Genomic DNA, 57671 nt, shown 5'->3' with positions numbered 1-57671 from the left:
GCCTTCGCCGGGGCGACGGGGATCTGAGTCGGTGCACCCGCTGGAATATGATGCCGGTGCATCGCTCGCCCAGCCGCCGCCGAGGCAGGTTGCATGCGCGGAGTGCGGATCATCCTGTGGGAGGCGCCCCCTGGCGGCGATCCTGTGCAGGGCCTGCCGGCCGCCCGCGAGTCCGTAGGGGCGAGGGGACGTCGAGTTCATTCTCGAGCAAGCTCGCTCCTACGATCCGGGGTGTTCCTGGCCGGACTGGGCCGGCGATGGGAGGTGGCGGCGTCTACCTGTGGTCGTGGCGGCGGGGCGTGTCGGCGCACAGGTGGCCGATCAAATGCCGCACCCGCACCCGCACCCGCACCCGCATCCGTCGTACCGGCGCAGGCCGGTATCCAGCAGGGCGAAGACAGAGCATCGGCATTGCAGGCGGTGTCGGGCCCATGCCGCGGCGCAGGCCCCTATGCGCGCCTCTGGCCGAGAATCAGCTGTCGTCACCCTCGTCCTCATCCGAGCCGTCGACGCGCATGCCGAGTTCCTTGATCTTGCGCGTCAGGGTGTTGCGGCCCCAGCCCAGCAGGAGGGCGGCGTCGCGGCGGCGGCCGGCGGTGTGCTTGAGGGCGGTCTCGATCATGATGCGCTCGAACATCGGCACGGCTTCGTCGAGCAGGCTGGTCTGGCCGCGGGCCAGTGCCTGGTCGGCCCAGTGGCGCAGCGCCTGTTCCCAGTTGTTCGCCGGCTGGGCGTCGGCGGTCTGGCTGAGCAGCTCGGGCGGCAGGTCGTCGACGTGCACCTCGCGCCCGGAGGCCATCACGGTGATCCAGCGGCAGGTGTTCTCCAGCTGTCGCACGTTGCCCGGCCAGGGCAGGTGGCGCAGGTATTCCTCGGTCTCGGGCTTGAGGACCTTCGGTTCGACCGACAGCTCCTGGGCGGCGCTGGCGAGGAAGTGCCGGGCCAGTGCCGGGATGTCCTCGCGGCGGTCGGCCAGCCGCGGGATGTGGATGCGGATGACGTTCAGGCGGTGGAACAGGTCCTCGCGAAACTTGCCGGCCTGCACCAGGCCCTCGAGGTCCTGGTGGGTGGCGGCGATGATGCGTACGTCCACCTTGACCGGGGTGTGCCCGCCGACCCGGTAGAACTCGCCGTCGGCCAGCACGCGGAGCAGGCGGGTCTGGGTGTCGGCCGGCATGTCGCCGATCTCGTCAAGAAACAGGGTGCCGCCGTCGGCCTGCTCGAAGCGACCACGGCGCTGGTTGGCCGCACCGGTGAAGGCGCCCTTTTCATGGCCGAACAGTTCGGACTCCATCAGGTCCTTGGGGATCGCTGCCATGTTCAGCGCGATGAAGGGCGAGGCGGCGCGCGGGCTGTGGCGGTGCAGCGCATGCGCCACCAGCTCCTTGCCGGTACCGGATTCGCCGTTGATCAGCACGGTGATGTTGGAATGCGAGAGGCGGCCGATGGCGCGGAACACCTCCTGCATCGCCGGCGCCTCGCCGATGATTTCCGGCGTGCGGGACTGCCCGGCAGGCGCCTGGGTGGCCTGCTGCTCCTTGGCGTGCAAACTGGCGCGCTTGACCAGCGACACGGCGTCGTCGACGTCGAACGGCTTGGGCAGGTATTCGAAGGCCCCGCCCTGGTAGGAGGCCACGGCGCTGTCGAGGTCCGAGTGCGCGGTCATGATGATCACCGGCAGCCGCGGGTAGCGGTCGCGGATCTGCGCCAGCAGGTCGAGGCCGCTGGCGCCAGGCATGCGGATGTCGGAGATGATCACGTCCGGCTGCTGCCGCGACAGGCGGCCGAGCACGCCGTCGGCGCTGTCGAAGCTCTGCGTGGCCATGCCTTCCTGCTGCAGGGCTTTCTCCAGTACCCAGCGGATGGAACGGTCGTCGTCGACGATCCAGACGGTTTCGCTTCGGCTCATGCGGTCGTGGCTCCTGATTCCAGCGGCAGGAAGATCGAGAAGGCGGTGTGGCCGGGATGGCTCTCGCACTCGATCAGGCCCTGGTGCTGACTGATGATGTTCTGGGTGATGGCCAGGCCCAGCCCGGTTCCGTCCGGACGGCCGCTGACCATGGGATAGAAGAGGGTGTTCTGCAGCTCGGCGGGAATGCCCGGGCCGTTGTCGATGATCTCGATGCGGGCCACCAGGCGGTGGCGGATGTGGCCGATGGTGAACTGGCGCAGGGTGCGGGTGCGCAGGGTGATGCGCCCGAGGCCCAGCTCGGCGTGGCTGGCCAGCGCCTGCATGGCGTTGCGCACGATATTGAGCACGGCCTGGATCATCTGCTCGCGATCCATGAACAGCTCGGGAATGCTCGGGTCGTAATCGCGCACCAAAGTTAGGCCACCCTGGCTTTCCGCCTCGATCAGGCTGGCGACGTGCTCGATCACTTCGTGGATGTTGGTTTCGGCCAGCGACGGCAGCTTGTTCGAGCCGAGCATGCGGTCGACCAGGTTACGCAGGCGGTCGGCCTCCTCGATGATCACCTCGGTATAGTCCTTCAGGTGTTCGTCCGGCAGCTCGCGGGCGAGCAGCTGGGCGGCCCCGCGTATGCCGCCCAGGGGGTTCTTGATCTCGTGCGCCAGGCCGCGCACCAGCATCTTGGTGGTCTCCTGCTTGGACAGCTGGGCCTCTTCCTTGGTAATGCGCAGCAGGCGGTCGCGCGGCAGCACTTCCAGCAGCAGCATGGTCTCGCTGCGGCCGAGAATCGGCGTCACGGCGTAGTCGACGGTGAGGGTCTGGCCGCTGACGGAGGTCAGCACCGCCTCGCGCTTGGTGAACGGGTGCGCCTCCTCGACGGCCTGGCGCAGGGCGGCCAGGGCCTCGGCGGACTCGGTGAACAGCTCGCTGATGAACTGTCCGTGGCTGCGTTGACCGGACACTGCCAGCAGCATCTCGGCGGCCGGGTTCATGTACTCCAGACGCAGCTTGGCGTTGAGCAGCAGGGTCGCGGTGGTCAGGTTTTCGAGCAGCAGATGCTGGAAGGCTTCGTTGATCATGGCTGTCTGCGTCCGGACGGTACCCCGGTAAATGCAAGAAGCAAACCAGAGCCCGATTTTGGGCGCCGAACGGCGGCGTGCAGCGCCTGCCGAGGCTGCCGATGTACCAAAGTGGGGATGGCTGGTGCGGCTGCGGCTATAGTGCACCAACAGAGTGCGTATGCCGATCAGAAAAAGGGCACGAAGGGAATGTCCTTCTTTTCCTTCGGCTTGTCCTTGAGCGGGCATTCCAGGCGCACGCCGTAATCGTCCGGCTGGCAGGGGTTGGCGCGGCGGCGCTGCACCAGCGACATGCGCTTGACGTGCACCGGCTGGCTGGCGCTGGTGCCCAGCACGCTGCCGTTGGAGGCGACGATCTCCACGGCCAGCTGATGCGTGCCGCGATCGATGTTGCCGAGGAAGAGGGGCCGCTCCGGGTCGTCGACCGGTTGGCCATCGAGCAACACCCGGAAGCGGTCGCCGGGGTGCAGAGGGGGCTCGCTGGCTGCGCTCACGGTCAGGTTGCCGGCGTTGTCGCGGACGGTGGCATCGGCCTCCGGCTGCTCGATCCAGACGCGCTCGTAGCGTTGCGGTGCGAGCTTGACGGTCCTGGGTTCGCTCGCGGCCGCGGCCGTCCGGGGCGGCGCCGGCAGCGACATCCGGTTGGATGGCCGCACCTCCACGCTGCGCGCCTCGCCGCTGTGCGGTCGGTCGGTGAACACCCGGTTGCCCTGTTCGTCGACATAGGTATACACCTCGGCTGCGGCCGGCTGCGCGAGGATCAGCAACGACAGGGCAAGGCGGCAGCGGGCTTTCATCGGCGTGTCTACGGCCTCGGCGCGGGGCGCAGGGCCGGGCTGGAGGTGTGCACGCGCTGCACGGTGAAGGTTTCCACCGGGCTGCTCTGCACTACCTGCTGGCCGCTGAGGATCTGCACCTGCAGGCGATGCTCGCCGCGCGCCACATCGTTCAGCTGCACCGAGGTTGCAGTGCTGGTCATGATCGGCGTGCCGTCGAGAATGAAGCGCACCCGGTGGGTCGGTTGCAGGCGTGGCTCGATCACCGCCTGGACGGTGAAGCTGCCGCCGTTGGCGCGCAGCGCCTCCTCGTCCGGAATGCCGCCGATCGCCAGCACCTGATAGGGCTGGCCGGCCTGGCTGGCATCGACCATGGGCGGCGCGGTTTCGATGTCCACCGGCGCGAGGTTGACGCTGTTGGCCGGGGGCAACTCGACTTCCTTGACGTCGATGCCCTCGGGCGGCTGGTTGGTGAACACGGGATTGCCGTTCTCGTCGTTGTACTGATAGATCTGGGCGAGGGCCGGCAGGGACAGCACGCACAGCAGGTAGGCTAGACGGCGCATCTTGGGTCTCCCAAAGGTTGGGCAAGGGTTGCATCCGGCATCGTCGCTGACAAGCACGGCGTTTCCGCGGTGCAAAGCAGTCGCGCTTTGGCAGGAAAGGGTCCTGGCGGCGGGCGCTCGGGTAAGGCGGTCACCGATACTGGCCTGCGGCCATTCAGAATATTAGGGTGCCGTTGCGCCCGTTAGTGCCGTTGCGTTTTTCCCCGGCTTGTCAATTGGGACGATGCCCTCGAGTCCGCACTCGCCCGTCGTACCGGCGGTACCCAGGTGAGCCTGCCATGGGCGAGTGGGTGCCCGGCGCTTCGAGCCCCAGCGAGGCCCGGTGCAAGCTGACTGGGCCCCGGCCTGCGCCGGGGCGACAGAGCGAGCAGGCGCTGGTTGTGCAGGTGCAGTGCTGATCCGGGTCGCCCCGAGGGCGGGCCTCCCACAGTCTGGTGCAGGCGCCACGCCGGCGTGCGGGGGGCCATCTGTGGGAGGCGCCCCCTGGCGGCGATCCGCGTCTGCCTGACTGCGGAGCAAGCTGACTGGGCCCCGGCCTGCGCCGGGGCGACAGAGCGAGCAGGCGCTGGTTGTGCAGGTGCAGTGCTGACCCGGGTCGCCCCGAGGGCGGGCCTCCCACAGTCTGGCAAGTGCCCTGCCGGCGTGCAGGGCATTCTGTGGGAGGCGCCCCCTGGCGGCGATCCGCGTCTGCCTGACTGCGGAGCAAGCTGACTGGGCCCCGGCCTGCGCCGGGGCGAAAGAGCGAGCAGGCGCTGGTTGTGCATGCCGTGCTGATCCGGGTCGCCCCGAGGGCGGGCCTCCCACAGTCTGGCAAGCGCCCTGCCGGCGTGCAGGGCATTCTGTGGGAGGCGCCCCCTGGCGGCGATCCGCGTCTGCCTGACTGCGGAGCAAGCCGACTGGGCCCCGGCCTACGCCGGGGCGACGGCATGTGTCCGGGGGCGTAGGCAGGTGTGGCTGCGGTCGGTATATAGCCTTGCATCCCACCCCGTCGTACCGGCGCAGGCCGGTACCCAGCGGCGGGCAGGGCGGTTGCAATGGGCAACTGAGCCCCGGCTTGTGCCGGGTGCATGCAGGCGTTGACGCTCAGCCGCTCCTTGTAGAGTGAGCTTGCGCGCGAATCGGCCGGTTCCATCGCTTCATGTGCCACCAGGCCGCTTCTACGCCGCCCCACGGCCCGGATCGACACGCATAAAAAAGGCCTCCCGAGGGAGGCCTTTTTCTGGCTACGCCAGCTGGATCAGACGCTGTAGTACAGGTCGTATTCCAGCGGGTGCACGAAGGTGCGGACCTTGATTTCCTCGGCCGCCTTCAGCTCGATGTAGGCGTCGATGAACTCGTCGGTGAACACGCCGCCCTTGGTCAGGAACGCGCGGTCGGCGTCCAGGGACTCCAGGGCTTCCTTCAGGCTGCCGCAGACCTGCGGGATGTTCGCCGCTTCTTCCGGCGGCAGGTCGTACAGGTTCTTGTCGGCGGCATCGCCGGGGTGGATCTTGTTCTGGATGCCGTCCAGGCCGGCCATCAGCAGGGCTGCGAAGGCCAGGTAGGGGTTGGCAGCCGGGTCCGGGAAGCGCGCCTCGATGCGGCGGGCCTTCGGGCTGTTGACGTACGGGATGCGGATCGAGGCGGAACGGTTGCGAGCCGAGTAGGCCAGCATGACCGGTGCTTCGAAGCCCGGGACCAGACGCTTGTAGGAGTTGGTCGACGGGTTGGTGAAGCCGTTCAGCGCCTTGCCGTGCTTGATGATGCCGCCGATGAAGAACAGGGCGGTCTCGGACAGGCCGGCATAGCCTTCACCGGCGAAGGTGTTCTTGCCGTCCTTGGAGATCGACATGTGCACGTGCATGCCCGAGCCGTTGTCGCCGTACAGGGGCTTCGGCATGAAGGTCACGGTCTTGCCGTAGGCGTCGGCGACGTTGTGCACGCAGTACTTGAGGGTCTGGACTTCGTCGGCCTTGTTCACCAGGGTGTTGAACTTGACGCCGATTTCGTTCTGGCCGGCAGTCGCCACTTCGTGGTGGTGGACTTCCACGACCAGGCCCATCTCTTCCAGGGCGTTGCACATGGCGGTACGGATTTCGTGGTCGTGGTCGACCGGCGGTACCGGGAAGTAGCCGCCCTTGACGCCCGGACGGTGGCCCTTGTTGCCGCCTTCGATGTCGGAATCGGTGTTCCAGGAAGCCTGCTCGGAGAAGATCTTGAACATCGAGCCGGAGATGTCGGACTTGAACTTCACTTCGTCGAAGATGAAGAACTCGGGCTCCGGGCCGAAGAAGGCGGTGTCGCCGATGCCGGTGGACTTGAGGTATTCCTCGGCGCGCTTGGCGATGCCGCGCGGGTCGCGGTCGTAGCCCTGCATGGTGCTGGGCTCGATGATGTCGCAGACCAGGATCAGGGTCGGCTCTTCGGTGAACGGATCCAGCACGGCGGTGCTGTCGTCCGGCATCAGGATCATGTCGGAGGCTTCGATGCCTTTCCAGCCGGCGATGGAGGAGCCGTCGAACATCTTGCCGTGCTCGAAGAAATCTTCGTCGGCGTCGCGGGCCGGCATGGTGACGTGCTGCTGCTTGCCCTTGGTATCGGTGAAGCGCAGATCAATCCACTTCACATCGTTATCTTTGATCAGTTGAAGCGACTTCGACATGTTTGTCTCCAAGTAGTGGAAAGCGAAGGCAGTGCTTTCGAATCAGGGTGAAGCCGGGTGGCGATACTCCACCAAGGCGACCTGCCTCACAAGTGAGCAATTAGCATGCCACTGCCCAAGGATGGGCTGCGGCAGCGCAGCGGCGAGGCTTAGCCCGCTCGGCGCTGGCGCCACGACTCCAGTAGTGCGTTATTTCGGTGCGTGTTCAATTTGATGTGATCCGTTTCGGTGCGATTGGCCGGCTCGTATTAAATCCGACTAAAGGTCGGACGCTTTCCGGTATACTCCGCGCCCCTCTTTTTCTTGCCTCGCCGGCATCCGCCCCCGTTTCCCATGAAACTGATCGTCAAGGTTTTCTCCGAAATCACCATCAAGAGCCCGCCGGTTCGCAAGCGGTTCATTCGCCAGTTGGGGAAGAACATCCGCAGCGTCCTGCGCGACCTCGATCCCGAATTATCGGTGGAAGGTGTGTGGGACAACCTCGAGGTGGTCAGCCAGGAGAGCGATCCGAAGACCCTGCGCGAGATCACCGAACGGCTGGCCTGCACGCCGGGCATCGCGCACTTTCTCGAGGTGCACGAATACCCGCTCGGCGACTTCGACGACATCCTCGCGCGCTGCAAGGCGCATTACGGCGAGCGGCTGCCGGGCAAGGTCTTCGCGGTGCGCTGCAAGCGTGCCGGCAAGCATCCCTTCACCTCGATGGACGTCGAGCGCCATGTCGGCAGCCAGCTGCGCCAGCAGTGCGGCGCGGCCGGCATCTCGCTGAAGCACCCGGAGGTGGAGGTGCGGATGGAGATCCGCGACCAGCGCCTGTTCGTCATCGACCGGCAGCACGACGGCATCGGCGGCTATCCGCTGGGCGCGCTGGAGCAGACGCTGGTGCTGATGTCCGGCGGCTTCGACTCCACGGTTGCCGCCTACCAGATGATGCGCCGCGGGCTGCTGACCCATTTCTGCTTCTTCAACCTCGGCGGGCGTGCCCACGAACTGGGCGTGATGGAAGTGGCGCACCACCTTTGGAGCCGCTTCGGCCGCTCGCACCGGGTGCTGTTCGTCAGCGTGCCCTTCGAGGAAGTGGTCGGCGAGATCCTCGCCAAGGTCGACAACAGCCAGATGGGCGTGGTCTTGAAGCGCATGATGCTGCGCGCCGCGACCCAGGTCGCCGAACGCCTGGAACTGGACGCGCTGGTCACCGGCGAGGCGATCAGCCAGGTCTCCAGCCAGACCCTGCCGAACCTCTCGGTGATCGACTCGGCCACCGACATGCTGGTGCTGCGCCCGCTGATCGCCAGCCACAAGCAGGACATCATCGACACCGCCGAGAAGATCGGCACCGCCGAGTTCGCCCGGCACATGCCGGAATACTGCGGCGTGATCTCGGTGAATCCGACCACCCGGGCCAAGCGCTACCGCGTCGAGCACGAGGAAAGGCAGTTCGACATGGCGATCCTCGAACGTGCCCTGGCCGGCGCGCGGCAGATGACCGTCGACCGGGTGATCGACGAGCTGGGCCAGGATTTGCAGGTCGAAGAAGTCAGCGGCGCCACGCCCGGCCACGTGATCCTCGACATCCGCCATCCGGACGCCGCCGAGGACGACCCGCTGGACGTGGCCGGGGTGGAAGTGCAGGCGCTGCCGTTCTACGCGGTCAACAGCCGCTTCAAGGATCTCGATGCCAACCGCCAGTATCTGCTGTACTGCGACAAAGGTGTCATGAGCCGCCTGCATGCTCATCATTTGCTGAGTGAAGGGCATCAGAACGTGCGGGTCTATCGGCCCGCAAGCCAGAAGCTGGAAGCTGGAAGCTCGAAGTGAAGAGCCCCCGACCGACCAGCCGTATCGTCATCAGGCGCAAGCACCCTCCCGACCGCGGCGGGCATTGCTCTTTCCTCCAGCTTTCAGCTTCAAGCTTCCAGCTTCTTTCAGGTACAGAATCGTGATCGAACAACTCCGCAACATCGCCATCATCGCCCACGTCGACCATGGCAAGACCACCCTCGTCGACAAGCTGCTCAAGCTCTCCGGCACCCTTGACCGCAAGGAAGCCGAAAACGAGCGCGTGATGGACTCCAACGACCAGGAAAAGGAACGCGGCATCACCATCCTGGCGAAGAACACCGCCATCAAGTGGAACGGCTACAACATCAACATCGTCGACACCCCCGGCCACGCCGATTTCGGCGGTGAGGTCGAGCGCGTGATGAGCATGGTCGACTCCGTGCTGCTGGTGGTCGACGCCCAGGACGGCCCCATGCCGCAGACCCGCTTCGTGACCCAGAAGGCCTTCAAGGCCGGCCTGCGTCCGATCGTCGTGGTCAACAAGATCGACCGCCCGGGCGCGCGTCCTGACTGGGTCATCGACCAGATCTTCGACCTGTTCGACAACCTCGGCGCCACCGACGAGCAACTGGACTTCCCGATCGTCTACGCGAGCGCCCTGAACGGCATCGCCGGTCTCGACCACGAGAACATGGACGACAACATGGACGCCCTGTTCCAGGCCATCATCGACCACGTGCCGGCACCGGTGGTGGACCTCGACGGCCCGTTCCAGATGCAGATCTCCCAGCTGGACTACAACAGCTTCCTCGGCGTGATCGGCATCGGCCGCATCGCCCGCGGCCGGGTCAAGACCAACACCCCGGTGATCGCCGTCGACGCCAAGGGCAACAAGCGCAACGGCCGTGTCCTCAAGATCATGGGCCACCACGGCCTGCAGCGTGTGGAAGTGCCGGAAGCCGAGGCGGGCGACATCGTCTGCGTCAGCGGCATGGACGAGCTGTTCATCTCCGACACCCTGTGCGACCCGCAGGCCGTCGAGGCGCTGCCGCCGCTGACCGTCGACCAGCCGACCGTGAGCATGACCTTCCAGGTCAACGATTCGCCGTTCGCCGGCAAGGAAGGCAAGTTCGTCACCAGCCGCAACATCAAGGATCGTCTCGAGAAGGAACTGCTGCACAACGTCGCACTGCGCGTCGAGCAAGGAGAGAGTCCGGAGAAATTCAAAGTCTCCGGCCGCGGTGAACTGCACCTGTCGGTACTGATCGAGACCATGCGCCGCGAAGGCTTCGAGCTGGCCGTCGGCCGTCCCGAAGTGGTGATCATCGAGAACGAGGCCGGTGAGAAGCAGGAGCCCTACGAAAACGTCACCATCGACATCGAAGAGCAGCATCAGGGCTCGGTCATGGAGCAGATGGGCCTGCGCAAGGGCGATCTGTCCAACATGATCCCCGACGGCAAGGGTCGCGTGCGCCTGGAGTACACCATCCCGGCGCGCGGCCTGATCGGCTTCCGCAACAACTTCCTGACGCTGACCTCGGGCACCGGCATCCTCACCAGCACCTTCAGCCACTACGGCCCGATCAAGGCCGGCGAAGTGACCAACCGGCAGAACGGAGTGCTCGTCTCCATGGCCACCGGCACCGCGCTGACCTACTCGCTGGAAACCCTGCAGAGCCGCGGCAAGCTGTTCCTCGGCCCGGGCGACGAGATTTACGAAGGCCAGCTGGCCGGCATCAACAGCCGCGACAACGACCTGGTGATCAACCCCACCAAGGGCAAGAAGCTCGACAACATGCGCGCGTCGGGCAAGGACGAAGTCATCGCCCTGGTTCCGCCGATCCGCTTCACCCTGGAGCAGGCGCTGGAATTCATCGCCGACGACGAGCTGGTGGAGGTGACGCCTAAGTCCATCCGCCTGCGCAAGAAGCTGCTCAACGAGAACGACCGCAAGCGCTACGAGCGCAGCAAGGTCTAAGAGCGGCTACCGGCCTCAGGCTGCAAGCAAAAGCCCCGTCCAGTGAAAGCTGGGCGGGGCTTTTTCGTTCAGTCGGCGCAGGCGTTGCGCTCGGCCTTTTCGCGCTTGAGTGCACTGTAGTCGCAGTAGTGCTCATAGGCGGCCTTGACGACTGCGGCCAGGCCGATGGTGGCGAGGATGTTCTTCAGCATTGGTGTTCCTTTCGAGGTGAAATTGCATGTGCCTGTTATTGGTAAGCTTGCTATACGGGCGCGACAGTTGGTGTCGTCACCCTGCTATGGTTTGGCAACTATGCAAGGAGAGGCCCTATGCAATTTCCATATCTGACGTAGCGTCTCGCGAAACTCAAGGCTCATTTGCGCTTGCACAGCTATCAACAGGAATCCTTGAGGCCTTCTTAAAAAACTACTCGCTACACTGGTGGCGACATACGGCAAAGCTAAGTGGAGCAGGGAATGCTCCGCGAGAATAGCTTTCACACTAAAGGAACTATTGGTCATCTAGCGAGCTGTGTTTTTTTTCTTGGGCTTCAGCTTGTAATGCAAGGCAGACTTCAATGTTTGCCGCTACAAAATCGCCCCAACTGTACCTTTTAGAATAATTTAGCTTGTACTGCCGATCCACGCGACAGATGTCTGGTCGTTGGTCATAGATGCCGCAGCCTTTCTCCAGTTCATCGTAGTGCCGGCAAGTCCCATCACCGCGATTTAGAAACTGTGTTTCGGGCGCCAAGTTTACTCGCTGGCAACATAGACCACATTTGTCGCAGGGGAAGGGCTCGAGAGTCAAAATGAAAGCCTCGTGGTAAGGCCCATGCACGAGACATGGGCCTTCTTTTAGGCTACTACGCTATCGAGAGCATCTTTTTTACCGCTAGCGACTGCAGCAACATCATGCAAGCGTTTCTCGGTAGATAGCACCAGGTTTCCGTCTTGGTCCAAAATCGGCGTATCGATCATCGCCTTCAGCAACTGTGCAAATTTAACGGAGCGGAACACGACGACCTTGCTTTCCTCTGGGTAGCCGCGGAAGTCGTCGCCTTGGGCCTCCAGAAGCTTTTTCAGTTCGGAAATTGCGCGGCGTAACTGCGAGCTAACCGTCGAGAAGGTGGAGTTAGCCAATCCAGTCACTTCCTTGATGGCTTTGAGCTTTCCGACCATCAATTCCGCCTGATCCCGGATGGTCTGGGCTTGCTCCAAATTGCTGCGAGCGGTGTTCAATGCTTCCTCGCCCTTGTTGCCAAGCACGTGGCCGAAGATCGCAAGGGCGGGACCTGCGACGATGCCGCCCAGAACCATCATACCTCCGGCCATGCCGTAGCCGCCGGTCGCCAAGGAGCCTCCACCCAGCCAGGCGAGTGTTGCGTTGGTGGCCGCAACACCTCCCAGCGAGGAGATGGCAGTCCCGGTACTTGCCGTGGCCAGCAGCATGGTGCCGTTATAAGCACCAAAGGCCAGCGCTGCACCGCTACCGAGGCCGGCGCCAAGGCCAAGGCCTGCATCCTTGAGTGCCTGGTAATCCTGCTGTAGGCCGGGCATGGTCTTGCTCGAAAAATCGCCCGCATTGAGCTTGTCGAGTTCCGGGCTCTCGCTGAGTTCGACATTCTTGATGCGTTGGAAGGTCTCAATGAAGTCCGCGATGACCCCATTGAAGGCGCGCAGCTTGCGCTGGCCGTAATCTTCCAAAGTGCCGTTAGTGGCTTGTCGTTGTGCCTCTATCGCTTGGTTGGCAGTTTCCACCATCGAGGCAGCATTATTATTTATATCTTTCGCGTTGCTGTGGTCGATGGCTCCGCTTACACCCTTTGCTGCGCCATACAGGCCAGCTGCGGCAGCGGCCGCACCAATAATCAGTGGGATGGGCATGTTATTTCACCTTATTCGAGAATAATAGAAATTGTCTTGCTGATTTCTTGGTTGAGCACTTCGGCCCGCTCCAAGAGGTCGTCGTAAATGAAATCGTCCAGCTGATGGTGTCGCTGAAATTCTTTAAGTAATACCGATTCGGTACTTGTTATTTGCCCGTCGCGTAGCGCGACCAACAGCAGTTCGAAAAGGATCGCTCTGGGTGTCGAGATTAGGTCGTATTTTTTTTCTTCAAGCAACCCCGCCAATACAGTAATGGCCGCTTGGACGCGAATTTCTGGTTTCTCCATTTTGATGAAGGGGTAGGTTTTCAATGTGTCGACTAGCCGGTTCATTATGTGTATATACGATCTACTCCCTCCCTCAACCGAAGCGGTCAAGCGTCGCCGCTGTCTCATCATTTCCGGAAGACTTGAAGCTGAAGCAAGATTTCCTCCCCCCCGACGCATTCCTGCGGATTTTTCCAATTCCTCCATCAGTACCCGGTCTTGCTCATTTTCTTGGACGGTGAGCGCGTCAAGGTCAGTATCGGAGGTGAGTTCATCGGAAGTTTTTCCTTCCCACAACAACGGCTTGTCGGCCATGGTCAGCAAATCGGCCAAGTCTAGAAAGTGTCGTTTGTCTGCGTCGGACAGTAGTTTGAGTAGCATGAGCACGTATTCCTTCTTTTATGGCTGCTATAAGTGCTGTTAAATAACTAAGGGGCTTTCGGAGTCCATAAAGGCATCGAACTCTGTCAAGGAGAAAAACTGTAAGTTTTTACCCAGCAGCGTTGCATAGTGGTTGATGCTGTCCGCTAGCGTACCTGCGTTTTGGCTGTTGGCATTATTCAGCGCCGCCAGCAGGTTTTCGGTTTCTTGGTGAAGTTGGGGAATCTCGCAGGCGACGAAAGCATTCAGTTGCGCCTGTTCCGCGGCGATCCGATCCCGTGCGGCTGATTCTATGGCCCGCACGCGCGTCAGTTGCTGACGCGAAAGCTTGGCACCGCGTGCCGCATCCAGGGCACTCTGGTAGAACATCGACGAGAGCGTGTAGCCGATCATCCCACCGATCGCAGCCCCTACGAATGGCACAGGGATGGCTAGCTGGCCGGCAGCAGCCATCATGCCGCTCGAAAGCATGCCTGAGCCTTTTTCGCCCACTTCGACAAGCAACTGAGCCTCGTCGATTTCGCCTGTTACAAAGCGCTTGATGGAACTGCCCAAGGAAAGGCACACATTAACTGCAAGTGTAGGAGCGCTGGTGTTAGCCAGTTGACGAACGAACTGGTTTCCCGATTGCTGCATGCCTCCTTTGAGGGCTGAACCTACAAAGGCAGTACCGTATCCCAGAGCACCCGCCATTGCAGTTGAAGTAGCCACGTCCTGGAAGACTTCCGAGACGTCTTTCTCTCCTTGGGCGGCCGCCAGGCAATTCTGCAGAATCGAGATACTGCCGCCGATAATGGCGCCGAACTTCGCTCCTTCAAGACCTGCCCTATGGGCGGTACGACCGATGTCCAGAAGGGTTGCAGCGCCGGGGTTCTCGCGATAGAAGATCGCATCCTCGGTGGTCAGGCCGCTGTCGCTGACATTCTCTGCTAATTGATCATAATTATCGGCCTCGCGACGTAGTTTGGCTGCCGCATCTGAGTTTCCTTTGGCCTCCGCCTTATTAGCGTTGGTACGATATTGCTGCGCCTTTTCCCGGCAGTAATCAGACGCTGAGTCCGGCTGGGAGCTGCTACCCCCTTCGAATTGTTCTGTCGGTAGTTCGAGCTTGGTGCCACGATAGCGAGAAAATTTCCCGTCTTCCCGGGCAATATCATCGAGCAGCTGGTTTCGGTTGCCGACGAATTTCATCTGCGATTGCGAGCCGTCGATGACCTTCCCATCCAGCAATTGAACCCGATCAACCACGTTGTGGTTCTTGCCATATTCGGGAAGATCGTCGGTGCGGGATGTACGCACCGAGGATTTATTGATGATCGCTTCCGCATTGTCTCGACTGGTGGCGGCTACTTCCGCGCTAAAGCCAGCCTGTTGCTTTATGTTCTGCGTGGCATAGCGAGGGTCGTCATTTACCTTGTGCTTGGCGATATCCACTAGGCCCTTGGCAAAGCGCTGGCCTGTTGCATTGTCCACGCCGCGGTAGCCTTTCAGGTACTCCGCATTGGCACTACCAAACCGCTGCACGGTCTCGTGGGCGGATAGCGCAGTGGCTGCCCGGACAGTATCTTCCCGCACGACTTCATTTCGTTCTTTGTCTTGTTTGTTTGAGTTGGGGGTAACGTCTTGGGCACTCATAAAGTCTCCTGACAGGCATCTACTAGGGGCGTGTTGGGCTGCTGGTAGAGTTTGGCCATGCCCTCACGCCTGGCTCGGATGGCCTCGATCCAATGAGTGGGTTCGTGGACCCGGATGTTGTCACCGAGCCCAAATACCCACCAAAGGGTTTGCAGGTCATCTGGAGTCCTAGCGGTCAGGCGGCACCAATCCGTTCCAGGTAATGGTTGTAGGATCTGCTCACGGCACAGCGGTGTTTCTCTAAGCAGCCACGCGATTTGCGGAGATACATCGGCGACCAGTTCCACCTCCTCTACAGGGCCTGGGCTATTGAAGCCGCCGTTCCGGACGTAATAATCGATCTCGAAGTCGGATTGCTCGCGGGCTGCCATATCGAGGCATTCGGCGTTCTGGATGCGTTGCAGAGCAAATTGGCGCGTGTCCTCGTAGCCATCGACGCTGCCGATTAGGTAGCTGATGGAGTGGCGTGAAACCAGGCCGGCGGGATGAATGAGCAGTTGCTTCAACTCGGCCTTGCTGCGGCTCAGGTAGTCGACACGCAATTGTTTGCGTTTCAGCAGGGCGGTGGAAACCTCTTGCCAGACGGCGGCAGTCACCGGGGCCGGTTGTAGCGCCTTGCCGTTGGGGATGGCGCGGACACGTTGGGCCCAATGGGCGAAGTCGTTCTGGTCCAGGTCGCTCAGGTAGTTACGCGCCCTGTTGAACTGAGGGCCCAACAAGTCGAGCACGCTTTTCGGCAACAGAGGCTTCAGGTGGCTTTCAGCCAGGAAGAGCGCCAGCGCGGTGGCGGGCTCCATGTCCCTCAGGTCGAGTGGCGCACCCTTGCTGAGGCTCCATTCATAACGCCCACCGACCTTCTTGCTTATCAGCGAAAAGGGCTGGGAAAGCCGGTTCAGATCACGCTGCACGGTGCGGAGATCTACTGCGAACCCACGATCGTGCAGTTTTTCCTGCAATGTGGGAGAGGAGATGTATCTCGGATATTCGGGTATCAGGCGCAACAGGGTGAACAGCCTGAGCAGCGTATCCTTTGCTTCGGACATCGGTTACTACCTTGTAAGCGTACTTCGTGTTCGCAAGTATCGCGGCACCACGCGATGGTGAGACTACCTTGCCTGATGGCTATTTGCTACCTGGCAACGTCCTTAAGCCGGCCCGTGGCTCTGGCCGGACTGCCATGCGCCACGCCTCTCAATGAAACACTCGCTTCAGTTGCCCAAGGAGGCCCTGTGATGGGCTGGACCGAAACTGTCCGTTGATTTCCTGGCTGCCACATCTGGGGCAACGGTTGAAAATGTCGCGGCCCACTATCAACGCATCCGATCGAGGGCGTGTGATTGTGCGCCAACCACAGTTGCGGCAGGTGTGTGTCATTGCGGGTGGCGGGATGGGCATAGGCGTGCCTCGCTGCGATTTGGTATGGCGAGCGTGGCATGACAGGGCGACAAATTCTGTCGTGTGAATATCTCCCTTTGCGAAGAAAGCATGCAGAGGTGCTCAGAAATCTGGCAGTCGATCTCTAGCCATGCGGCGCATTTGCTGTCGGCACTGAGAGAGTGACGGATATTCCAAGTAGGAGCGGTTTGGACATCGACTGGGGCCTGCACGGCGACAGGTGCCGACGCTGACCCAATACTCTCACCGTTCGGGAGAGGGCCGGGATGAGGGCTGGCGAGCAGCTTTCCCTCATCCGGCCCTGCGGGCCACCTTCTCCCGGCGGGAGAAGGGAAAGGCGTGGAGCGCCTCGCCATATAGCAATTCGAGTCCGCGCATAGACTATTACTGCAAAGACGAATAAAACCGGCCTAGGTGTGATCTCTCAGTAGGTTGTTCATCCGGGACATTCCCGGAATTCTGGAAGTGCGACCAACCAAGCCCTCTAGGAGCCCCGGATGAACCTGCATAAACATGCCCGTCTTACACCTCGCGGTCGAGCCCTTCTTGTCCGGCGTGTCGAACAAGGCTTGCGTGTCGAAGAGGCAGCGCAGGCTGCGGGCGTAAGCGTGCGAACGGCCTACAAATGGCTCAAGCGTTTTCGGGAGGAAGGTGAGGCTGGCCTGCAAGATCGCTCATCGCGACCACACTTCTGCCCACATGCCACCCCAGACTCTCTGCTTGATCGCCTTGTCGCGCAGCGTCGGGCGCGCAAGACCTATCGACAGATAGCCGACGACTTGGGCGTGGCCGTCAGCACGGTGGCGCGCTGCCTCAGAAAGCTCGGTTTGCATCGTCTAGCAGAACTGGAGCCGGCACCACCGGTGCTGCGCTACGAATACCCGACGCCCGGCGATCTGCTGCATCTGGACATCAAGAAGCTGGGGCGCTTTTGCCAACCGGCCACCGCGTGACGGGCAACCGCCAGCAGAGCTCGGACGGTGCCGGCTGGGAGTTCGTCCATGTGGCCATCGATGATGCCAGCCGAATAGCGTTCAGCTCCCTGCATCCTGATGAGCGTGGCACCAGCGCCTGCGGCGCGCTTCTTCAAGCGCTGCGCTACTACCGAGGCCTCGGGATACGGGTTGCTCGCATCATGACCGACAACGGCACCTGCTACCGCTCCAAGCGCTTCCGCCGCTTGGTGCGCAGACTTGGCTTGCGCCATCTCTGGACCAAACCCTACACGCCTCGCACCAATGGCAAGGCCGAACGCTTCATCCAAACCAGCTTGCGCGAGTGGGCATACGCACGCAGCTACGAAAACTCCGAGCAACGCGCCGCCCATCTGCTGCCGTGGCTACACCGATACAACTGGCACAGGCCTCATGCCAGCCTCGGTTACCAGCCTCTCATTAGTCGCGCTCCACTTCCACTGAACAACGTACTGGGTTTACACACCTAGGCCGGTTTTATTCGTCTAATAACGCTGTGGCGCCGAAAAAAACTTACCAGCTGTAACTCACCTTCGCCGTAATTTCGCGGCCAGGGTTGTAGTAGTCCGCAGTACCGGATCCAACCACGTGCTGCTCGTCCAGCAGGTTGCTGACATTGACAGCAAGATCCGTTCCCTTGGCGAGCTGATAGTTGAATGCGGCATCGAAGAGTGTAGTCGCGTCGCTTTTGGCGCTGTTGACGGCGTCGAAGTAGTAGGCGCCGATGTAGCGGGCACCAAGGCCAACGCTCATGTTCGTGCCTGGCAGGGCGTAGTAGCCCCAGAGTGAAGCGGAATGCTCAGGAGCGGCGGTGAACTCCTTCCCCTTGAGCGATGCCCCGGTACGCAAGGTGCCACGAAGGACTTCCGACTCCATGTAGGAGTAGCCACCGATCACACTCAGGTTCTCGGTCAGTTCAGCCTTGGCTTCCAGATCGAGACCGCGCACCCTCGACTCGCCTATGGTTTCCCGCTCGATGCTGCCATTGGGCTGCACGACGGCAATGGTGATGTCTTCCTGGGTCAGGTCGTAGATGGCTGCCGAAAACAGCGCATTCATACCCATGGGCGCATACTTCACGCCCAGCTCGTACTGTTTGCCGCGCTCCGGAGTGACACCGATCGTGGGCGGTGCGACGGATTCCACCATGCTGACATAGGTGGAGATTTCGTCATTGACGATATAGGTCAGTGCACCGCGGAATGAGGTTTCGGAGAAATTATCCGAGGCCTTGACTCCGGAAATATCGGTGCTGGAGAGATCCATGGAGTCGTTGCGTACACCGGCCGTGACGATGAACCGCTCGTAGAAGGACAGGTTCTGCTGCAGGAACACTGCCTTGGTGGTGTAGTCCTGTTTATTGTGGCTGTAAGGCGCCACCCCGGTCGGCGCACCGCTGTACACCGGGTTGGCGACATCAATCGGTGCCGTCAGTGCTGATACCGACTTGTCCTCGGTCGATGCGTCGCGATATTCCACACCTGCGATCGTGCTGCTGTCGATGTTCTCGAAGCGGGCGTCGTATTGCAGCATCAGGTTGCCGTTGAGCTCCTCGGCTTCGTTGTCCGTACCAAAGATCCAACGGTTGACCATGGTACCCGTACGCCCGGAGGAGTCGCTCAGGTAAACGTAGCCGAAATCATCGGTCAGTTCGCTGTAGCGCAGATTGCTGCGAAGAACGAAGCCGTTGTCGAAATCATGGGTGAAGTTGCCGCTGATGCTGGTGCGCTCGACGTCATGGAAGTTGTAGTCCGGCTCGCCATAGAACTTGCTACGGTCGTATTCCCTGTCCAGCGGATAGCCACCGCTGTTGGGCGAGCTTTCGGTATTGAGGTAATCCAGAATCACGGTGGCCGAGGTGAAGGCCGTCGGTGCCCAGGTCAGGCCGCCCATGATGAACTTGTTATCGTCCTGCGAATGGTCGTACTCGCGGTCGCTGTCCTGAATCTTGCCGGTGAAGCGATACGCCAGCGTCTGCTCTTCGTTCAGCGAATCGCCCACGTCGATGCCGGACTCGACATGGTCGAAGGAGCCGTAGGTGACATAGCCCTGGCCGAACCGCTCGAAGCGCGGTTTCTTGGTCACGAAGTTCACTGAACCGCCAGGATCTGCCGGGCCGAAGAGCGTGGAGTTGGCCCCGCGCAGAACCTCGACGCGCTCATAGGCGAAAGGCTCCTCGCGAACGCCTCGCATCGAGCCCAGGGTCAGCCCGTCACGATAAGTCGTGGCCTGGAAACCTCGGATCTTGAAATAATCGTTGCGGTCATCGGTGCCGTAGTAATCGGTGAGGACGCCAGGCGTGTATTGCAGTACCTCTTCCGTCGTGCTGGCGCTGCGCTGTGCGATTTCCTTTTCGGTAATGACCGAAACAGAAGCGGGTGTATTGAGAATGCTGGTGGGGACCTTGCCGCCGACCCACAACTCCTGGGCAACTACCGTATTCGAGTCATCGTTTGTAGCGGCCTGAGCGTTGACGATAATTGGCGCAAGGCGATAGGGCTCTTTCTCACTCACGTTGCTTTCCTCTTGTGCGCTCGCACTCAGAGGGACGGCAACCAGCGGCGCGCAAAGCAGGGCGACGCCAGTGACACGTTGCCAGGAAGCACGTGTGTTGATGCCCCCGGTGTTACTACCAGTCATGCTCGAGATCCTTGTCGGTTATGAGGTGTCGGCCGCTAGCCTTATTTTTCAACGGACACCCATGCGGCTGGCGGAGTGTGCGCAGATAAAAAACAGCAAAATAACGATAACAATTCGTATTTACAAGGCGGAGCACAAAAAGGGCGTCCGAAATTGACCGGCGCCCCGCAACGTTGCCTGGTCGGCCTCGAGCAACCAACTCCGAATCAGCGTCTTCGCTCGGTAAGATTTCCAACAATCGATAGCGCGAACAGCGTGCGGCTGGTTCTTGGCCACCAAACGGACTTCACATAGCCGAACTGGTGCTTGTTACCCCGAAACTGGTACTCGCCTTGCGCTTGGCCGTGCGTCGAGCATTGCGTTTGTTCGGGTGTTGGCAGGTGATGCGCCGGGCTACGCGCGGGGGGAGCGGCTTGCGGGCAAGCCTTCCCTCATCCGGCCCGGCGGGGCCCCTTCTCCCGGCGGGAGAAGGGGGCGTGGCGTGGCTTTGCGCTGGGTCGGAACACCCGCAGGAGCAGGCTGTGCCTGCGGCCCGGGCCTGTACCTGTCCGAGGGGCGATTCGCGAGCAAGCTCGCACCTACAGCTGACGGCTGTTCGCCCTTCTGCCGCACAGACAAGGAAATGCTTCGCTGCAAGGCTTATCGAAAGGCGCCTGAGGGTGAGCCATGACGCGGGAACACGCTTCATCCGCTCGGGAAAGCAGGACTTCTGTGATGGTGAGACTGTATGTATATTGCGAACGATTCGCAGACGCATTCTCTCTAATGAGGCTGGCTCATGTCCCTTTCTCCCGATCTTCATGCAAATGTTCGTGTCGCTGGCCTGCCTCCGCTGGCGCTGGCCATCCACATGCTGGCCGTCGGTGCCGCCTTCACGGCATTGCCCACCCAGGCACAGGAGGCCGAAGCCGCCGAGGCGGACAGTTCGGTGATGCTGGAGTCCGTCACGGTCACCGCCGAGCGCGAGCAGTCCGTCACCGAGGGCACCCGGTCGTACACGACCGGCGCCGCGCGAACCGCCACGCCGCTGAACCTGCCCCTGCGCGAGACGCCGCAGTCGGTCACCGTGGTGACCCAACAGCGCATCGAGGACCAGGACCTGCGGACCATCCTCGACGTGGTCAACAACACCACCGGCGTGTCGGTGAACCGCTATGAAACCAACCGCGCGCAGTTCAATGCCCGCGGTTTCGAGATCAATGCCCTGATGATCGATGGCGTGCCGACCATCTGGGAGCAGCCCTGGAGCTCGGGGGAAATCTTCAGCAGCCTGGCGATGTACGACCGCGTGGAAGTGGTGCGCGGCGCCAATGGCCTGATGGCCGGCGCCGGCGACCCCTCCGCCTCCCTCAACCTGGTGCGCAAGCGCGCCAGCAGCCGCGAACTGACTGGCTCGGTGGAGCTCAGCGCCGGCACCTGGGATACCTACGGCACCCTGGGCGACGTATCCATGGCGCTGAACGAGGCCGGCACCGTCCGTGCGCGGCTTGTCGGCGAGTTCAATGACAGCGACAGCTGGGTCGACCTGCACGGCAACCGCCGCGAAACCCTGTACGGCACCATGGACATCGACCTGACCCCCGACACCACCCTGTGGTTTGGCCTGAGCCGCCAGGAAAGCAAATCCGATTCGCCGATGTGGGGCGGCTTGCCGATCTGGTATGCCGACGGCAGCCGCACCGACTGGAGCCGTTCCAAGACCTCGTCCGCCGACTGGAGCAAGTGGGACAGCAGTTACGAGACCTACTTCGTCAACCTGGACCACAGCTTCGCCAATGGCTGGCAGGCCAGCCTCGGCTACAACCGCGGCGAGCGTGACGGCGATTCCTACCTGTTCTACGTATCCGGCAATCCGGACAGGACCGGCGCCGTGCCTATGAGCACCTTTCCGGGCTCGTACAAGACCCGGACCGTCCAGGACGACTACAGCATCCGCTTCAACGGCCCGGTCGCGCTGTTCGGCCGCGACCATGAACTGGCCTTCGGCTACGTCTACAGCGAGCAGGACTTCGATGCCGACTCGCGCATGGCCCTGACGGGCTTCCAGGGTATTCCGGATTTCGACGGCTACAACGGCCACTTCCCGGCGCCGATCTGGAGCGGGCGGGCGCCGTACAGCTACGGCGAAACCACGCAGAAGGGCCTGTACGCGGCGACGCGCCTGCACCTGACCGACGACCTCAAGCTCATCGTCGGTGCGCGGGACAGCCGCTACGAGAAGAACACCGACGATGCGCCGTTCGACAGTCCTTCACGTGTCGACGAGCACGAACTGACACCTTACGCGGGAATCGTCTACGACCTCACCGAAAACCTCTCTGCCTACGCCAGCTACACGGAAATCTTCCTGCCGCAGTCGGTTCGCGACATCAACCGTCGGCAGTTGGCCCCCATCGTCGGAGAAAGCTATGAGACCGGCCTGAAGGCCGAGTTCTTCGAAGGCCGCCTGAATGCCACCGCGGCGATCTTCCAGATCAAGCAGGATGGTTTGGGCCAGAGCACCGGCGTGGTCATTCCAGGCACCCTGGGTGAGTTCGCCTACGAGGCCAGCGACGTCACCAGCAAGGGTTTCGAGCTGGAGGTCTCCGGCGAGCTGGCGCCGGGCTGGAACCTTGCCGCCGGCTACACCCAGTTCGACGTCGAGGATGCCGACGGCAACGATGCCAACACCCGCTACCCGACCAAGCTGGTACGCGCCTTCACCACCTATCGCCTGCCCGGTGCGCTCAACAAGCTGACGGTCGGCGGCGGGGTGAACTGGCAGGACAGCGTTTACACCTATGCCACCAACCCGGCGGGCAACAGCGAGAAGATCGAGCAGGACGCCTACGCGCTGGTCAGCCTGATGGCGCGTTACGACGTCACCGACAACCTGTCCGCTCAGTTGAACGTCGACAACCTGACGGACGAGAAGTACTTCGACCTCTTCGACGCCTACGGCGCCCTGACCTACGGCGCGCCACGCAGCGTCACCGCTTCGGCGAAATATCGTTTTTAAGAGGCGAAGCGGCCTCCCGAGGCGCCGCATCCAACCACTCCCCTCTCCCTCCGGGAGAGGGCCGAGGGCTTGGCGGCTCGGGGCCTTTGGCCCTCATCCGGCCCTGCGGGCCACCTTCTCCCGGGGGAGAAGGGAAAAGCGCGGCGCTGCCTGCGTGGCTCGGTCCGACGCCGGACGAACCCCCTCTCCCTCCGGGAGAGGGCCGAGGGCTTGGCGGCTCGGAGCCTTTGCCCTCATCCGGCCCTGCGGGTCACCTTCTCCCGGGGGAGAAGGGAAAAGCGCGGTGCTGCCTGCGCGGCTCGGTCTACGCGCTGGAGCCCGCCTTGCCCGGGCAGGCCCTTGGTGGGAGGCGCGCCCTCGCGGCGACATGAGCCGGTGCCGGCAGGCAATCTGCTGAAAAACAAGCGCCACGGGCGATCCCGAACTCCTTGCCCTAACCTCGTTCAACAGCACAACGCTTTCGGGACGGGGACTAATGACCGGGCACGGGCTACCACATCGCGGGGTCGCCGCACTCTACTGGCTGCTCCTCTACGGCGCGCTCTGGGCGGTGATCGCCGAGGGTGGGGGCTGGCTGCTGGGCGTGCCCTTCGTCGTCGCGGCCGTGGTCCTGAGCCTGCGCCTTTCGCTGCGGCCCTGGCGCCTGCGCCTGCGGGCGCTGCCGGGTTTTGTCGGCTATTTCCTGCGATTGATGCTGGGCGGAGCCTGGGACGTGGCGCGCCGGGCGCTGCACCGGCGCTGCCCGGTGGCGCCGGCCTGGGTCGAATACCCCTTGTCCGCGGACAGCGCCCATGTGCATCTACTGCTCTCGGCGCTGGTTGGCCTGTTGCCGGGGACCCTGGCATCCGGAATCGAAGACGGGCGCATGCAGCTCCACGTGCTCGATCGCCAGCAGCCCTGGCAGGCCGATGTGGCCGAACTGGAGCGCCGTTTGGCCAACCTGCTCAGCCCGCTGGAAGGTGGCCGATGATCCTGTTCGCCGCGTTGCTCCTGCTGACCATGGCCCTAGGCCTGTGGCGTGTGCTGCGCGGGCCCGGGCGGGTCGATCGGCTGCAGGCGGTGCAGCTGTGCGGCACCAGCGGCACGGCCCTGCTACTGGTGCTGGCCCAGGCGCTGCAGGCCCCGGCATTGCGCGACGTGGCGCTGGTGCTGGCGTTGCTGGCGGCCTTGCTGAGCGCGGCGCTGGTGCAACTGCTACGGCGGGGCGCGCATGACTGAGTGGCTGCTCGACGGGCTGAGCTGGCTGCCGCTGGCCGGCGGGCTGCTGTTCTTCGCCGCCGGCAGCATCGGCCTGCTGCGTTTTCCCGACGTGTACAGCCGGCTGCATGCCCTGACCAAGGCCGACACCCTCGGCTTCGGGCTGGTGGCCGCGGGGCTGGCCTGCCGTGCCGGCAGCCTGTGGGAGGTGGCGCAGCTCTTGTTGATCTGGCTGCTGGTGCTGGCCTCGGGCGCGACCGCCTGCCAGCTGCTGGCGCGCCAGGCGCGCGAGGAGGAAGGCGATGGCTGAAGGGCTGTTCGACCTGGTCCTGGCCGGGCTGCTGCTGATGCTGGCCGGCGGCGCGCTGTACGGGCGCAGCCTGTACACCAGCATCCTGCTGTTCGTGACCTTCGGCCTGGTGCTGGCGCTGGTCTGGGCGCGGCTCGGTGCCGTCGACCTGGCGCTGGCCGAGGCCGCCATCGGCGCCGGCCTGACCGGCGCCCTGCTGTTCGCCGCGCTGGCGCGGCAGGGGCGGGCCCCGGAGGGCGAGTTCGACCTGGCCTGCAGGCGCCGCGGGCTGGCGGCGGCAGCCGTATTGCTGCCGGTGCTGTGGCTGATGCTGAGCTCGCTGGCGCCCCTGGCCGAGCGGGACTCGCCGCTGCCCGAGCTGGCCCTCGCGGCGCTGCCGCACAGCGGCGTCGAGCACCCGGTGACGGCCGTACTGCTCAACTACCGGGCCTGGGACACCCTGCTGGAGCTGGCGGTACTGCTGCTGGCGCTGCTCGGCGCCCGCCAGCTCGGCTCCGGTCGCCTCGACACGGCCCGGCCATGGCCCCAGCTGCGGGCCTGGAACGCGCACCTGGCGCCGCTGCTGGTGCTGGTCGGCGGCTTCCTGCTGTGGCGTGGCAGCAGCGCGCCGGGCGGCGCCTTCCAGGCCGGCGCGCTGCTCGCCGCCGGGGTGGTGTCGCTGCGCCTGGCGCATCTGCTGCCGCCGCTGCGCTGGTCGTTCTGGCCGCTGCGGCTGTTGGTGCTGCTGGGGCTCGCGCTGTTTCTCGCGGTGGCCGCGGCCGGCGCCTGGCTGGGCCAGGGCTGGCTGAGCTATCCGGCCGGCTGGGCCAAGCCGCTGATCCTGGCGATCGAGGTCGCCGCCACCCTGTCCATCGCCGCCAGCCTCAGCCTGCTGGTGGTGGGCGAACGTCGGGAGCCCGCGCCGTGAGCACGCCGCTGTTCTGGCTCGGAGTGGGCTGCGTGCTCTGGCTGCTGGGCCTGCACGGGCTGCTGACCCTGCGCAACGCCGTGCGGCGCATCATCGCCATCAACCTGATGGGCAGCGGCGTGTTCCTGGTGATGGTCGCGCTGGCCATCCGCGAGCGGCCCGGCGACCCGGTGCTGGTGGCGCTGGTGGTGACCGGTCTGGTGGTGGCGGTCAGCGCCACCGCGCTGGCCCTGCGGCTGTCCGGCCAGCTGGCCAGGGCGCGCAAGGGCGACGCATGAACGCGGCGCTGCTGAGCCTGTTCGCGCCCCTGGCCGGCGGCCTGCTGCTGGTGCTATGGCGCCCGGCCAGGGCCGGGCTGGCGCTGGGCGTCGCGCTGGTCTCGCTGCTGGCCGCCGCGGCGGCGCTGCACCAGGTGGCGGATGGCACCCGCCAGTGGCTGGAGGTCGGCGGCTGGGCGCCGCCGCTGGCGATCCGCCTGCAGCTGACGCCGCTGTCGGCCCTGCTGCTGCTGTTCACCGCGGGATTGCACCTGCTGGTGGCGGTGTATGCCGCGCGCCGCCCACATGCCATCGGCGGGGCGGACTTCTGGCCGCTGGCCTGCCTGCTGCACGCGGCGCTGGCCGCGCTCTGGCTGTCGGCCGACCTGTTCAACCTCTACGTCACCCTGGAGCTTCTCGGCCTGGCCGCGGTGGCGCTGGTGGCCCTGGCGGGCGAGAAGGCGCAGCGTCCGGCGCTGGATTATCTGCTGCTGTCGCTGGCCGGCTCGCTGGCCTACCTGCTGGGCGTGGCGATCCTCTACGGGCGCTATGGGGTGCTGGACCTGTTCCTGCTCGGCGAGCAGGCGACCGCGGATGCGCCGACCCGCCTGGCGCTGCTGTTGATGACCCTCGGGCTGATGCTCAAGGGCGCGCTCTGGCCGCTGCACCTGTGGCTGCCGGCGGCGCATTCCAGCGCGCCCGCGGCGGTGAGCGCGCTGCTCTCGGCGCTGGTGGTGAAGGGACCGCTGTACATCCTCTGGCTGCTCTGGACCCGCCTGGCGCCGACCGAGCTGGCGGTGCAGGCCGGGCCGCTGCTGGCGGGCGCCGGTGCGCTGGCCCTGCTGGCGGGCGGCTGGGCGGCGCTGCGCACGCCGCTGCTGAAGTCGCTCGTGGCCTATTCCACCGTGGCCCAGCTGGGCTATGCGCTGCTGGCGCTGGGCCTGGCGATGCACTGGCAGGAGCCGCGCCTGGAGGCGGCGCTGTGGCTGTTCGTGGTCGCCCACGGGCTGGCCAAGGTGTCGATGTTCCTCGCCGCCGGCGAACTGCAGCACACTCTCGGCGGCAAGCGGGTGGTGACCCTCAAGGGCGCCAGCCAGACGCTGCCGGTGACCATGTTCACCTTCGTCACCGCCGGCGTCAGCCTGATCGGCCTGCCGCCCAGCGGCGGCTTCCTGGCCAAATGGCTGTTGCTGCAGCCGCTGCTCGAGCGGCCGCAGCACTGGGGCTGGGCGCTCGCCGTGGTGCTCGGCACCCTGATGTCGGCCGCCTACGTGTTCCGCGTGGTGGCGCACGGCTTCGACCGCGCGCGCCCGCAGCCGCCGCAGGTCCGGCCCGATCGCTTCGGCCAGTGGCTGACGCTGCTGCCGGCGCTGCTGGTGTTCGGCCTGGCGCTGATCGGCGAGCGCATGCTGCCCTGGCTGGAAGGGGTGAGCCGATGAGCTGGACCAGCCTGCTGCCATTGGCCATCGTGCTCAGCTCGCTGGTGCCGGGGCTGATCATCTTCACCCTGCGCGAGGAGCAGCAACGCCTGCGGGTCACGCTCAACCTCGCCGGCGTGGCGCTCAAGGTGGTGCTGGTGGCGGCGATGCTGATCGGGGTGAGCGACGGGCTGACCTTCCGCTTCAGCCTGCCTTTTCTGCCCGGCGCGCCGCTGGTCCTGCAGGGCGATGCGCTGTCGCTGCTGTTCGTCACCCTGTCCACGGTGCTCTGGCTGGCTACCACCGTCTACGCCATCGGCTATCTGGAGGACTCGCCGCTGCGCTCGCGCTTCTTCGGCTACTTCAGCCTGTGCGTGAGCGCCACCGTGGGCCTGGCCCTGGCCGGCAACCTGGTGACCTTCCTGCTGTTCTACGAACTGCTGACCCTGGCCACCTTCCCGCTGGTGGTGCACCGCGGCACGCCCGAGTCGCTGCGCGCCGGGCGCGTCTACCTGGCCTACACGGTGGGCGGCGGCACCCTGGTGCTGATGGGCGTGGCGCTGCTGCATGCGCTGGCCGGCTCGCCGGACTTCCAGCCCGGCGGCTACCTCGACGGCCTGGTGGAAGAGCGCGGGCCGAGCCTGCGGGTGGCCTTCGCGCTGCTGGTGCTGGGGCTGGGGGTGAAGGCCGCGCTGATTCCGCTGCACGGCTGGCTGCCCAAGGCGATGGTGGCGCCGGCGCCGGTCAGCGCGCTGTTGCATGCGGTGGCGGTGGTCAAGACCGGCGCCTTCGGCATCGTGCGGGTGGTCTACGACGTCTACGGCGCCGAGGCGATGGAAGCGCTGGCGCTGGCCCGGCCGCTGCTCTGGCTGGCGGCGGCGACCATCCTGTTCGGCTCGCTGCGCGCCCTGCAGCAGAGCGAGCTGAAGCGCCGGCTGGCCTACTCGACGGTCAGCCAGGTGTCCTACATCACCCTCGGCGTGGCGCTGCTCGGGCCGTTGGCGGTGGTCGGCGGGCTGGTGCACCTGGCGCACCAAGGCCTGATGAAGGTGACACTGTTCTACTGCGCCGGCAATTTCGCCGAGACCCTGGGGGTGCACCGTATCCGGGAGATGAACGGCATCGGCCGGCGCATGCCGCTGACCATGACCGCCTTCACCGTCGGCGCGCTGGGCATGATCGGCGTGCCGCCGATCGCCGGCTTCATCAGCAAGTGGTACCTGGGCAGCGGCGCGCTGGAGGTGGGGCAGGACTGGGTGCTGCTGGTGCTGCTCGGCTCGGCGCTGCTCAATGCCGCCTACTTCCTGCCGCTCGTCTGGCGTGGCTGGTTCGCCACGCCGGCTGACTGGCATGCCGACAACTGGGCCGGCGAGCGCTGGGAAACCCACTGGCTGCTCCTGCTGCCGGTGGTGTTCACCGCGCTGGCCTCGGTGCTGGTGGGTATCCTGGCCGGCACCGCGATCAGCCCGCTGGGCTGGGCCAGGCTGATCGTCGACCGGGAGTTCCCGCGATGAGCGTCTGGCTCTGGCTGCTGGTGCCGCTGGCCCCGCTGCTGGCCGCGGCGTTGCTGGTCTGGTGCCGCGAGCGGGTCATCGGCGGGCTGTGGCTGGCCTGCCTGCCAGCGCTGCTGGCGGTCTGGCAAGCGCCGGCGCCGCTCGACCTCGCCTGGGTCGGGGAGGGCATTCGCTGGGGCGGCGAGGACGCGCTGACCCGCGCCTGGCTCGGCTTCACCGCTGTGCTCTGGGGCTCGGCGGGCGTGTTCGCCGCCAGCAGCCAGCGCGAAGACGCACGGCGCCTGCGCTTCTGGTGCTTCTGGCTGCTGGCGCTGGCCGGCAACCTGCTGCTGATCGTCGCCGCCGATGCACTGAGCTTCTACCTCGGCTTCAGCCTGATGAGCCTGTCCGCCTACGGGCTGATCGTCCACCCGGGCAACGCCGAGGCACGCCGCGCCGGGCGGCTGTACCTGCAACTGGCGGTGCTCGGCGAGATGCTGCTGCTGGCCGGGCTGATGCTGCGCAGCCATGCCGCCGGCGGCGCTTTCGACTTCTCCACCTGGCGCGAACTGCCGGTGGACGGCCCGACGCTGGCCCTGCTGCTGGTCGGGCTGGGGCTGAAGGCCGGTTTCTGGCCGCTGCACGTCTGGCTGCCGCTGGCCCACCCGGTGGCCCCGGCGCCGGCCAGCGCGGTGCTCTCCGGGGCCATGCTCAAGGCCGGCATCCTCGGGCTTTGGCGCGCGCTGCCACAGGACGACCCGCTGCTCGCCGCGCTGGCCCAGCCGCTGCTCGCCGCCGGCCTGTTCGGGGCGCTCTACGCGGCGCTGCTCGGGCTCTGCGCCAGCCGGAGCAAGGCGGTGCTGGCCTGGTCCTCGGTGAGCCAGATGGGCTGGCTGCTGATGATCCTCGCCCTGGCCTGGCGACATCCAGCACAGGAGATGCTGCTGGTCACTGCGCTGATGCTGTTCGGCGTGCACCACGGGCTGGCCAAGGGCGCGCTCTTCCTCGCCGCCGGGATGACCCACGAGGCGCGCCTGCCGAACGCGGCCTGGTTGCTGCTGGCGCTGCCGGCGCTGGCCCTGGCGGGGTTGCCGCTGAGCACCGGCGGTACGGCCAAGGCGGCACTCAAGGCGGTCTGGTACGAAGGCGCGTTCGCTGCCTGGCTGCCGCTGCTCAGCCTGGCCGGCTTCGCCACCTCCATCCTCCTGCTGCGCGCGCTCTGGCTGATGCGCCTGGACCAGGGCCAGGCGCCGAAGCGCCGGCCGCCACCGGCGCAGTGGCTGCCCTGGGCGTTGCTCTGCAGCCTGTCGCTGCTGCTGCCCTGGCTGTGGCCGGCGCTGCGCCGGCCAATGCTCGAGCACCTAGGCCTGGCCGACCTCTGGGCGCTGCTCTGGCCGCTGCTGCTGGCGGTGGTCGCCGCCGAGATTGCCGTCCGCCGCGGCTGGCGCGTGCCGCGACGACTGGCCGGCATGCGCTCGCCCGCGCTCGGGCTGTCGCTCAGGCTCAAGCGCCTCTGCACCCGCCCGCCGCTGCCCGAGCTGACATTGCATCCTGACCGCGCCGGCTGGCGCCGCCGGGAACGGCGCTGGAACCACCTCTGGCGCCGCGACGCCCTGGCGCTCAGCGCCTGGCTGATGGCGCTGGTGCTGTGTCTGGGGTGGGTGTGGGGCGGCTGACTCCGGTACCCGTCCATGGACCGTCAACCAACGCCAGACCAACCGCTCTCCCGGAGGAGTGGGGAACGCGATGCTGTGGTAAGCCCTGCCCATTCGTTCGCGAGCAAGCTCGCTCCTACGATTCTGGTAGGCCTGCCTGGCTGGGCAAGGCGGGCAGGTTTGCCGGGGCGGTGGGCTGAAGCCCACCCTACGGCCTGGTGCGCTGTTCTCATCCGCCGCTGGGGCCCCTTTGTAGGAGCGAGGGGCGCGCGAGCTGTTCGAGTCCTGTTCATTTCGTTCGTGAGCAAGCTCGCTCCTACGACTCTGGTAGGCCTGCCTGGCTGGGCAGGGCGGGCAGGTTTGCCGGGGCGGTGGGCTGAAGCCCACGGCCTGGTGCGCTGTTCTCATCCGCCGCTGGGGCCCCTTTGTAGGAGCGAGGGGCGCGGGGTCCTTGCTCGCGGATCGCGTGGCTCGGGCAGGCGCTTCTTGTGCCTGGGCGCGTGGGGTCGCCAACGCCAGACCAACCCCCTCGCCCCTTTGGGGAGAGGGCTGGGGTGAGGGGCGCCAGGCAGCCTCATCGCCCGGGAACGGCGGCCTGAAAGCACGGGGACCGATCCTGGACCGCCGTGCACCGCGCTTGGGCGAAAAGAGGTGTGCCACCTAGTTTGATCGGGCCAGGGGCGGTTGCAGGCGGCCAGTGCGCGTATCGCTGAAAGGCAGGCTTGCCGCGCCTTCCGGCGATTTGCGTGGCGGCGGGCGGGGGCGCCGGAAAAGGCCGGGCATATGACTTGCAACGAAGTTCGGCCCCTCGCCGAATTCCACAGGAGTCGTTATGGCAAACCACCTGGCCCCGGCCCAGCGTGAGCATTTCCAGACCCATGGCTATCTCTACCCGCTGGATGCGTTGAGTCGCGACGAGGCGGCCGGATGCCTGCGCCGCCTGGAGGACATCGAGCACGAGCTGGGCGAGGACCCGCAGAAGTACCTCAAGATCAAGGCGCACCTCGCCGCGCCCTGGCTCGTCGAGCTGGCGATGCACCCAGCCATTCTCGATGCGGTGGAATCGCTGATCGGCCCGGACATCCTGCTGTTCGGCTCCTCGCTGTTCGCCAAGCATGCGCACGACCCGCGCTTCGTCTCCTGGCATCAGGATTCGGCGTACTACGGGCTGGACCCGCACCAGGAAGTCACGGCCTGGCTCGCGTTCACCGACGCCACCCGCGAGAACGGCTGCATGCGGGTGCTGCCCGGCTCGCACCTGGGTTCGGATTTCGAGCACGAGGAAACCTACGACCCGCAGAACCTGCTGGCGCGCGGGCAGACCATCCACGGCCTGGACGAGAGCCAGGCCCAGTTCATGGAGCTGAGGGCCGGGCAGTTCTCGCTGCACCACGAAAAGATGGCCCACGGTTCGTTCGGCAACAGCACCGCCAACCGGCGCGTCGGCCTGGCCTTCTTCTACATGCCGGCACACACGGTCTCGACCCTCGGCCGCCGCAGCGCGCTGCTGGTCCGTGGCGAAGACCGTTACGGGCACTGGGACAGTGACCCGCTGCCCCGCCGCGTGCTCGACCCCGAATGCATGGCTCATCTCAGGGAGATCTGGGCCCGCTACCAGGACCCGGCCATTCCCCAGGCCGCGCGTGCCCGCGGCTGACCGCCGGGGTCCCTTTCGACGCCAATGGAGCAAGCCAACGTGAATCGCAATGTCTGGCTGGTGGTACTGGCCCTGCTCATCCTGCTGAGCGCCATCGTTCCCTACACCCTGCTGACGGAGGTTGCGGCCTGGTACGGCGCCTTCCTGTTCTGGTGCCTGATCGGCGTGCTGGTCATCGTGGCCAACGCCATGCTCACGCGCGACTGGGGGGACGAGTGAAATGAGCGCTTCGATGATCTGGTGGGGCATCGCCCTGTACCTGGTGGCGTCCGTGCTGGTGGCCTACGCCTCCAGGGAAGGGCAGGCCAAGGACATGAACGCCTATTTCCTCGGCAACCGGAGCATGAACGGCATCGTGTCCTCGCTCAGCTATGCCGCCACCACCTACAGCGCCTTCATGATGATCGGCCTGGTGGGCCTCACCTACGCGGGCGGAGTCGGCGCCCTGGGCTTCGAGATCATGTACTTCGCCGGCGTATCGCTGGCGGCGGTGTTCGGGCCGAAGTTCTGGCGCGTGGGGCGCAAGTACGGCTACGTCACGCCCTCCGAGATGCTGGGGCACCGCTACCAGAGCAAGGCGGTGGCGGTGGTCGTCGCGGTGGCCAGCAGCCTCTTTCTCATCCCCTATTCGGCGGTGCAGCTCTCCGGCATCGGCCTGCTGCTGTCGGGCATGACCGACGGGGCGATTTCCTTCACCGTCGGCATCGTGCTGGCCACCGCGATCGCCACGCTGTTCTCCTACATCGCCGGCATCCGCTCGGTGATGTGGACCGACTCGCTGCAGGCGCTGCTGATGATCGTCGTGTCCACCGCGGTGGTGCTGCTGGTCATCTCGCAACTGGGCGGCTTCTCCGCCCTGTTCGGCAGCCTTCGGGAAGCCCATCCCGAGAGCCTGACGGTGCCTGGCAGCGGCTACTTCAGCCTGACGACCTTCCTCGCGTTGTCGATTCCCTGGTTCTTCTTCAGCCTGTCGAGCCCGCAGCTGAGCCAGCGCCTGTTCATGCCGGGCTCGCTGCGGGCGATGCGGCAGATGATCCTCGGCTTCCTGGCATTCGGGCTGCTGTTCACCGTGGTGGCGGTACTGCTGGGGCTCTCGGCGCGGGTCGCGTTCCCGGCGCTCGAGCGCGCCGACCTGGCCATGCCAACGCTGCTGTCCTCCGGCATGATCCCGCCGCTGATGGGCGTGGTGGTGATGGTCGGGGTGATGGCTGCCGCCATTTCCACCATCGACTCGATCATGCTCACGCTGTCGTCGATGTTCGCCCGTGACGTCTATGGCGCGCTGAGCCGCACGGCCAGCGAGCGCTCGCAGCTGCGCGTCGGCAAGTTCGTGATTCCGTTGGTGGCGATCATGGCGCTCGGCTTCGCGCAGCTGCAGCTGGACCTGATCGCGGTGCTGTCGGTGGCGTCTTCCGTCGGGCTGGTGGTGCTGGTGCCCACCATCGTCGGCGCCTTCTACTGGCGGCGCGGAACGGCGGCCGGCGCCATCGCCAGCGTGCTGATCACCGGCGTGGCGGTGGTCGCCGCCCAGGCCACCGGCTTCCGGCTGTTCGGTCTACCGGCGGGCATCTGGGGGATTTTCGTCGCGAGCGCGATCTACGTGGCTGTGAGTCTGCTGACCAAGGCGCCGGAGCAGCGCGCGGACGAGTTCCTGGCCGCCGCGTCCGGCCGTACCGATACCGTCGTGCCCGCGCGGCCGGTGGTGCAGCCTGCGGCCTGACTCAGATTTCGCCATACACGCAGGCGTCGAAAACCAACCCTCTCCCCTTGGGGACAGGGTTGAGGCTCGATGGCGGCGCGGCTATCGGCAGCTCCGTGGCGGCCAGCGGAAGGGTCGGACAAGACCGCCGCTTAGCCGCGGTGCCGGCTCCGCAGGTAGCCCGCGGCGTACTCCTTGAAGGTGTGCACGATGCTGCGTCGCGTCAAACTCTTGAGCGTCAGCAGCACGATTTGCAGGGGTTGCAGATTTTCCCGGATCGGCACGTGCACTACGGACGTGCCGTCATAGGTCTGGTCCGTTTCGGGCCGGAGATTGAGCAGCGAATACCCCAGCCCGTTGCCAACCAGCGTGCGGATCGTCTCGAAGGATTGCGAACGATAGGCGATTCTGGGCTTCAGCCCCAAGGCATGGAAGATCGAAAGAAAATATTCACGCGTGTAGGGCAAGTCCATCAGCACGAACGGCTGGTCGACGAGGTCGGCCAGCGACAGCTCGGGCGCCGCTGCCAGGGGATGACTCGGCGGCAGCACGGCGCGGGGCGGCATGGTGGCCAGCGGGGTCGCAGCCAGCGCATCGGTGAGGCCGATATCGAAACTGATGGCCAGTTCGATGGTGCCGGAATGCAGGCCATGCAGCAGCGTTTCCTGATCGCCGACAAGGATATGTACGTTGATACCCGGGAAGTGCTCCTTGAATCCGGCGATCAGGCCGGCGAGCAGCATCGGTGCCAGGTTGGTGAAGCAACCCACCGTGATATCGCCGTGCAGCGAACTGCCCAAGGCGCCGGCGATGCTGCGGAATTCGTCGGCATGGGCCAGCAGGCCTTTGGCTTCGAGCACCAGCAGCTTGCCATAGGAAGTCACCGCCATGCCCTTGGCTGGCTTGCGCACGAAGACCTGGATGCCCAGCTCTTCCTCGAACTGCTGCACGGTCGCCGACACCGCGCCAGGGCTGCGTCCAACCCGATCCGCCGCGGCGGTGATGCTGCCGGTCTCACTGACTGCAACGAGCGTACGAAGCATGCGGAGCGAAAAGTTATTCAATTTTTACGAATCACTTGCAGAAGTTATTTTGTATTTTCAAAGCTATCGCGGGTTTCTAGGCTGTGTCCATCTTCTTCAGCGTCATTGGTGTCCACATGCCCGGTTCCCTGTTTTCTTCCTCACGGTCTGTCGTCGTGGCTGCGGCACATGCCTCCGCGCCTCCTCTGGACCGCGACGCCGGCGTTGCGAAAGCCTGTCAGATAATCGCCGACGCTAGCGCGGCTGGTGCACGGCTGGTGGTGTTCTCCGAGTCCTTCATTCCCGGATTCCCAATTTGGACGGGCATTTTCCCGCCGGTTGACGGGCACTCGCTTTTCCGGCGATTTGCCGAAAATGCACTCAATCCGCAGGACAAGCCGTTCCGCACCATCATGGAAGCGGCGGCACGGCATCGTATCTACGTGAGCCTGGGTTTCTGCGAGGTCTCTTCGCGCAGCCCCGGCCGCTTGTGGAACAGCCAGGCGTTGATATCGGACGAGGGTGTATTGCTCAACCTGCACCGCAAGCTGGTTCCAACTTACTACGAGCAGTTGGTTTGGGACCGCGGCGACTCCGAAGGGCTGCGCGTGATGGACACTCCGATCGGACGCATCGGCGGGTTGGTCTGCGGTGAGAACAACAATCCGCTGGCACGCTACGTGCTGATGGGGGAAGGCGAGGAAATCCATTGCGCTTGCTATCCAGCGATATGGCCGTTCCGTAACCCGGTCAACGGCCCGATCTACGATCTGCGCGACGCGATCCGTTTTCGCGCCGCGGCGCACAGTTTCGAAGCCAAGGTCTTCACCATCGTGGCCTCGGGCATGGTTGACGATGCGCTGATCGACACCTTCAGCGGAGGCGATCCGGACAAGGCCCGGATCCTGCGCGCCTGTCCGCCGGCCTGCTCGATGATCATTGGCCCGACCGGCGAACTGGTCTCCGAGGTGCGTCAGGACGAAGAGGGGCTGGTCTTGGCCGAGCTGGACCTTGCATCGCTGGTGGAACTGCGGCGCCACCACGATATGGCTGGCTATTACTGCCGCAGTGACGTCTTCCGCCTGCGCCTGGAGCGCCAACGCGCCGAGGTGCTGGAGGTCATCGATGCCCCCTCGGGGGCGCTGATCCATCGCACGGATGTTCCCTTTTCACTATCTGCCGAACATGAACGAGACGAGCCTTCGGCCCGTCAGCCCCAGGAGTGATGCCATGAAAGCCTATTCGTCTTTTGCTGCGCTGTGTCTGCTGGCAACAGCGTCGATGGGAAGCATCTCCGCCACGGCGGCCAGCTTCGGAAAAACCGGTGAGCCGGTGAAAATGACCGTCGGTTTCCCATGCTGCTATGCGGCGACCTGGTCGGGCTATGTCGTCAAGGAAAAAGAACTCTGGAAACAGCACCTGCCTGAAGGCTCCGAGATCACCTACAACATTCCCATCGCCGGGCCGCCGATCGTCAATGGCATGCTCGCCGACAAGATTCAGGTCGGGTACCTGGGCGACATGCCCGCAATCGCCCTGACCACCAAGGAGCGGGTGGCGGACGTTCGCCTGGTGGCGACGACGGCGCTGGCCAAGGACCAGTGCAACATCCTGCTCGTCCGCGAGGACGCACCGGAGTTCGCCGCTCCCAACGAGGCAGTGGCCTGGCTGCAGGAAAAACAGATAGCGGTACCGCGAGGCAGCTGCGGAGATCACTTCGCCAGCGCGATCATGAAGGACAGCGGCGTCGAGCCCGGCAGTTACCTCAATCAGACCATCGAGGTGATCTCCAGCAGCTTCCGCGCGAAGAAGATCGACGCTGCTTCCGTCTGGGAGCCGGTGGCCTCGCAGCTCGTCAATAGCGGCCTCGCGCGGCGCGCAGCTTCTGGCGCCAACTTCGACATGACCGATGGGGCCTTCATCGCCATGCGCCAGGATTTGATCGAATCGCGGCCCGACGTGGTGCGGGCCTGGCTAGAGGCGGAACTGGATGCGCAACTGTTCATGTCCGACCCACAGAACGCCGCGGAAGTGGTGCGGATCATCCACAAGAACGTGCCCCAGTTCAGCGAGCAGGATCTGCATGACGCCTTATACCGGCGTTACGCCGAGAACCAGGGGGGGAATGCCGAGCGCCTTGTCCAGCCGTTCACCTTCACGGGCGAGGTCCGTGAACTGCTCGCCAAGCAGACCACCTTCCTGCATTCGATCAAGGGCATCGCGGTGTCGCAGATGCGTCCCGACGCCATCTATACGGACGCCGCGGACGAGGTGCTTGCAGGGCGCGGCCTGACGGCGCCGGTTGGCCGCATCGAGGGGGTCGCCCAGTGATGGGCGATGTCATGCAGAATCACCCTGCAGCGACCGCGGCACGTAAATCCAGGACCCTACGTGCACAGGCCGCAGCGGGGGCGCGGATCGCCCAGCTGCTGCTGGGATTCGCCTGCGCCTTCCTCTTCTGGTACCTGACGGTGGACGTCTGGCAACTTCCCCGCTTCGCCAATCTACCGGGCCCTAGCGAGGTGTTCTCCGAGTGGTTTAGCCCCGATCCGATCTACGGGCTGTCCTTCTACACCCCGGACTACTATTGGCACATCCTGCATAGCCTGGCCCGGGTAGGCGTCGCCTTCGTCTTGGCCACTCTGCTGGGCGTGCCCCTGGGGCTGTTGATGGGTTGGTCGCAGCGCGTGCGCGAGTATGTCTTTCCGCTGTTCGAGCTGCTACGGCCGATACCACCGCTGGCGTGGGTGCCACTGGCGATCCTGATGTTCCACGGAACCGAAACGCCGGTGATCTTCCTCACGTTCCTCGCGGCGTTCTTCGCCACCGCGCTGAACAGCATGCTCGGCGCCCGCTCGATCGACCCGTCGCTGATACGCGCGGCCCGCTGCCTGGGCGCCGGTGAATGGCGGCTGTTCTCCAGGATCGTCGTACCCGGCGCACTGCCGCAGGTGTTTTCCGGATTGCAGATCTCGTTGGGCGTCGCCTGGTTTTCGCTGGTCGCTGCAGAAATGGTGTCCGGCGAGTACGGCCTCGGTTACCTCATCAATACCGGCTACTCGATGGCTACCTATCCCACCATCTTCATCGGAATGATCACGCTCGGCGTGGTGGGCTACCTGACGTCGGTAGTGATTCGCCTGATCGAACACGCACTGCTGCGCTGGGGGAATGACGAACAGGGGGGAAGATCATGAAACGTGCGGCGCCGACGAGCATCGGCCATCTGAAGATCGAGGACGCGGTCAAGGTTTACCGTTCCCGCAATGTGGAAACCCTGGCAGTCGATCACTGCAGTCTCGACATCCAGCCAGGAGAGATCTGCATGATCGTCGGTCCTTCCGGATGCGGCAAGACCACCCTGCTCAATGCCGTGGCCGGCTTTCACGGGCTTACCTCCGGACGTATCACCCTCGATGGCGAGCTGCTTTGTGGTCCCGGCAAGCCGATGGCCGAACCAGGCCCGGACCGGGTGGTGGTATTCCAGAACGGCGCCCTGTTTCCCTGGATGACGGTGCTGGACAACGTCACCTTCGGTCCGCTGTCGCAGAAGACCATGACGACCTCAGAGGCTCGGGAGAAGGCCCGCGAATTGCTGGCCGACGCCGGCCTGGCAGGTATGGAACATCGCTACCCCGAGCAACTGTCCTCGGGTGTCCGGCGGCGCGTGGAGATTGCCCGCGCCATGATGAACGATCCCGCCGTACTGCTGCTGGACGAGCCATACCGGGCGCTGGACAGCCTGACCCGGGCGATGATGCACGAGGCCCTGCTGGAGATGCATGCACGACGGCCGGTGACCATCCTGTTCATCACCCACGACCTGGAGGAAGCGGTGTTCCTCGGGCATCGCATCGTCGTGATGTCCGCTCGACCTTGCCGGCCGACGCTACAGATGGAGATCGACATCCCCCATCCGCGCGATTACTCGATTACCACCAGCGATGCGTACCGCGGCTACGTCGAGTCGGCACTGGATGCCGTCCACCTGGAAGCGCAGAAGTCGTTCGCTGCCAACGAAGCAGAGGCCCGTCCATGACCCCGCACGCCAATACGCACCCTGGAGCGATCGGGCGCTGGCGCACCCTGCCCAGCGCAGGCCGCCGCGCCGCCGTCTCGCTGATCGTCATGCTGCTGGCCTGGGAACTGATTGCCCACAGCCCCCGGCTCTTCGGCTTCGAAGTGCCCTATCTGGGTGTACTGCCCGCGCCCAGCGCTGTGATCGGCGAATGGGTGATGCTGCTGGGCGATGCCCATTACTGGGGCTCCTGGTACTTGAGCTTCACCCGGGTCTTCGCCGGATTCATCAGCGCCTTGCTGCTCGGGGTTCCCCTGGGCCTGTGGTTCGCCATCAGCCCGACGATGCGCAACCTGTTCTTTCCGGTATTCGAGATGCTGCGCCCGGTCCCGCCCATCGCATGGGTCCCGGCGGCCATTATCTTCTGGCCCACCCAGGAGCTGTCGATCATCTCGGTCATCTTTCTGGGGGCCTTCTATACGATCACCTTGAATACCTACAACGGCGGGCGCCGCGTCGATCTGGCGATCATCCAGTCGGCCCGCTCGATGGGCGCCAGCCGCAGCAACATCTTCAGGCGCATCGTGCTGCCGGGGACTCTCCCGAGCATCGTCGCCGGCGCCGCCATCGGCATGGGCATTACCTGGGAAGTGGTCGTGGCGGCGGAGCTGATATCCGGCGGTAACGGCGGAGGTGGCGGCGGGCTCGGGCTGTTCATGTGGGACGCCTATCTGGCGGGCAACCACGAGCAGATCCTGGTCGGCATGCTCTCCATCGGCCTGGCTGGCTATTTCTCCAGCGGCCTGCTCAGACGCTTCGGTGGACTGCTTACGCCTTGGCTATCGAGGAACTGACATGACGAACCATGTTGAAACACAGGATGCCAGCGTTGCCGGCGAGGCCACTCGAGGCTTCACCGAAATCCTGGCGCTGTACCACGGATTCGGCCGGGGCGCACAGAGAATCGAAGTCATCGAGAACTGCGAGTTCAAGCTCAAGCCAGGCAAGCTCACGGTGATGATCGGCCCCTCAGGTTGCGGCAAGAGCACCCTGGCCAAGCTTCTGGCAGGCTACCTCCACCCCGACGAAGGCAGCCTGCTGATCGATGGCAGGCACATCGCCGGCCCCGGCAAGGATCGGCTGATGGTGTTCCAGGAAAGCGCCTTGTTCCCCTGGATGGTCAACGAGGAGAACGCTCTTTATGGCCTGCTCGCCAGCGGCCAGGTCGGAGCGGGCGCGCGGCAGCGGGTTACCGCACTGATGGATCGGGTTGGTCTTGGACGCTTCCGGCACAAGTACCCGGGTGCGCTCTCCGGTGGCATGCAGCGGCGCCTGGAAATGGTCCGCGCCTTGGTGAACGAGCCGGCACTTTTCATTCTCGATGAGCCGTTCCGTGGGCTGGACGCCATGACGCGCACGCTGATGCAGGAGCATTTCGCGCAGATGTTCGAGGAAGGCCGGCGGACCGCGCTGTTCATTACCACCGACATCGACGAGGCGCTGTTGCTGGCGGATGAGATTCTGGTCATGAGCAGCCGTCCGATGAAGGTCACCCGGCGTATCACGGTCGACGTCCCACGTCCACGGACTGTCGCGGGCATGATCAAGGACGAGCGCATGAAGCACATCAAGGTGGCAGTCACGAAGGCGCTCTACAGCGAGGCGATAAAGGCCTTCGACGGAAGCAGTCGCGCGGTGGCGGCGGCCGGCTTCGAGAAATTCCTCGATACCACCCAGTGAGCGAGTCGCTGACCAACCTGCTGCAGCCAGGGGACCCACTCTTCTGGGCGGCGTGGCTCTCTGTGCTGGTATCGGGCATCCTGCGCGGCTTCACGGGCTTTGGCTCGGCGCTGTTCTCGGTGCCGATCCTTTCGCTGTTCCTCTCGCCCGCGCTGGCTGCACCTATCGTCATGGGCCTGCAGGTGCTCTCCGGATTGGAGTCGCTGCGCAAGGACCGGCCGGATATCGACATGCGCAGCGCGGTGCAGCTCAGCCTGCCCGGCGTGGTGACCTCGCTGGCCGGCATTGGCCTGCTGGTCTCCCTGCCGGAGCGCACGCTGCGCCTGTGCATGGGGCTGATCGTGCTCGGGGCGGTTGTGGTGCTCGCCTCGGGGTGGCGCTTCGAGCGGCGCCCAGGACCATTGCTCACCTTCGGAGTGGGCGCAGTTTCGGGTCTCCTGAATGGATTTTCGGCGATGAGCGGTCCGCCGCTGGTGCTCTACTTCCTGGGGGGACCGTTTAGTCCGGCTACTGCACGAGCATCAATGACCAGCATTTTCATGGTGCAGGGATTTGTCTCTCTTTTCGGCCTGCTTCTAGTCGGCGCGCTGAACTGGCAGGCGCTGCTCGTCACGGTCCTGCTCTATCCGGTACTGGCCTTTGGCACCTGGTTAGGGACGGCCGCCTTCTACCGCGCCTCGACCAAGGCGTATCGGCAAGTGGCGGTCGGCACGCTGGCTATTCTCGCCGCGGTGCTCATGCTGCAGGCGGTGCGGTCGCTTGCCTGAGTCGCTGCGCTCCGTTGAACGGTAGAAGGGCAGGACATTCTCGTTTCAATTTTCCGGTCCGGGACGAACACCTATAACGAACTCGTTCGCCGGGTGTTTCGGCTCACCCAATGGCCGACCGTGCGGCCTGGTATGGCCCCAGCATTCAGACCGCCTCGGCACCGAACAGATAGGCATCCATCGCCAGCACCCCATGGGTAATGCCGCCGTCGACCATCGTCAGCGCATCGTCCTCGGCCTCGCGCGCGCCCAGGGCCACCAGCAGGGGGACGAAGTGCTCCTCGGTCGGGTGCGCGCGAAGGGCGTCGGGCGCCTGCCGGCGATAGTCGATCAGGTCCTCGAGGCGGTTCTCGCGCAGCGCCTCGCGTACCCAGCCGGTGAACTGGTGGACGTATTCGGCATCGGCACCGTGACGGGTGCGGAATTCCTGCAGGTTGTGGGTCAGGCTGCCCGATCCGATGACCAGCACGCCCTGCTCGCGTAGCGGCTTCAGCGCCTGGCCGAGCTGCCAGGCTGTCCGAGCGTCGCAGGGGTAGGGCAGCGAGACCTGGAATACCGGTATGTCGGCGTTCGGGAACAGGTGCAGCAGCGGCACCCAGGCGCCATGGTCGAGCCCGCGGTCGGCATCGGCATGGCTGTCGAAGCCCGCCGCACGCAGCGCGTCCACAGTCTGCAGTGCCAGTTCCGGATGCCCTGGCGCCGGGTAGCGCAACTGGTAGAGCGGCGGGGGGAAGCCACCGAAGTCGTGGATCGTTTCCGGCCGTGGACTGCTGGTCACGCCGATGCTGCCGCGCGTCATCCAGTGCGGCGAGACGATCAGTACGGCCTCGGGACGCGGCAGCTGCCGCCCCAGCGCCGACAGCCGCTCTCCGGCGATGCCCGGGTCGAGCGCGAAGGTCGGTGCTCCGTGGGAAACGAACAGGACGGGTGGCATGGGGGCGCTCCTGCGGCTGGAGGGGGCTGGACGATCGATGGTCGCCGATGGGGATGGTATGGGCAACTGGGCCCCGGCCTGCGCCGGGGCGACGGAGCGGTGTGGGGCGTGGCGCGGGTGTGGCTGCGACCGAGGTAACAGAGGCCGGCGCGCACCTGGATGACTCGATCACCGCCTCGTTCAGCGCAGGTTCAAGAAGGGTTCAGTAGGGGTTCAGGGGGCCTGCGACAGACTGTTGTCGAGTTGGTCAACAACCGAACCCAAGAGGACGACTTATGACGCTCAACCTGAACCGCATCGCCCTGGCTACCCTTCTGTCCGTTGGCGCCGTCAGCGCCCAGGCGGCGGACAACTTCGTCGGCCTGACCTTCGGCCAGACCGACAACAACGTCCAGAAGTCCAGTTCGCTGAACGCCAACCTGGGCAACCCGAATCTGGACAAGGTGATCGACAACAAGAGCACCTGGGGCGTGCGCGCCGGCCAGCAGCGCGAAGCCAGCCGCTACTACGCCACCTACGAGAACGTCTCCGATAGCAACGGCGGCTACAAGCTGCGCCAGCAGAACCTGCTCGGCAGCTACGACATGTTCCTGCCGGTGGGCGACAACAACACCAAGCTGTTCGGCGGTGCCACCGCCGGCCTGGTCAAGCTGGAGCAGGAAAGCAGCGGCTTCAGGCGCGACAGCGACATCGGCTACGCTGTCGGCCTGCAGGCCGGTATCCTGCAGCAGCTCAGCAGCAAGGCCTCGATCGAGGGTGGCTATCGCTACCTGCGCACCAACGCCAGCACCGAGATGGTGCCGCATGGCGCCGCGAAGGCCGGGTCGCTGGACCTGCACAGCAGCGCGCAGTTCTACCTCGGCGCCAACTACGCTTTCTGAACCGCGCCCTAACGACGGGGCCGGGCACACGCCCGGCCCTTTCGCCCATTGCATGAAGGAAACGCGCGATGAAGTTGCTGGTGGTGGAAGACGAGGCCCTGCTGCGCCACCATCTGTTCAGCCGCCTGCGCGAGCACGGCCACGTCGTCGATGCCGTGGGCACCGCGGAGGAGGCCCTGTACCGCGCCGAGTCCTACAACCACGACCTCGCCCTGATCGATCTCGGCCTGCCGGGCATGAGCGGCATCGACCTGATCCGCCAGCTGCGCAGCCAGGACAAGAATTTTCCCATCCTCATTCTCACCGCCCGCGGCAATTGGCAGGACAAGGTCGAAGGCCTGTCCTGCGGGGCCGACGACTACCTGGTCAAGCCCTTCCAGTTCGAGGAGCTGGAGGCGCGCCTGAACGCACTGCTGCGGCGCTCCTCGGGCTTCACCAAGCCGACCATCGAGGCCGGCCGCCTGGTGCTGGACCTCAACCGCAAGCAGGCGCTGGTCGACGAGGCGTCGCTGCAGCTCACCGCCTTCGAGTACCGCATCCTCGAGTACCTCATGCGCCACCACCAGCAGGTGGTCGCCAAGGAGCGCCTGATGGAGCAGCTCTATCCGGACGACGACGAGCGCGATCCGAACGTCATCGAGGTGCTGGTCGGGCGCCTGCGGCGCAAGCTCGAGGCGGCGCTCGGCGGCAAGCCGATCGAGACCGTGCGCGGCCAGGGCTACCTGTTCAACGAGCGCTGCCGATGAGGGCACGGCAGCGCTGGCGTTCCCTGCGCCTGCGTCTGATGCTCGGCACCGCGGTGCTCGCGGTGCTGTTCATGCTGGTGCTGCTGCAGGTGCTCCAGGGCGTGTTCTCCCTGGCCCTGGACGAGAGCATCGAGAAGCGCCTGGCCGCCGACGCCGCCGCGCTGGTCTCCGCCGCGCGCATCGAGAACGGCCGCCTGGTCATGCCGGACAAGCTGCCGGATGAGGAATTCGACAACCTCGACTCGCGCCTGCTGGGCTTCATCTACGACCGCGACGGCCAGCTGGTCTGGCGCTCGCGTTCGGCCGAGGACGAGGACGTGCCCTACCTGCCGCGCTACGACGGCCGCGGCCACGAGCTGCTGCGCCTGCGTGACACCCAGGGCCAGGAGTTCTTCGTCTACGACGTGGAGATCGACCTGCTGCGCGGTGCCAGCGCCGCCTTCAGCATCGTCACCATGCAACCCACGCGCGACTACCAGATGATCTACCGCGGCTTCCAGCGCCAGCTCAACCTGTGGCTGGGCGGCGCCCTGCTGGTGCTGCTGGGGCTGCTCTGGTTCGGCCTGACCTGGGGCTTTCGCAGCCTGCGCCGGCTCAGCGACGAACTGGACGAGGTGGAGGCCGGCACCCGCGAACACCTCAGCGGCGAGCATCCGCAGGAGCTGCTGCGCCTGACCGGCTCGCTCAACCGTCTGCTGGACAGCGAGCGGCGCCAGCGCGAGCGCTACCGCGATTCCCTGGAGGACCTGGCGCACAGCCTGAAGACGCCGCTGAGCGTGCTGCAGGGCGTCGGCGAGACGCTTGCCACCCAGCCGGAAAACCGCGAGCAGGCGCAGCTGATGCAGGCGCAGATCGAGCGCATGAGCCAGCAGGTCGGCTACCAGCTGCAGCGTGCCAGCCTGCGCCGCAGCGGCCTGGTGCGCCACCGCGAGCAGGTCTGGCCGCTGCTCGACGGGCTGTGCCGGTCGCTGGACAAGGTCTACCGCGACAAGCGCGTGCAGACCGACCTGCAGGTGCCGGAACACAGCCTCGTGAGCATGGAGCGCGGTGCCCTGATGGAGCTGCTCGGCAACCTGCTGGAGAACGCCTACCGCCTGTGCCTCGGGCGGGTGCGGGTGACCTTGGGGCCGCAGCCCGGCGGCTGCCTGCTGAGCATCGAGGACGATGGCCCCGGGGTGCCGGCGGACCAGCGCGCGCGCGTGCTGCGCCGTGGCGAGCGGCTGGATGCGCAGAACCCGGGGCAGGGCATCGGCCTGGCCGTGGTGCAGGACATCATCGACAGCTACGACGGCGAGCTGAGCCTGGAGGATTCGGAGCTGGGCGGGGCCTGCTTCCGGGTGCGGCTGTACGACTGAGCGCCGAGCCATGCCGGGACGGCTTTTTTGCATTTCCATGACCATCGGCTCGCCCCAGGCGTCGGCGCTGCTGCGATGATGGCGCTCGGCTCGCCTGTCGATCGGCTTGCCGTTCTTTTCGCATACACAGGGCAGTGGCAGCCAAACGCATGGGCGACTTCAAGAAACGCGCGCGAACCCTTCTGATCCTGCTGGCCGTGGTCGGCCTGGGCACCAGCTTCTGGCGCAACGACGGTTGGCTGGAGCTGTGCGCCGGCCTCGCGCTCTTCCTGTTCGGCATGCAATGCCTGGAGGAGGGGCTGCGCGAGCTGGCCGGCGGCAAGCTGGAACGGCTGCTGGCACGCAGCACGGCAACGCCCTTCAAGGGGCTGCTGTTCGGCCTCGGCGGGACCATGCTGCTGCAGTCCAGCACGCTGGTCTCGCTGCTCACCCTCGCCTTCATCAGCACCGGGCTGGTCAAGCTGGCCGGCGGCATCGCCATCCTGTTCGGCGCCAACCTCGGCTCTACCACCGGCATCTGGCTGCTGGCGCTGGCCGGGCAGAACGTCAGCCTCAGCCCGTTGGCGCTGCCGCTGCTGGTGTTCGGCGTGATGGCCGGCTTGCTCCACGCGCGCGGCAAGGCCGGCGGGCGCATCCTGCTGGGCATCGCCTTCATCTTCCTCGGCATCGACCAGATCAAGACCGGCTTCGTCGCCCTCGGCGGCGGGATGGACCTGTCCGCCTACCACGCCCAGGGCCTGGGTGGCCAGCTGCTGTTCGTGGCCGTCGGCACGCTCGCCACCGTGGTACTGCAGTCCAGCCACGCCACGCTGATCCTCACCCTGGCGGCGCTCGCCAGCGGGCAACTGGAGCTGGGCCAATCGCTGGCGATCGCCATCGGCGCCAACGTCGGCACCACCGTGACCGCCGCGCTGGTCGGCTCGCTGGGCGGCAATCGAAACGCCCAGCGGCTGGCGCTGGCCCACGTCCTGTTCAACGTCGTCACCGCGACACTCGCGCTGGCCCTGCTGCTGCCGCTGACCGACCTGGTGCGCGGGCTCACCGAGCCGTTCGGGCTCGGCGGCAACACGCTGATCCAGCTGGCGCTGTTCCACTCGCTGTTCAACGCGATGGGCGTGGCGCTGTTCTGGCCGTTCCAGCGCCAGCTGGCCGAGCTGCTGCTCCGGCTGCTGCCGGAGCGCGACGAGCCGGTGGTGCTGATCCGCGAGCTGGCCGAGCCCGGCGCGCCGGAGCCCTGCACCCGGGCGCGCTACCTGAGCGACCGCGCGCTCGACTCCATCGACGCGGCGGCCAGCGCGGTGGCGCAGGAGCTGCAGCACCTGACCCGGCTGAGCCTGGAGGTCATCTGCCACGCACTCTACCTGCCGGTCGATCGGCTGACGCAGCGCGGGCCCGCCGACGAAGACCTGCTGCGCGCCCGCCCGGAACCCGGCGCGCTGGATGCCGAGCTGCTCTACCAACGCCACATCAAGGGCGTCTACGGCGACCTGCTGACCTTCATGGGGCGCCTCGAACTGCCCATGGACGAGCACCACCAGGCCTTCTGGCTCAGCTGCCAGGTGGCGGCCCTGCAGCTGGTGGATGCAGTCAAGGACGCCAAGCACCTGCAGAAGAACCTCGGCCACTACCTTCGCCAGGACGAGTCGGCCGCCCGCCAGGCCTACGTCGAACTGCGCCGGCACCTGCTCGAGGCGCTGCGGGAGATGCGCGAGCTGAGCCGTTCGGGACTGCCCGAGGCGCGCTGGCGCGAGCGCCTGCAGGCGCTGGACGAGCGGTCCGCAGGGTTCGACGGCGATTTCCGGGCGCGGCTGTTCGACTCGGTGCGAAACCGGGTGCTCGACGGCCGCCACACCAGCTCGCTGATGAACGACCTGGGCTACGCCAGCCGGATCATCCAGAGCCTGCGCAACGCGCTGCTGCTCGGCGAGGGCCATGAGCTGACGCGCCAGCTGCGGGCGCTGGCGGAGGACGAGGGGCCGGCCCTCGTCCAGGGCTGAAGCGTCGCCGCGATGCTCATTCGAGGCGTGTGCCGCCCGCCCGAACGCTTTCGATGATCTGCCCGGTCAGCCGGTGCAGCGCATTGCGGTGGCCCATTTCTCCGCCGGCCGGCTGCGTGTCCGAGGTCATCACCAGGGTCATCTCCAGCCCGGGCACCACGTAGAGCATCTGCCCGCCATAGCCCCAGCCGTAGCGGACCTCCTCGCCGCCGAGGCGGGTGGCGAACCAGCCGTAGCCATAGCCGTGGCCGGTGTAGCGCGAGCGGGTGCGCGGCGTCCAGGAGGCCTCGATCCAGTTCTCCGACAGCAGCCGCCGGCCGGACGCGGTGATGCCACCCCGTCGGTACAGTTCGGCGAGGGCCAGCAGCGAGCGCGGCGTCATCGCCATCTCGTTGCCGCCCAGGTAGATGCCCTGCGGGTCGCGCGTCCAGGCGCCGATCGCGAAGCCCTCGAGCGGCCCCAGCCACTGCCGGGCCAGGCTCAGGGTGGACTGCCCGGTGCGGCGGGTCAGGATCGCCGAGAGCAGGTGCGTGGAGCCGGTGGAGTAGATCATCGCGCCGCCGGGTTCGTCCTCGAACGGCCGCGCCAGTGCCGCCCGGACCCAGTTGCGGCTCGCCACCCAGGCGCCATAGTTGCGCCCCGAGGTCGAGCCCAGGCCGGCCTGCATCGACAGCAGGTGGCCCACGGTGACGCGCCGTAGGCGCGGGTCGGGATCGGCGGGCAGGTCGTCCTTCAGCAGCTCGGCCACCGGCTGCTCGGTGCCCTGCAGCACGCCCTTGTCGATGGCGATGCCCACCAGCGCCGAGATCACCGTCTTGGAGGCGGACTTGATGTTGGTCGGTTCCGTGGTGCGGTGTCCCCGATAGCCCCGCTCCGCGATGATCCGTCCGTCGCGGGCGGCCAGGACGGTCCGCAACGGCTCAAGCCGCTCGGACTGGTCGAGCAGCGCGTCCAGCTCCGTATCGGCCGCTGCCCAGGGGCTGACGACCAGCAGCGCCAGCCAGCCGGCACGCAACAAGGGACGGATTCGCTGGGCGCGGACGGCAGACAGGAGCATAGGCAGCGGACCGGAGCGGAAATACACGCGTTGGACCTTATTAACCGATTCGCCGTGCCCGTGGCTTGCCTGGGTATCGGCCTACGCCGGTACGACGGGCCGTAACGCCGCCGCCGAACCCCCGTCGCCCCGGCGCAGGCCGGGGCCCAGGTGGCTTGCACCGGGCTTCGCCAGGGCTCGGAGCGACAGGCGCCGTCCGGACGACGGGGTGCCGCTTCCGCCCTGCGGATGGCGTTACTGCCGAATCCAGGTCTGCGTGCGGCCGAGCGCCTCGATCCCGATGTAGCCGCGCATCTCCAGCCGTTCGCCGCCTTCGAGCACGGTCACCTTGGCCCGGTAGGTCTTGCCCTTGGCCGGGTCGAGGATGGTGCCGCCGCTCCAGACGTTCTCGCCGTCGGGCTTGAGGTCGCGCAGAATGGTCATGCCAGTGATCGGCTGGTCCTTCAGCTCACCCTCGCACGCGCTGCAGACCGGGTTGGGGCCGTGCTCCGACTGGAGAATCTCGACCACCCTGCCGCTGAGCGTGCCGTCGGCGGCCTGCTGGATCTCGACGACGGATTTGGGCTTGCCGGTCTCGTCGTCGATGGTCTGCCAGCGGCCGGCCGGTGAGTCGTCGGCGAGCGCGGTCAGCGAGGTGGCGGTCAGCGGTAGTGCGAGCAGCAGCGCGGTGAGCAGCGTGCGCATGGTCTCCTCCCGGAGCAGTGGGCGACAGGCGCGACTCTACCATCGGCGCCCGTGCGGATCGCCCGCTGAAAGGGCCAGCGTCAACGGCGCCCCGGCCACGTCACCCAACTGCCATTCGCATGTCATAGGCTCGCCCTCTCTTCCTCGCCATGGAGTCCGTCGTGCCCTGCTTCGATACCTGCCGCTCGCACTCTTCGGGCTGACCCGTTGATGGCCGCCGCCGAGGTGAAGGTGGTCGGCCCAGTGGAGGCCGGCATGTTCGAGAGCCGCTACCAGGACCAGCAGCCCGGCGTGCGCCTTACTTCCCCTGCGACAGCGCCACTGCGTCCGCCCCGGCGGGAAACCGCAGCCGGCCGCTCGTATCGTTGGCGGCCCGCCATACCGCTTCCGCCACGTCGGCCTCGGTGGTGGTCGGCCCCGGTCGGGTGAGCTGGGCGAAGACCTCGTCGGCGAACGGCTTGTAGGCCTCGGGGATCAGCCCCTGCATCCGCTGCTGGCCGTTGCTGGCGAAGCGCGTGGTCGGTCCGTAGCCCGGCTGCACCAGCTTCACCGCCACCCCGAAGGCCGCGAGTTCGTGCGCGAGGGCGGCGCTGAAGCCCTCGATGGCGGTCTTGCTGGCGGTGTACACCGCCACCAGCGGCAGGGGCGCCAGGACCACCGTGGAGGTGACGTTCACCACTACGCCCGAGCGGCGCTGGCGGAACTGCGGCAGAAGCGCCTGCGTCATCGCCATGATGCCCAGGGTGTTGGTCTCGAACAGCTCGCGCACCGTGGCCATCGGCGTGGCCTCGAAGGCGCCGAACAGGCCGATGCCGGCGTTGTTGACCAGCACGTCGATCGGGCCGACGGCCCCGACCGCCGCGGCGATGCTCTCGGAATCGGTCACGTCCAGCGGCAGCACGCGCAGGCGTTCGGAGCGGGGCAGGACGCTCGCGTCCGGCGTTCGCATGGTGGCGACCACGTTCCAGCCCTGCGCGTGGAAGTAACGGGCGGTTTCCAGCCCGTAGCCTGAGGAACAGCCTGTGATGAGGACGGTTTTCATGCCGGCTCCTATGGGGTGGAAAGTGCGGCCACGATAGCCATCGCTATTCGGACCTTCTACGATTAGAAGTCCCTGAATCATTGGTCAGCGTCCGGACATGAGCGATCCGCTCTCGGAAGTCGTCACCCTGCTGCGCCCGCGCACGGTGTTCTCCAAACGCATCAGCGGCGCCGGCCCCTGGGGCGTGCGCTATACCGAGTTCGGCCACCCGAGCTTCTGCGCCGTGCTCGAGGGGCGCTGCCTGCTCAGGGTCGAAGGCCATGACGCCGTGACCCTGGAGGCGGGCGACTTCGTGCTGCTGCCGACCACGCCCGGGTTCACCATGACCGGCTTCGAGGCGGTGCGCCGCCCGCCGGCGCTGGACCCCAAGGCGGCGCCGTCCGCGGTGGCCGAGGTTCACCACGGGGCGCGCGATCGGGACCCGGACGTGCGCCTGCTCGGCGGCTATTTCATCCTCGACTCGCCCGATCCGGCGCTGCTGTCGACCCTGTTGCCGACACTGGTGCACGTGCGCGGCGCCGAGCGGCTGGCGTTGCTCGTCCGTCTGGTCGGCGAGGAGTCCCGCGAGCGCAAGCCGGGCTGCGACCTGGTGCTGGCGCGCCTGGTGGAGGTGCTGCTGGTCGAGGCGCTGCGCGCGACACCCGGCGAAGAGGCGCCGCCGGGCCTGCTGCGCGGGTTGGCCGATGCGCGACTGGCGCCGGCGCTGCGGCAGATGCACGCCCAGGTCGCCAGGGCCTGGAGCGTGGCCGAGCTGGCGGCCGCGGCCGCGCTTTCGCGCTCGACCTTCTTCGCACGCTTCACCCGTACCGTCGGCCTGCCGCCGATGGAGTACCTGCTGGCCTGGCGCATGGCGCTGGCGAAGGACCTGCTGCGCCAGCAGGGCGTCGCCCTGACCGAGGTCGCCGAGCGCATCGGCTACAGCTCGGCGAGCACCTTCAGCACCGCCTTCGCCCGCCATGTGGGACAGCCGCCCGGCCGCTATGCGCGCGAGCGGCGAGCGACAGCCGCGCCTTCGATCGCGTCGGTGGGCTGAAGCCCACCCTGAGGGCCCGGGATAGGCGACGGTCGAACCGATGAAGCAAATCTTCCGCGGGGCGTTCTACATGGTCCGGCCTCATGGCGACGCCTCATGAGGCGCCGTGCGAGATTTCCGGCGGCAGGCGTGGCCTCGCCGTCGACCTGACAGACGAGAGGAGCGAGCAATGAGCGTTGAGAGCATCCGTATCCTGGGCATCGACAAGCCGGTGTCGCGCATCGGCCTGGGCACCTGGGCGATCGGTGGCTGGATGTGGGGCGGCGCCGACGATGCCGCCTCGGTGGAGACCATCCGCCGCGCCGTCGCCTCCGGGATCAACCTGATCGACACCGCGCCGGTGTATGGCTTCGGGCATTCCGAGGAGGTGGTCGGCAAGGCCCTGCAGGGCATCCGCGACCAGGCGGTGATCGCCACCAAGGTGGCCCTGGAGTGGCCGGGCGAGCGGGTGCGGCGCAACGCCACCGCCGCGCGCATCCGCAGCGAGGTGGAGGACTCCCTGAGGCGCCTGCGCACCGACCGCATCGACCTCTACCAGGTGCACTGGCCCGACCCGCGGGTGCCGCACGAGGAAACCGCCCGGGAGCTGGAGCGGCTGCGCGAGGCGGGCAAGATCCTCGCCATCGGGGTGAGCAACTACTCGCCCGCGCAGATGGACGTGTTCCGCCGCTACGCGCCGCTGGCCAGCGTGCAGCCGCCGTACAACCTGTTCGAGCGCGCCATCGAGCGCGACGTGCTGCCCTACGCGCGGCAGAACGGCCTGGTGGTGCTGGCCTACGGCGCGCTGTGCCGTGGCCTGCTGTCCGGGCGGATGCGCGCCGACACCCGCTTCGGCGGCGACGACCTGCGTCAGTCCGATCCCAAGTTCCGCCAGCCGCGCTTCGGCCAGTACCTGGCCGCGGTAGAGGCACTGGCACGCTTCGCCCGCGAGCGGCACGGCAAATCGGTGCTGGCGCTGGCCATCCGCTGGATCCTCGACCAGGGCCCGACCGTCGCCCTGTGGGGCGCTCGCCGGCCGGACCAGCTGAACGGCATCGACGACGCCTTCGGCTGGAAGCTGGACGCCGGCGACCTGGCCGAGATCGACGCCATCCTCGCCGAACACGTGAAGGACCCGGTCGGCCCCGAGTTCATGGCGCCGCCCGCGCGCCAGGCCTGACGGCCGTCGCATCCGGCCAGGCGCCGTCCTAGAGCGGTCCCGGCAAGGGACCGTTTCTTTCTCCCTGCATCCGGGGCCGCCCGTCGCCCGACCGCCTATCGCTTCACCCCCGTTTCGCCTATAGCCCGCCCTCGCTCCGTCGATAAACAGCCCCGTCGATGCCCCATGAATCGGGGCCGTGAGTTTTTCTGACGGGTATTTCATGTCGTTGTCATTGCGGAAAAAGATCGTGCTGTCCACCTGCGCGGCGGTGCTGCTCGCCGGCGCCAGCGAAGTGGGCCTGAACTTCATCGAGAGCCGCGAAAACCTGGAGCGGCACATCACCGAGCAGGTGACGATCGCCAGCAAGACCTTCGGCGCCAGCGTGCGCTACTGGCTGCACAGCAAGGAAGCGGCGCTGCTCTCCGTCCCCGCCGCCGAGGACGCCGGCGTCCTGCAGGGCGCGCTGGTGCAGGCGAAGGTCGCCGGCGGCTTCGAGAACGTCTTCCTGGCCCGTGCCGACGGCAGCCAGGTCAACGCCGACCGGGTCAGCCTGCCGGCCGACAACAACGACCCGCGCCGCTGGAAGTGGTACCAGCAGGCGCAGCTGACGCCAGGCGCGGTGTACCTCTCGACGCCCAGCGTGGCGGCCGCCACGGGGCAGTTCGTGCTCTCGCTCGGGCGCACGCTGCAGCAGGACGGGCGGACGCTCGGGGTGCTGGGTGCCGACGTCGGCATGGGGGAGATCCTCGACCAGCTCAAGCACATCGAGCTGCCGGGCGATGGCCTGGCGTTCTTCGTCGACAGGCAGGGCATCGTGCTCGGCCATCCCGACACGCGCTACCTGGACCGCAACGTCACCGCGCTCTACCCGTCGCTGGACACCGCCACCCTGGCGGGACTGGTCGGCGGCTCCGGCGCCCGGCACCTGCTCGACGGCGAGGGCAAGCGCCTGTACGCCGCTCCGATCGGGTACGCCGGGCAGGTGCTGGTCATGGTGCTGGACGATGCCGTGCTCTCGGCGCCCCTGTACCGGCAGCTGTGGATCGGCCTGGCCACCTTCGGCGTGATCCTGGTGCTGTCGCTGGTCGCCATCGGCCTGCTATGCAGCTGGCTGCTGCGCCCGCTCGCGGTGGTGTCCGCGGGGCTGCAGGTGATCGCCGGGGGCAACGGCGACCTGACCCGGCGCATTCCGGAGGCCAGCGACGACGAGGTCGGCAGCCTGGCGCGGCACTTCAACCAGTTCGTCGGCAGCCTGCATGCGCTGATCGGCCACATCCGCCACCAGGCCGAGGAGATCGGCCAGGAGTCCGGCGCGGTGCTGCAGCGCAACAGCCTGTCGGCCACCGAGCTGGCGCGCCTGCAGGAGGAGCTGACGCTGGTCGCCACCGCGGTCACCGAAATGGCTTCGGCCACCCAGGAAATCGCCGGCAATGCCGAGCGCACCGCGCAGACGGCGCAGCAGTCCAGCCAGAACAGCCGCCAGGGCCTGGAGCTGGTGCGGCACACCCAGCAGTCGATCACCGGGCTGGCCGGCGAGGTGGCGCAGGCGACCCGGGTGATCGCCGAGCTGAGCGAGCATTCGCAGTCGATCTCCGGCGTGCTGGCCAACATCCAGGGCATCGCCGAGCAGACCAACCTGCTGGCGCTCAACGCCGCCATCGAGGCCGCACGCGCCGGCGAGCAGGGCCGCGGCTTCGCCGTGGTGGCCGACGAGGTGCGGGTGCTGTCGCAGCGCACCCACGCCTCGACGCAGGAAATCCAGGCGACCATCGCCACCTTCCAGCGCATCACCCAGAACGCCGTGGACAGGATGGACAGCAGCCGCGCGCTGGCCGAGCGCAGCGTCAGCGATGCCCGGCAGGCCTCCGGCGCGCTGGAGGAAATCACCCAGGCGGCGCAGCAGATCTCCGACATGTCCATGCAAATCGCCGCGGCGGCCGAGGAGCAGTCCTCGGTCACCGAGGAGATCACCCGCAACGTGGTCACCCTCAAGTCGCTGGGCGACGCCCTGGCGGACAATTCGCTGGAAGGCGAGCGCCAGGCGCGCCTGCTGCAGGACCACGCCGGCGAGCTCAACGACAAGGTGGGCCGCTTCGTGCTCTGACGGCCAGCGGTCGCAGGCAGAGCCTGCTCCTGCAGCCCTCAGGCGGGGGAGCGCAGGGGCGAGGGGATGCCGGATCCATGCTCGCGATGGCGGGGCAGGGCCTGAAGAGCTTCGCGAGCAAGCTCGCTCCTACGAGGGGACGCCGGTCCGGCGCGAGGGCGCCTGGCCTGGGAGCAGGACGCCGAAAAAATGATTGCCTGATCACATTTCGATAATGGCACTATGATGGCCATCGTTTTCTCGTCCGGGTTCCGCCCGAAGGTCGCTTCGCCATGACGCACTGGTTGTTCCGCCGTTTGGGCTTTCTGTTGCCGCAGATCGGGTTGTGCTGCGCGCTGGCGGCTCCGGCGGCCATGGCGGGCCCGGCGATCACCGTGGTCACCGAGGAGCTGCCGCCCTTCAACATGACGGTGGACGGCAGGCTCACCGGCATGAGCACCGAGATCGTCCAGGCCGTGCTGGCCGAGGCCGGTGTCGAGGCGACCTTCCAGTCGATGCCCTGGGCGCGCGCCTACGACATCGCGCTCAATTCCGAGAACGTGCTGATCTACTCCATTGCCCGCACGCCGCAGCGCGAGTCGCTGTTCAAGTGGGTCGGCACGCTGGCCTCCACGCAGTGGCACCTATTCTCGCTGTCCGGCAAGGACTACCGCCTCCGCTCGCTGGACGATGCCCGGCCGCTGCAGATCGCCACGGTGAAGGACGATGCCGGCGAGCAGTATCTGCTGTCCCAGGGGTTCGCGGTCGGGCAGAACCTGCAGTCGAGCAACAAGTACGAGCACAACTACCAGAAGCTCAAGGAAGGGCGGGTCGACCTGTGGATCTCCGACGAGACCAACGCCCAGTACCTGGTCCGGCACACCGGCGGCGACCCGCGGGAGCGGGCCGTATCGCAGTTGGTGCTGGGCGATCTGGACGGCCAGGACGGCTTGGGCATGGCCTTCAGCCGCAGGACCCCGGATGCGCTGGTCGGGCGATTGCGCCAGGCGCTGGCGCAGATCCAGGCCGACGGCCGCTACGATGCCATCGTGAACAAGTGGCGCTCATGACGCAGCCCGAGCCGCTGTCCGAGGGCCAGGTGCCCGACGCCGTCGCCGCCGGTTCGCTGGGCCGCCGGCTGGTGCTGGCTACCCTCGGCTTCTGCCTGCTGTTCACCCTGGCAAGCGTGGGCGTGCGCACCTATTCGGCCTGGCAGCAGAACCTGCAGGAAATGAACGCCGAGCTGGCGCTGATCGACCAGGTCTTCCAGAGCACGCTGTCGAAGGCGATCTGGGAAATGGACGGCGAGGCGCTCGGAACGCATCTGGACAGCATCGTGCAGACCGCGCCGGTCAGCCGGGTGCAGCTGCAGATCGTTCGCGCCGGGCGCGCGCCCGAGGTTCTCGAGCGGCGACAGGCCCCGCGGACCGAGCCCGGCCGGGTGCCGCAGCTGCAGCGCAGCCTGACCTACGAGCCCTATGCCGGCGCGCGCGAAACCGTCGGCCAGCTGACCCTGGAGGGCGACGAGCGGGTGCTGCGGGCACGGCTGTTCGACCAGGCCACCGGCATCGTGCTGACCCAGGTGATCCAGTCGCTGCTGCTGGCCGGGCTGATCATGTGGCTGTTCAACCGCACGGTGACCCTGCACGTGCGCAAGGTTGCCTGGCATCTGGCGCAGCTGACGCCGGCCAACCTCGGCCGGCGCCTGCGCCTGGACCGCCGGACGGTGCGGCGCGACGAACTCAGCCAGCTGGAAGCCGGGGTGAACGCGCTGCAGGAGAAGCTTTCCAGCTACCTCGAACGCCAGCATCAGGCCGAGCTGGACCTGGCAGCGCACCGCGACCGGCTCGCCGAGCTGGTGGAGGCGCGCACCGCCGAGCTGCGTGCGGCGAACGAGCGGCTCGAGGACCTGAGCCGCAGCGATCCGCTGACCGGCCTGGCCAACCGCCGCGCATTCGACGAGATCAAGGACGTGGAATTCCGCCGTGCGACGCGGCTGGGTCAGCCGCTGACCGTGCTCATGTGCGATGTCGACTACTTCAAGCGCTACAACGACACCTACGGGCACGCGCTCGGCGACCAGTGCCTGCGCGTCGTGGCCGATACGCTGCGCAGCGTGTTCTCGCGTGCCGGCGAGGTGGTCGCCCGGCTCGGCGGCGAGGAGTTCGTCGTGCTGCTTCCCGGCTCGGACGCCGCGACGGCGCGCGATACCGCCGAGCGCCTGCAGCAGCGGCTGAGCGAGCGGGCCATGCGGCATGCCGGCTCGGACATCGCGCCGCACGTCACCCTGAGCATCGGGCTGGCCACGTTCGATCCGGAAACCATGGACCATTTCGATCTGTTGCTGCACCGCGCTGACGAGGCCCTGTACCAGGCCAAGTCCCAGGGGCGCAACAGGATCGCGGACTGAAGGGGGCCGCGCCATGCCTGCACGTCTGATTGTCTGGCTCCTGCTGTGCCTGTCGGCCGGTCCGGCGCTGGCCGGGCCGATCCGCGTGGTCACCGAGGCCACCGCCTACAGCTACCTGGAGAACGGCCAGGTGGCCGGGCCGGCCAGCGAGGTGGTCACGGCGACCCTGCAGCGGGCCGGGCTGAGCGATTACCGCATCGGCCTGTACCCCTGGGCGCGCGCCTACGACATGGCCCTGGGCGAGCCGGACGTGCTCATCTACCTGATCGCCCGCACGCCGGAGCGGGAAGCCTTGTTCAAGTGGGTGGGCGAGCTGATGCGCATCGACTATCACCTGTACAAGCTGCGCGAGCGCGACGACATCGCGGTCGGCGGGCTGGACGACGCCCGCCCCTACCGCATCGGTGTGTTGCGCGAGGACGTGCGCCATCGCTATCTGCAGGCGCAGGCGTTCGGCAAGCTGGTGGTGAGCGCCCACAACAACGAGAACTTCCGCCTGTTGCTCAACGGCCAGGTCGACCTGGTGCCGATGCCCGAGCGCGACGTGGCCAGGCTGTGCCGGGACAACGGCATCGACCCGGCCCGCCTGCAGAAGGTGCTCACCCTGGATATCGCCACCGGGCTCTACATGGCGTTCAGCCGGCAGACCGACGACGACACCGTGCTGCGCGCACGCGTGGCCTTCGAGCAGTTGCAGAGCGAGGGGCTGGTGCTGCGGGCGATGGGCGGTACGCGCTGAGCGCTGCAAATGCCTCGTGGGTGTGCCGTTGGGGCACTCTAGGTCCAGGCCGGCTGCATCCTGGTGGGCTGAAGCCCACCCTACGTACGGAAGCGAGCGCCGTCTCCGCCCAGCCCGTAGGGTGGGCTTCAGCCCACCGTCCGCCGGCGACATGCACCGCTCCGGTCACGCCAGCGCGCAGGCGTGAGCAGGCCGCGCCCTGCCTTTTCCCTTCTCCCTCCGGGAGAAGGCGGCCCGCAGGGTCGTAGATACCGTCTTGAGCCCTAGTGGGCAAGGGCCAGTTTAGGGTCGAAAGGCTGGCCGGATTTCAGTACCCCATAGGCGATGTGCAATAGCTTGCGCATGGCGGCACAGACGATCTGCTTGCCGGTCTTGCCCCTGGCTTTCAAGCGGTCCCGCAGAGCGCTGATGGCGGCGTTGTGCTTGAGCGAGCAAACAGCCGGCATATAGAGCCCAGCCCTCAGGCGAGACGAGCCCGTTCGAGATATGCGCGTCTGGCCCTTGTAGGTGCCGGACTCCTGCAGCTTGGGGTTCAATCCGG

49 protein-coding genes and 1 pseudogene are annotated in these 57671 nt (G+C 66.0%); 32 read left to right on the top strand and 18 right to left on the bottom strand.

Annotation, left to right across the window (positions count from 1 at the left end; translation table 11 throughout):
- Positions 1–472: 472 nt before the first annotated feature.
- From ntrC to glnA, 5 genes are all read right to left on the bottom strand, one after another.
- Complete coding sequence (gene ntrC / locus H610_RS0102865; RefSeq protein WP_028238276.1) at positions 473–1909, bottom strand: nitrogen regulation protein NR(I); 1437 nt, start codon at positions 1907–1909, stop codon at positions 473–475.
- Positions 1906–2988, bottom strand: coding sequence for a nitrogen regulation protein NR(II) (gene glnL, locus H610_RS0102860; RefSeq protein WP_028238275.1), 1083 nt, complete (start codon positions 2986–2988; stop codon positions 1906–1908). Before glnL ends, ntrC begins: the two co-directional genes overlap by 4 nt.
- Before the next feature lie 167 nt (positions 2989–3155).
- The gene (locus H610_RS0102855) at positions 3156–3785 is read right to left on the bottom strand and encodes a DUF4124 domain-containing protein (RefSeq protein WP_028238274.1); all 630 of its coding nucleotides are present in this window, start codon (positions 3783–3785) and stop codon (positions 3156–3158) included.
- Positions 3786–3793: 8 nt separating this feature from the next.
- Positions 3794–4330: a DUF4124 domain-containing protein gene (locus H610_RS0102850; protein WP_028238273.1), complete on the bottom strand. Its 537-nt coding sequence runs from the start codon at positions 4328–4330 to the stop codon at positions 3794–3796.
- Between the two features lie 1237 nt (positions 4331–5567).
- On the bottom strand, positions 5568–6971 hold the full coding sequence (glnA, locus tag H610_RS0102845; protein WP_028238272.1) for a glutamate--ammonia ligase: 1404 nt from the start codon (positions 6969–6971) through the stop codon (positions 5568–5570).
- A 333-nt stretch (positions 6972–7304) separates the two neighbouring features.
- On the opposite strand from glnA, the gene thiI reads away from it, so the two are divergent.
- The gene (gene thiI / locus H610_RS0102840) at positions 7305–8789 is read left to right on the top strand and encodes a tRNA uracil 4-sulfurtransferase ThiI (RefSeq protein WP_028238271.1); all 1485 of its coding nucleotides are present in this window, start codon (positions 7305–7307) and stop codon (positions 8787–8789) included.
- Between the two features lie 121 nt (positions 8790–8910).
- Positions 8911–10731 (top strand): translational GTPase TypA, encoded by a 1821-nt coding sequence (typA, locus tag H610_RS0102835; RefSeq protein ID WP_028238270.1) that lies wholly within the window; start codon positions 8911–8913, stop codon positions 10729–10731.
- 68 nt (positions 10732–10799) lie between these two features.
- Here typA and H610_RS26065 read toward each other — a convergent pair whose 3' ends face one another.
- The 6 genes from H610_RS26065 to H610_RS0102810 all read right to left on the bottom strand — a co-directional run bounded on the left by H610_RS26065 (position 10800) and on the right by H610_RS0102810 (position 15924).
- The gene (locus H610_RS26065; RefSeq protein WP_256380893.1) at positions 10800–10922 is read right to left on the bottom strand and encodes a hypothetical protein; all 123 of its coding nucleotides are present in this window, start codon (positions 10920–10922) and stop codon (positions 10800–10802) included.
- 298 nt (positions 10923–11220) lie between these two features.
- On the bottom strand, positions 11221–11550 hold the full coding sequence (locus tag H610_RS24730) for a YkgJ family cysteine cluster protein (protein ID WP_236614258.1): 330 nt from the start codon (positions 11548–11550) through the stop codon (positions 11221–11223).
- 17 nt (positions 11551–11567) lie between these two features.
- A complete protein-coding gene (locus tag H610_RS0102825) occupies positions 11568–12596 on the bottom strand; it encodes a hypothetical protein (protein WP_028238269.1) in 1029 nt (342 codons plus the stop codon).
- Positions 12597–12607: 11 nt separating this feature from the next.
- Entirely contained in the window at positions 12608–13246 is a 639-nt protein-coding gene (locus tag H610_RS0102820) for a hypothetical protein (protein WP_028238268.1), read from the bottom strand.
- A gap of 39 nt (positions 13247–13285) precedes the next feature.
- Complete coding sequence (locus H610_RS0102815; protein ID WP_028238267.1) at positions 13286–14881, bottom strand: hypothetical protein; 1596 nt, start codon at positions 14879–14881, stop codon at positions 13286–13288.
- Positions 14878–15924, bottom strand: coding sequence for a helix-turn-helix transcriptional regulator (locus tag H610_RS0102810; RefSeq protein ID WP_028238266.1), 1047 nt, complete (start codon positions 15922–15924; stop codon positions 14878–14880). The genes H610_RS0102815 and H610_RS0102810 overlap by 4 nt, the downstream gene beginning before the upstream one ends.
- Before the next feature lie 849 nt (positions 15925–16773).
- Here H610_RS0102810 and H610_RS23140 point away from each other — a divergent pair.
- A pseudogene (locus tag H610_RS23140) lies at positions 16774–17720 on the top strand (IS481 family transposase).
- A gap of 43 nt (positions 17721–17763) precedes the next feature.
- Here H610_RS23140 and H610_RS0102795 read toward each other — a convergent pair.
- Positions 17764–19890 carry a TonB-dependent siderophore receptor gene (locus H610_RS0102795; RefSeq protein ID WP_043237457.1) on the bottom strand — a complete coding sequence of 709 codons (2127 nt, stop codon included), beginning with the start codon at positions 19888–19890 and terminating at the stop codon, positions 17764–17766.
- Positions 19891–20668: 778 nt separating this feature from the next.
- Here H610_RS0102795 and H610_RS0102790 point away from each other — a divergent pair.
- The 12 genes from H610_RS0102790 (at position 20669) to H610_RS0102735 (ending at position 33502) form a co-directional block, all read left to right on the top strand.
- Positions 20669–22888, top strand: a complete 2220-nt coding sequence (locus tag H610_RS0102790; RefSeq protein ID WP_028238263.1) for a TonB-dependent siderophore receptor — start codon at positions 20669–20671, stop codon at positions 22886–22888.
- A 475-nt stretch (positions 22889–23363) separates the two neighbouring features.
- Complete coding sequence (locus tag H610_RS0102785) at positions 23364–23858, top strand: Na+/H+ antiporter subunit E (protein WP_028238262.1); 495 nt, start codon at positions 23364–23366, stop codon at positions 23856–23858.
- Complete coding sequence (locus H610_RS0102780; RefSeq protein ID WP_028238261.1) at positions 23855–24106, top strand: monovalent cation/H+ antiporter complex subunit F; 252 nt, start codon at positions 23855–23857, stop codon at positions 24104–24106. Before H610_RS0102785 ends, H610_RS0102780 begins: the two co-directional genes overlap by 4 nt.
- Complete coding sequence (locus H610_RS0102775; RefSeq protein WP_028238260.1) at positions 24099–24395, top strand: cation:proton antiporter; 297 nt, start codon at positions 24099–24101, stop codon at positions 24393–24395. The genes H610_RS0102780 and H610_RS0102775 overlap by 8 nt, the downstream gene beginning before the upstream one ends.
- Positions 24388–25302 carry a hydrogenase subunit MbhD domain-containing protein gene (locus H610_RS0102770; RefSeq protein ID WP_028238259.1) on the top strand — a complete coding sequence of 305 codons (915 nt, stop codon included), beginning with the start codon at positions 24388–24390 and terminating at the stop codon, positions 25300–25302. The genes H610_RS0102775 and H610_RS0102770 overlap by 8 nt, the downstream gene beginning before the upstream one ends.
- On the top strand, positions 25299–25580 hold the full coding sequence (locus tag H610_RS0102765) for an NADH-quinone oxidoreductase subunit K (RefSeq protein ID WP_028238258.1): 282 nt from the start codon (positions 25299–25301) through the stop codon (positions 25578–25580). The genes H610_RS0102770 and H610_RS0102765 overlap by 4 nt, the downstream gene beginning before the upstream one ends.
- Positions 25577–26998: a proton-conducting transporter transmembrane domain-containing protein gene (locus tag H610_RS0102760; RefSeq protein WP_028238257.1), complete on the top strand. Its 1422-nt coding sequence runs from the start codon at positions 25577–25579 to the stop codon at positions 26996–26998. The genes H610_RS0102765 and H610_RS0102760 overlap by 4 nt, the downstream gene beginning before the upstream one ends.
- On the top strand, positions 26995–28491 hold the full coding sequence (locus H610_RS0102755) for a complex I subunit 5 family protein (protein ID WP_028238256.1): 1497 nt from the start codon (positions 26995–26997) through the stop codon (positions 28489–28491). Before H610_RS0102760 ends, H610_RS0102755 begins: the two co-directional genes overlap by 4 nt.
- Positions 28488–30146: a proton-conducting transporter transmembrane domain-containing protein gene (locus tag H610_RS0102750; RefSeq protein ID WP_028238255.1), complete on the top strand. Its 1659-nt coding sequence runs from the start codon at positions 28488–28490 to the stop codon at positions 30144–30146. The genes H610_RS0102755 and H610_RS0102750 overlap by 4 nt, the downstream gene beginning before the upstream one ends.
- An 811-nt stretch (positions 30147–30957) precedes the next feature.
- Positions 30958–31782 (top strand): phytanoyl-CoA dioxygenase family protein, encoded by an 825-nt coding sequence (locus H610_RS0102745; protein WP_028238254.1) that lies wholly within the window; start codon positions 30958–30960, stop codon positions 31780–31782.
- A 39-nt stretch (positions 31783–31821) separates the two neighbouring features.
- A complete protein-coding gene (locus H610_RS0102740; protein WP_028238253.1) occupies positions 31822–32001 on the top strand; it encodes a hypothetical protein in 180 nt (59 codons plus the stop codon).
- A gap of 1 nt (position 32002) precedes the next feature.
- Positions 32003–33502 carry a sodium:solute symporter family protein gene (locus H610_RS0102735; RefSeq protein ID WP_028238252.1) on the top strand — a complete coding sequence of 500 codons (1500 nt, stop codon included), beginning with the start codon at positions 32003–32005 and terminating at the stop codon, positions 33500–33502.
- Between the two features lie 131 nt (positions 33503–33633).
- Here the strand turns inward: H610_RS0102735 and H610_RS23135 are convergent, their stop codons facing one another.
- Positions 33634–34524 carry a LysR substrate-binding domain-containing protein gene (locus H610_RS23135; protein WP_084166361.1) on the bottom strand — a complete coding sequence of 297 codons (891 nt, stop codon included), beginning with the start codon at positions 34522–34524 and terminating at the stop codon, positions 33634–33636.
- Between the two features lie 116 nt (positions 34525–34640).
- On the opposite strand from H610_RS23135, the gene H610_RS24725 reads away from it, so the two are divergent.
- From H610_RS24725 to H610_RS0102695, 7 genes are read left to right on the top strand one after another with little or no spacing between them, the layout of a single operon-like run.
- Positions 34641–35729 (top strand): carbon-nitrogen hydrolase family protein, encoded by a 1089-nt coding sequence (locus H610_RS24725; RefSeq protein ID WP_152529037.1) that lies wholly within the window; start codon positions 34641–34643, stop codon positions 35727–35729.
- A gap of 4 nt (positions 35730–35733) precedes the next feature.
- Complete coding sequence (locus H610_RS0102720) at positions 35734–36834, top strand: ABC transporter substrate-binding protein (RefSeq protein ID WP_028238251.1); 1101 nt, start codon at positions 35734–35736, stop codon at positions 36832–36834.
- Positions 36834–37700, top strand: coding sequence for an ABC transporter permease (locus H610_RS23125; protein WP_084166359.1), 867 nt, complete (start codon positions 36834–36836; stop codon positions 37698–37700). The genes H610_RS0102720 and H610_RS23125 overlap by 1 nt, the downstream gene beginning before the upstream one ends.
- Positions 37697–38542 carry an ABC transporter ATP-binding protein gene (locus H610_RS0102710; RefSeq protein ID WP_043237454.1) on the top strand — a complete coding sequence of 282 codons (846 nt, stop codon included), beginning with the start codon at positions 37697–37699 and terminating at the stop codon, positions 38540–38542. Before H610_RS23125 ends, H610_RS0102710 begins: the two co-directional genes overlap by 4 nt.
- Positions 38539–39375, top strand: coding sequence for an ABC transporter permease (locus H610_RS0102705; protein ID WP_084166358.1), 837 nt, complete (start codon positions 38539–38541; stop codon positions 39373–39375). Before H610_RS0102710 ends, H610_RS0102705 begins: the two co-directional genes overlap by 4 nt.
- On the top strand, positions 39341–40261 hold the full coding sequence (locus tag H610_RS0102700) for an ABC transporter ATP-binding protein (protein WP_152529035.1): 921 nt from the start codon (positions 39341–39343) through the stop codon (positions 40259–40261). The genes H610_RS0102705 and H610_RS0102700 overlap by 35 nt, the downstream gene beginning before the upstream one ends.
- The gene (locus tag H610_RS0102695) at positions 40258–41028 is read left to right on the top strand and encodes a sulfite exporter TauE/SafE family protein (RefSeq protein ID WP_051231455.1); all 771 of its coding nucleotides are present in this window, start codon (positions 40258–40260) and stop codon (positions 41026–41028) included. Before H610_RS0102700 ends, H610_RS0102695 begins: the two co-directional genes overlap by 4 nt.
- Positions 41029–41173: 145 nt before the next feature.
- Here H610_RS0102695 and H610_RS0102690 read toward each other — a convergent pair whose 3' ends face one another.
- Complete coding sequence (locus H610_RS0102690) at positions 41174–41962, bottom strand: DODA-type extradiol aromatic ring-opening family dioxygenase (RefSeq protein WP_028238246.1); 789 nt, start codon at positions 41960–41962, stop codon at positions 41174–41176.
- A 275-nt stretch (positions 41963–42237) separates the two neighbouring features.
- Here H610_RS0102690 and H610_RS0102685 point away from each other — a divergent pair, with 275 nt between their 5' ends.
- The 4 genes from H610_RS0102685 (at position 42238) to H610_RS0102670 (ending at position 46941) form a co-directional block, all read left to right on the top strand.
- A complete protein-coding gene (locus H610_RS0102685; protein WP_028238245.1) occupies positions 42238–42843 on the top strand; it encodes an outer membrane beta-barrel protein in 606 nt (201 codons plus the stop codon).
- A gap of 68 nt (positions 42844–42911) precedes the next feature.
- The gene (locus H610_RS0102680; protein ID WP_028238244.1) at positions 42912–43589 is read left to right on the top strand and encodes a response regulator; all 678 of its coding nucleotides are present in this window, start codon (positions 42912–42914) and stop codon (positions 43587–43589) included.
- The gene (locus tag H610_RS0102675) at positions 43586–44944 is read left to right on the top strand and encodes an ATP-binding protein (protein ID WP_043237451.1); all 1359 of its coding nucleotides are present in this window, start codon (positions 43586–43588) and stop codon (positions 44942–44944) included. Before H610_RS0102680 ends, H610_RS0102675 begins: the two co-directional genes overlap by 4 nt.
- Positions 44945–45093: 149 nt before the next feature.
- Positions 45094–46941, top strand: coding sequence for a Na/Pi cotransporter family protein (locus tag H610_RS0102670; RefSeq protein WP_043237450.1), 1848 nt, complete (start codon positions 45094–45096; stop codon positions 46939–46941).
- A gap of 16 nt (positions 46942–46957) precedes the next feature.
- Here the strand turns inward: H610_RS0102670 and H610_RS0102665 are convergent, their stop codons facing one another.
- The 3 genes from H610_RS0102665 to H610_RS0102655 form a co-directional block, all read right to left on the bottom strand.
- Positions 46958–47998, bottom strand: coding sequence for a serine hydrolase domain-containing protein (locus H610_RS0102665; RefSeq protein ID WP_084166356.1), 1041 nt, complete (start codon positions 47996–47998; stop codon positions 46958–46960).
- Positions 47999–48232: 234 nt separating this feature from the next.
- Positions 48233–48682 (bottom strand): DUF2147 domain-containing protein, encoded by a 450-nt coding sequence (locus H610_RS0102660; protein ID WP_028238241.1) that lies wholly within the window; start codon positions 48680–48682, stop codon positions 48233–48235.
- A gap of 298 nt (positions 48683–48980) precedes the next feature.
- Positions 48981–49724, bottom strand: coding sequence for an SDR family oxidoreductase (locus tag H610_RS0102655; protein WP_028238240.1), 744 nt, complete (start codon positions 49722–49724; stop codon positions 48981–48983).
- Positions 49725–49821: 97 nt separating this feature from the next.
- Here H610_RS0102655 and H610_RS23120 point away from each other — a divergent pair, with 97 nt between their 5' ends.
- From H610_RS23120 to H610_RS0102625, 6 genes are all read left to right on the top strand, one after another.
- Positions 49822–50757, top strand: coding sequence for an AraC family transcriptional regulator (locus tag H610_RS23120; RefSeq protein WP_051231453.1), 936 nt, complete (start codon positions 49822–49824; stop codon positions 50755–50757).
- Positions 50758–50926: 169 nt separating this feature from the next.
- A complete protein-coding gene (locus tag H610_RS0102645) occupies positions 50927–51916 on the top strand; it encodes an aldo/keto reductase (RefSeq protein ID WP_028238239.1) in 990 nt (329 codons plus the stop codon).
- A gap of 202 nt (positions 51917–52118) precedes the next feature.
- Positions 52119–54002 carry a methyl-accepting chemotaxis protein gene (locus H610_RS0102640; RefSeq protein ID WP_028238238.1) on the top strand — a complete coding sequence of 628 codons (1884 nt, stop codon included), beginning with the start codon at positions 52119–52121 and terminating at the stop codon, positions 54000–54002.
- 272 nt (positions 54003–54274) lie between these two features.
- Positions 54275–55051 carry a substrate-binding periplasmic protein gene (locus tag H610_RS0102635; RefSeq protein ID WP_084166355.1) on the top strand — a complete coding sequence of 259 codons (777 nt, stop codon included), beginning with the start codon at positions 54275–54277 and terminating at the stop codon, positions 55049–55051.
- On the top strand, positions 55048–56391 hold the full coding sequence (locus H610_RS0102630) for a GGDEF domain-containing protein (RefSeq protein ID WP_051231451.1): 1344 nt from the start codon (positions 55048–55050) through the stop codon (positions 56389–56391). The genes H610_RS0102635 and H610_RS0102630 overlap by 4 nt, the downstream gene beginning before the upstream one ends.
- Before the next feature lie 13 nt (positions 56392–56404).
- Positions 56405–57130: a substrate-binding periplasmic protein gene (locus tag H610_RS0102625; protein WP_051231449.1), complete on the top strand. Its 726-nt coding sequence runs from the start codon at positions 56405–56407 to the stop codon at positions 57128–57130.
- Between the two features lie 263 nt (positions 57131–57393).
- On the opposite strand, the gene H610_RS23115 is transcribed toward H610_RS0102625, so the two are convergent.
- On the bottom strand, positions 57394–57671 hold a 278-nt coding region (locus tag H610_RS23115), incomplete at its 5' end, for a transposase (protein ID WP_043237447.1).

Origin of the sequence: Stutzerimonas azotifigens DSM 17556, assembly GCF_000425625.1 — a bacterium.
Classification (GTDB): domain Bacteria; phylum Pseudomonadota; class Gammaproteobacteria; order Pseudomonadales; family Pseudomonadaceae; genus Stutzerimonas; species Stutzerimonas azotifigens.
Note: the sequence above shows the minus strand (reverse complement) of the source record. Positions and strands in the feature narration are given on the sequence as shown.

Coding starts and splice junctions, on each gene's coding strand:
- ntrC (WP_028238276.1), bottom strand. CDS start 1,909: ATGAGCCGAAGCGAAACCGTCTGGATCGTCGACGACGACCGTTCCATC.
- glnL (WP_028238275.1), bottom strand. CDS start 2,988: ATGATCAACGAAGCCTTCCAGCATCTGCTGCTCGAAAACCTGACCACC.
- H610_RS0102855 (WP_028238274.1), bottom strand. CDS start 3,785: ATGAAAGCCCGCTGCCGCCTTGCCCTGTCGTTGCTGATCCTCGCGCAG.
- H610_RS0102850 (WP_028238273.1), bottom strand. CDS start 4,330: ATGCGCCGTCTAGCCTACCTGCTGTGCGTGCTGTCCCTGCCGGCCCTC.
- glnA (WP_028238272.1), bottom strand. CDS start 6,971: ATGTCGAAGTCGCTTCAACTGATCAAAGATAACGATGTGAAGTGGATT.
- thiI (WP_028238271.1), top strand. CDS start 7,305: ATGAAACTGATCGTCAAGGTTTTCTCCGAAATCACCATCAAGAGCCCG.
- H610_RS26065 (WP_256380893.1), bottom strand. CDS start 10,922: ATGCTGAAGAACATCCTCGCCACCATCGGCCTGGCCGCAGTCGTCAAG.
- H610_RS0102825 (WP_028238269.1), bottom strand. CDS start 12,596: ATGCCCATCCCACTGATTATTGGTGCGGCCGCTGCCGCAGCTGGCCTG.
- H610_RS0102820 (WP_028238268.1), bottom strand. CDS start 13,246: ATGCTACTCAAACTACTGTCCGACGCAGACAAACGACACTTTCTAGAC.
- H610_RS0102815 (WP_028238267.1), bottom strand. CDS start 14,881: ATGAGTGCCCAAGACGTTACCCCCAACTCAAACAAACAAGACAAAGAA.
- H610_RS0102810 (WP_028238266.1), bottom strand. CDS start 15,924: ATGTCCGAAGCAAAGGATACGCTGCTCAGGCTGTTCACCCTGTTGCGC.
- H610_RS0102795 (WP_043237457.1), bottom strand. CDS start 19,890: ATGACTGGTAGTAACACCGGGGGCATCAACACACGTGCTTCCTGGCAA.
- H610_RS0102790 (WP_028238263.1), top strand. CDS start 20,669: ATGTCCCTTTCTCCCGATCTTCATGCAAATGTTCGTGTCGCTGGCCTG.
- H610_RS0102785 (WP_028238262.1), top strand. CDS start 23,364: ATGACCGGGCACGGGCTACCACATCGCGGGGTCGCCGCACTCTACTGG.
- H610_RS0102780 (WP_028238261.1), top strand. CDS start 23,855: ATGATCCTGTTCGCCGCGTTGCTCCTGCTGACCATGGCCCTAGGCCTG.
- H610_RS0102775 (WP_028238260.1), top strand. CDS start 24,099: ATGACTGAGTGGCTGCTCGACGGGCTGAGCTGGCTGCCGCTGGCCGGC.
- H610_RS0102770 (WP_028238259.1), top strand. CDS start 24,388: ATGGCTGAAGGGCTGTTCGACCTGGTCCTGGCCGGGCTGCTGCTGATG.
- H610_RS0102760 (WP_028238257.1), top strand. CDS start 25,577: ATGAACGCGGCGCTGCTGAGCCTGTTCGCGCCCCTGGCCGGCGGCCTG.
- H610_RS0102755 (WP_028238256.1), top strand. CDS start 26,995: ATGAGCTGGACCAGCCTGCTGCCATTGGCCATCGTGCTCAGCTCGCTG.
- H610_RS0102750 (WP_028238255.1), top strand. CDS start 28,488: ATGAGCGTCTGGCTCTGGCTGCTGGTGCCGCTGGCCCCGCTGCTGGCC.
- H610_RS0102745 (WP_028238254.1), top strand. CDS start 30,958: ATGGCAAACCACCTGGCCCCGGCCCAGCGTGAGCATTTCCAGACCCAT.
- H610_RS0102735 (WP_028238252.1), top strand. CDS start 32,003: ATGAGCGCTTCGATGATCTGGTGGGGCATCGCCCTGTACCTGGTGGCG.
- H610_RS23135 (WP_084166361.1), bottom strand. CDS start 34,524: ATGCTTCGTACGCTCGTTGCAGTCAGTGAGACCGGCAGCATCACCGCC.
- H610_RS24725 (WP_152529037.1), top strand. CDS start 34,641: ATGCCCGGTTCCCTGTTTTCTTCCTCACGGTCTGTCGTCGTGGCTGCG.
- H610_RS0102720 (WP_028238251.1), top strand. CDS start 35,734: ATGAAAGCCTATTCGTCTTTTGCTGCGCTGTGTCTGCTGGCAACAGCG.
- H610_RS23125 (WP_084166359.1), top strand. CDS start 36,834: ATGGGCGATGTCATGCAGAATCACCCTGCAGCGACCGCGGCACGTAAA.
- H610_RS0102710 (WP_043237454.1), top strand. CDS start 37,697: ATGAAACGTGCGGCGCCGACGAGCATCGGCCATCTGAAGATCGAGGAC.
- H610_RS0102705 (WP_084166358.1), top strand. CDS start 38,539: ATGACCCCGCACGCCAATACGCACCCTGGAGCGATCGGGCGCTGGCGC.
- H610_RS0102690 (WP_028238246.1), bottom strand. CDS start 41,962: ATGCCACCCGTCCTGTTCGTTTCCCACGGAGCACCGACCTTCGCGCTC.
- H610_RS0102685 (WP_028238245.1), top strand. CDS start 42,238: ATGACGCTCAACCTGAACCGCATCGCCCTGGCTACCCTTCTGTCCGTT.
- H610_RS0102680 (WP_028238244.1), top strand. CDS start 42,912: ATGAAGTTGCTGGTGGTGGAAGACGAGGCCCTGCTGCGCCACCATCTG.
- H610_RS0102675 (WP_043237451.1), top strand. CDS start 43,586: ATGAGGGCACGGCAGCGCTGGCGTTCCCTGCGCCTGCGTCTGATGCTC.
- H610_RS0102670 (WP_043237450.1), top strand. CDS start 45,094: ATGGGCGACTTCAAGAAACGCGCGCGAACCCTTCTGATCCTGCTGGCC.
- H610_RS0102665 (WP_084166356.1), bottom strand. CDS start 47,998: ATGCTCCTGTCTGCCGTCCGCGCCCAGCGAATCCGTCCCTTGTTGCGT.
- H610_RS0102660 (WP_028238241.1), bottom strand. CDS start 48,682: ATGCGCACGCTGCTCACCGCGCTGCTGCTCGCACTACCGCTGACCGCC.
- H610_RS0102655 (WP_028238240.1), bottom strand. CDS start 49,724: ATGAAAACCGTCCTCATCACAGGCTGTTCCTCAGGCTACGGGCTGGAA.
- H610_RS23120 (WP_051231453.1), top strand. CDS start 49,822: ATGAGCGATCCGCTCTCGGAAGTCGTCACCCTGCTGCGCCCGCGCACG.
- H610_RS0102645 (WP_028238239.1), top strand. CDS start 50,927: ATGAGCGTTGAGAGCATCCGTATCCTGGGCATCGACAAGCCGGTGTCG.
- H610_RS0102640 (WP_028238238.1), top strand. CDS start 52,119: ATGTCGTTGTCATTGCGGAAAAAGATCGTGCTGTCCACCTGCGCGGCG.
- H610_RS0102635 (WP_084166355.1), top strand. CDS start 54,275: ATGACGCACTGGTTGTTCCGCCGTTTGGGCTTTCTGTTGCCGCAGATC.
- H610_RS0102630 (WP_051231451.1), top strand. CDS start 55,048: ATGACGCAGCCCGAGCCGCTGTCCGAGGGCCAGGTGCCCGACGCCGTC.
- H610_RS0102625 (WP_051231449.1), top strand. CDS start 56,405: ATGCCTGCACGTCTGATTGTCTGGCTCCTGCTGTGCCTGTCGGCCGGT.